Source organism: Streptomyces sp. NPDC059201 (genome assembly GCF_042754585.1).
Classification (GTDB): domain Bacteria; phylum Actinomycetota; class Actinomycetes; order Streptomycetales; family Streptomycetaceae; genus Streptomyces.
The window spans coordinates 1-49,589 of sequence record NZ_JBHZBB010000011.1 but is presented as its reverse complement, the minus strand read 5'-3'; the positions used below and the strand labels follow the sequence as shown (position 1 = coordinate 49,589).

General features: G+C 72.9%; 51 protein-coding genes. 11 read left to right on the top strand and 40 right to left on the bottom strand.

Going from position 1 to position 49,589, the window contains the following annotated elements:
* Window positions 1-173 precede the first annotated feature (173 nt).
* The 5 genes from rdmE to ACFXMG_RS29855 are packed head-to-tail and all read right to left on the bottom strand — an operon-like array spanning window position 174 to window position 5,167.
* The gene (rdmE, locus tag ACFXMG_RS29875) at window positions 174-1,769 is read right to left on the bottom strand and encodes an aklavinone 12-hydroxylase RdmE (RefSeq protein WP_383826186.1); all 1,596 of its coding nucleotides are present in this window, start codon (window positions 1,767-1,769) and stop codon (window positions 174-176) included.
* Window positions 1,770-1,824: 55 nt separating this feature from the next.
* A complete protein-coding gene (locus tag ACFXMG_RS29870; RefSeq protein ID WP_383826189.1) occupies window positions 1,825-2,538 on the bottom strand; it encodes a class I SAM-dependent methyltransferase in 714 nt (237 codons plus the stop codon).
* Window positions 2,539-2,582: 44 nt separating this feature from the next.
* A complete protein-coding gene (locus ACFXMG_RS29865; protein WP_383826192.1) occupies window positions 2,583-3,479 on the bottom strand; it encodes an alpha/beta fold hydrolase in 897 nt (298 codons plus the stop codon).
* Window positions 3,472-4,683 carry a methyltransferase gene (locus tag ACFXMG_RS29860; protein ID WP_383826195.1) on the bottom strand — a complete coding sequence of 404 codons (1,212 nt, stop codon included), beginning with the start codon at window positions 4,681-4,683 and terminating at the stop codon, window positions 3,472-3,474. The genes ACFXMG_RS29865 and ACFXMG_RS29860 overlap by 8 nt, the downstream gene beginning before the upstream one ends.
* Before the next feature lie 46 nt (window positions 4,684-4,729).
* Window positions 4,730-5,167, bottom strand: a complete 438-nt coding sequence (locus ACFXMG_RS29855) for a SnoaL/DnrD family polyketide biosynthesis methyl ester cyclase (RefSeq protein ID WP_383826197.1) — start codon at window positions 5,165-5,167, stop codon at window positions 4,730-4,732.
* Between the two features lie 191 nt (window positions 5,168-5,358).
* Between ACFXMG_RS29855 and ACFXMG_RS29850 the strand changes: the two genes are divergently transcribed.
* A complete protein-coding gene (locus ACFXMG_RS29850; RefSeq protein ID WP_383826200.1) occupies window positions 5,359-6,216 on the top strand; it encodes a class I SAM-dependent methyltransferase in 858 nt (285 codons plus the stop codon).
* A gap of 69 nt (window positions 6,217-6,285) precedes the next feature.
* Here the strand turns inward: ACFXMG_RS29850 and ACFXMG_RS29845 are convergent, their stop codons facing one another.
* Together ACFXMG_RS29845 and ACFXMG_RS29840 are read right to left on the bottom strand one after the other, a co-directional pair.
* Window positions 6,286-7,056, bottom strand: coding sequence for a BTAD domain-containing putative transcriptional regulator (locus ACFXMG_RS29845; protein ID WP_383826203.1), 771 nt, complete (start codon window positions 7,054-7,056; stop codon window positions 6,286-6,288).
* 224 nt (window positions 7,057-7,280) lie between these two features.
* Window positions 7,281-7,538: an acyl carrier protein gene (locus ACFXMG_RS29840; RefSeq protein WP_383826205.1), complete on the bottom strand. Its 258-nt coding sequence runs from the start codon at window positions 7,536-7,538 to the stop codon at window positions 7,281-7,283.
* 225 nt (window positions 7,539-7,763) lie between these two features.
* On the opposite strand from ACFXMG_RS29840, the gene rfbA reads away from it, so the two are divergent.
* Window positions 7,764-8,639: a glucose-1-phosphate thymidylyltransferase RfbA gene (rfbA, locus tag ACFXMG_RS29835; protein ID WP_383826208.1), complete on the top strand. Its 876-nt coding sequence runs from the start codon at window positions 7,764-7,766 to the stop codon at window positions 8,637-8,639.
* Window positions 8,640-8,730: 91 nt separating this feature from the next.
* On the opposite strand, the gene ACFXMG_RS29830 is transcribed toward rfbA, so the two are convergent.
* The 10 genes from ACFXMG_RS29830 to ACFXMG_RS29785 form a co-directional block, all read right to left on the bottom strand.
* Window positions 8,731-9,585 carry an aldo/keto reductase gene (locus ACFXMG_RS29830; RefSeq protein WP_383826210.1) on the bottom strand — a complete coding sequence of 285 codons (855 nt, stop codon included), beginning with the start codon at window positions 9,583-9,585 and terminating at the stop codon, window positions 8,731-8,733.
* Window positions 9,586-9,610: 25 nt separating this feature from the next.
* On the bottom strand, window positions 9,611-11,086 hold the full coding sequence (locus tag ACFXMG_RS29825; RefSeq protein WP_383826317.1) for an FAD-binding oxidoreductase: 1,476 nt from the start codon (window positions 11,084-11,086) through the stop codon (window positions 9,611-9,613).
* A 307-nt stretch (window positions 11,087-11,393) separates the two neighbouring features.
* Window positions 11,394-11,834, bottom strand: a complete 441-nt coding sequence (locus tag ACFXMG_RS29820; RefSeq protein WP_383826213.1) for a nitroreductase family deazaflavin-dependent oxidoreductase — start codon at window positions 11,832-11,834, stop codon at window positions 11,394-11,396.
* 262 nt (window positions 11,835-12,096) lie between these two features.
* Window positions 12,097-13,110: a TIGR03842 family LLM class F420-dependent oxidoreductase gene (locus ACFXMG_RS29815; protein ID WP_383826216.1), complete on the bottom strand. Its 1,014-nt coding sequence runs from the start codon at window positions 13,108-13,110 to the stop codon at window positions 12,097-12,099.
* 11 nt (window positions 13,111-13,121) lie between these two features.
* Window positions 13,122-14,525, bottom strand: a complete 1,404-nt coding sequence (hydA, locus tag ACFXMG_RS29810; protein ID WP_383826219.1) for a dihydropyrimidinase — start codon at window positions 14,523-14,525, stop codon at window positions 13,122-13,124.
* A 4-nt stretch (window positions 14,526-14,529) separates the two neighbouring features.
* Window positions 14,530-15,828 (bottom strand): aspartate aminotransferase family protein, encoded by a 1,299-nt coding sequence (locus tag ACFXMG_RS29805; RefSeq protein WP_383826222.1) that lies wholly within the window; start codon window positions 15,826-15,828, stop codon window positions 14,530-14,532.
* A complete protein-coding gene (locus ACFXMG_RS29800) occupies window positions 15,825-16,664 on the bottom strand; it encodes a nitrilase-related carbon-nitrogen hydrolase (RefSeq protein ID WP_383826225.1) in 840 nt (279 codons plus the stop codon). The genes ACFXMG_RS29805 and ACFXMG_RS29800 overlap by 4 nt, the downstream gene beginning before the upstream one ends.
* 245 nt (window positions 16,665-16,909) lie before the next feature.
* Window positions 16,910-18,241 carry a UL36 very large tegument protein gene (locus ACFXMG_RS29795; RefSeq protein ID WP_383826227.1) on the bottom strand — a complete coding sequence of 444 codons (1,332 nt, stop codon included), beginning with the start codon at window positions 18,239-18,241 and terminating at the stop codon, window positions 16,910-16,912.
* 151 nt (window positions 18,242-18,392) lie between these two features.
* Window positions 18,393-18,788: a PPOX class F420-dependent oxidoreductase gene (locus tag ACFXMG_RS29790; RefSeq protein ID WP_383826230.1), complete on the bottom strand. Its 396-nt coding sequence runs from the start codon at window positions 18,786-18,788 to the stop codon at window positions 18,393-18,395.
* Between the two features lie 58 nt (window positions 18,789-18,846).
* Window positions 18,847-19,224, bottom strand: a complete 378-nt coding sequence (locus tag ACFXMG_RS29785; protein ID WP_383826233.1) for a winged helix-turn-helix transcriptional regulator — start codon at window positions 19,222-19,224, stop codon at window positions 18,847-18,849.
* A gap of 64 nt (window positions 19,225-19,288) precedes the next feature.
* Between ACFXMG_RS29785 and ACFXMG_RS29780 the strand changes: the two genes are divergently transcribed.
* On the top strand, window positions 19,289-19,948 hold the full coding sequence (locus ACFXMG_RS29780; protein ID WP_383826236.1) for an NAD(P)-dependent oxidoreductase: 660 nt from the start codon (window positions 19,289-19,291) through the stop codon (window positions 19,946-19,948).
* 53 nt (window positions 19,949-20,001) lie between these two features.
* Here the strand turns inward: ACFXMG_RS29780 and ACFXMG_RS29775 are convergent, their stop codons facing one another.
* Window positions 20,002-20,253 (bottom strand): helix-turn-helix domain-containing protein, encoded by a 252-nt coding sequence (locus tag ACFXMG_RS29775; RefSeq protein ID WP_383826239.1) that lies wholly within the window; start codon window positions 20,251-20,253, stop codon window positions 20,002-20,004.
* Between the two features lie 52 nt (window positions 20,254-20,305).
* On the opposite strand from ACFXMG_RS29775, the gene map reads away from it, so the two are divergent.
* Entirely contained in the window at window positions 20,306-21,073 is a 768-nt protein-coding gene (gene map / locus ACFXMG_RS29770; RefSeq protein WP_383826243.1) for a type I methionyl aminopeptidase, read from the top strand.
* 87 nt (window positions 21,074-21,160) lie between these two features.
* Entirely contained in the window at window positions 21,161-21,829 is a 669-nt protein-coding gene (locus ACFXMG_RS29765; RefSeq protein ID WP_383826246.1) for a hypothetical protein, read from the top strand.
* A gap of 7 nt (window positions 21,830-21,836) precedes the next feature.
* On the opposite strand, the gene ggt is transcribed toward ACFXMG_RS29765, so the two are convergent.
* The gene (gene ggt, locus ACFXMG_RS29760) at window positions 21,837-23,684 is read right to left on the bottom strand and encodes a gamma-glutamyltransferase (RefSeq protein ID WP_383826248.1); all 1,848 of its coding nucleotides are present in this window, start codon (window positions 23,682-23,684) and stop codon (window positions 21,837-21,839) included.
* Window positions 23,685-23,799: 115 nt separating this feature from the next.
* Between ggt and ACFXMG_RS29755 the strand changes: the two genes are divergently transcribed.
* A complete protein-coding gene (locus ACFXMG_RS29755; RefSeq protein ID WP_383826251.1) occupies window positions 23,800-24,537 on the top strand; it encodes a hypothetical protein in 738 nt (245 codons plus the stop codon).
* Here ACFXMG_RS29755 and ACFXMG_RS29750 read toward each other — a convergent pair.
* Window positions 24,497-25,741, bottom strand: coding sequence for a cytochrome P450 (locus ACFXMG_RS29750; protein WP_383826254.1), 1,245 nt, complete (start codon window positions 25,739-25,741; stop codon window positions 24,497-24,499). The two genes, ACFXMG_RS29755 and ACFXMG_RS29750, sit on opposite strands and share 41 nt — an antisense overlap.
* 126 nt (window positions 25,742-25,867) lie before the next feature.
* Between ACFXMG_RS29750 and ACFXMG_RS29745 the strand changes: the two genes are divergently transcribed.
* Entirely contained in the window at window positions 25,868-27,181 is a 1,314-nt protein-coding gene (locus ACFXMG_RS29745) for a hypothetical protein (protein WP_383826256.1), read from the top strand.
* A gap of 93 nt (window positions 27,182-27,274) precedes the next feature.
* The gene (locus ACFXMG_RS29740; protein ID WP_383826259.1) at window positions 27,275-28,828 is read left to right on the top strand and encodes a CocE/NonD family hydrolase; all 1,554 of its coding nucleotides are present in this window, start codon (window positions 27,275-27,277) and stop codon (window positions 28,826-28,828) included.
* A 52-nt stretch (window positions 28,829-28,880) separates the two neighbouring features.
* On the opposite strand, the gene ACFXMG_RS29735 is transcribed toward ACFXMG_RS29740, so the two are convergent.
* From ACFXMG_RS29735 to ACFXMG_RS29665, 15 genes are all read right to left on the bottom strand, one after another.
* Window positions 28,881-29,747 (bottom strand): amino acid ABC transporter permease, encoded by an 867-nt coding sequence (locus tag ACFXMG_RS29735; protein WP_383826262.1) that lies wholly within the window; start codon window positions 29,745-29,747, stop codon window positions 28,881-28,883.
* Window positions 29,744-30,388: an amino acid ABC transporter permease gene (locus tag ACFXMG_RS29730; protein WP_383826265.1), complete on the bottom strand. Its 645-nt coding sequence runs from the start codon at window positions 30,386-30,388 to the stop codon at window positions 29,744-29,746. The genes ACFXMG_RS29735 and ACFXMG_RS29730 overlap by 4 nt, the downstream gene beginning before the upstream one ends.
* 17 nt (window positions 30,389-30,405) lie before the next feature.
* Complete coding sequence (locus ACFXMG_RS29725; protein ID WP_383826268.1) at window positions 30,406-31,335, bottom strand: glutamate ABC transporter substrate-binding protein; 930 nt, start codon at window positions 31,333-31,335, stop codon at window positions 30,406-30,408.
* A 14-nt stretch (window positions 31,336-31,349) separates the two neighbouring features.
* Complete coding sequence (locus tag ACFXMG_RS29720) at window positions 31,350-32,093, bottom strand: amino acid ABC transporter ATP-binding protein (RefSeq protein WP_383826270.1); 744 nt, start codon at window positions 32,091-32,093, stop codon at window positions 31,350-31,352.
* A gap of 189 nt (window positions 32,094-32,282) precedes the next feature.
* The gene (locus ACFXMG_RS29715) at window positions 32,283-32,720 is read right to left on the bottom strand and encodes a DUF6278 family protein (RefSeq protein ID WP_383826273.1); all 438 of its coding nucleotides are present in this window, start codon (window positions 32,718-32,720) and stop codon (window positions 32,283-32,285) included.
* 106 nt (window positions 32,721-32,826) lie between these two features.
* Entirely contained in the window at window positions 32,827-33,606 is a 780-nt protein-coding gene (locus tag ACFXMG_RS29710) for an exodeoxyribonuclease III (RefSeq protein ID WP_383826275.1), read from the bottom strand.
* A 45-nt stretch (window positions 33,607-33,651) separates the two neighbouring features.
* Complete coding sequence (locus ACFXMG_RS29705; protein WP_383826278.1) at window positions 33,652-34,284, bottom strand: MBL fold metallo-hydrolase; 633 nt, start codon at window positions 34,282-34,284, stop codon at window positions 33,652-33,654.
* Between the two features lie 65 nt (window positions 34,285-34,349).
* Entirely contained in the window at window positions 34,350-35,621 is a 1,272-nt protein-coding gene (locus ACFXMG_RS29700) for an alpha/beta fold hydrolase (protein WP_383826281.1), read from the bottom strand.
* Window positions 35,622-35,876: 255 nt separating this feature from the next.
* Window positions 35,877-37,313: a DEAD/DEAH box helicase gene (locus ACFXMG_RS29695; RefSeq protein ID WP_383826284.1), complete on the bottom strand. Its 1,437-nt coding sequence runs from the start codon at window positions 37,311-37,313 to the stop codon at window positions 35,877-35,879.
* Window positions 37,314-37,395: 82 nt separating this feature from the next.
* Entirely contained in the window at window positions 37,396-37,983 is a 588-nt protein-coding gene (locus ACFXMG_RS29690) for a hypothetical protein (RefSeq protein ID WP_383826287.1), read from the bottom strand.
* On the bottom strand, window positions 37,980-39,143 hold the full coding sequence (locus ACFXMG_RS29685) for an ROK family glucokinase (RefSeq protein ID WP_383826290.1): 1,164 nt from the start codon (window positions 39,141-39,143) through the stop codon (window positions 37,980-37,982). Before ACFXMG_RS29685 ends, ACFXMG_RS29690 begins: the two co-directional genes overlap by 4 nt.
* Before the next feature lie 66 nt (window positions 39,144-39,209).
* Window positions 39,210-40,004, bottom strand: a complete 795-nt coding sequence (locus ACFXMG_RS29680; protein WP_383826292.1) for an ATP-binding cassette domain-containing protein — start codon at window positions 40,002-40,004, stop codon at window positions 39,210-39,212.
* Complete coding sequence (locus tag ACFXMG_RS29675; protein ID WP_383826294.1) at window positions 40,001-41,065, bottom strand: ABC transporter permease; 1,065 nt, start codon at window positions 41,063-41,065, stop codon at window positions 40,001-40,003. The genes ACFXMG_RS29680 and ACFXMG_RS29675 overlap by 4 nt, the downstream gene beginning before the upstream one ends.
* Window positions 41,062-42,093 carry a sugar ABC transporter substrate-binding protein gene (locus ACFXMG_RS29670; protein WP_383826297.1) on the bottom strand — a complete coding sequence of 344 codons (1,032 nt, stop codon included), beginning with the start codon at window positions 42,091-42,093 and terminating at the stop codon, window positions 41,062-41,064. Before ACFXMG_RS29670 ends, ACFXMG_RS29675 begins: the two co-directional genes overlap by 4 nt.
* Window positions 42,094-42,191: 98 nt before the next feature.
* Window positions 42,192-42,905, bottom strand: coding sequence for a GntR family transcriptional regulator (locus ACFXMG_RS29665; protein WP_383826319.1), 714 nt, complete (start codon window positions 42,903-42,905; stop codon window positions 42,192-42,194).
* Window positions 42,906-43,066: 161 nt separating this feature from the next.
* Between ACFXMG_RS29665 and ACFXMG_RS29660 the strand changes: the two genes are divergently transcribed.
* Window positions 43,067-44,062: a Gfo/Idh/MocA family oxidoreductase gene (locus tag ACFXMG_RS29660; protein ID WP_383826299.1), complete on the top strand. Its 996-nt coding sequence runs from the start codon at window positions 43,067-43,069 to the stop codon at window positions 44,060-44,062.
* An 8-nt stretch (window positions 44,063-44,070) separates the two neighbouring features.
* Here ACFXMG_RS29660 and ACFXMG_RS29655 read toward each other — a convergent pair whose 3' ends face one another.
* From ACFXMG_RS29655 to ACFXMG_RS29645, 3 genes are read right to left on the bottom strand one after another with little or no spacing between them, the layout of a single operon-like run.
* Complete coding sequence (locus ACFXMG_RS29655) at window positions 44,071-44,487, bottom strand: PaaI family thioesterase (protein WP_383826301.1); 417 nt, start codon at window positions 44,485-44,487, stop codon at window positions 44,071-44,073.
* Between the two features lie 10 nt (window positions 44,488-44,497).
* Window positions 44,498-45,184, bottom strand: a complete 687-nt coding sequence (locus tag ACFXMG_RS29650; RefSeq protein ID WP_383826303.1) for a response regulator — start codon at window positions 45,182-45,184, stop codon at window positions 44,498-44,500.
* Window positions 45,181-46,395 (bottom strand): sensor histidine kinase, encoded by a 1,215-nt coding sequence (locus ACFXMG_RS29645; RefSeq protein ID WP_383826306.1) that lies wholly within the window; start codon window positions 46,393-46,395, stop codon window positions 45,181-45,183. The genes ACFXMG_RS29650 and ACFXMG_RS29645 overlap by 4 nt, the downstream gene beginning before the upstream one ends.
* A 144-nt stretch (window positions 46,396-46,539) precedes the next feature.
* On the opposite strand from ACFXMG_RS29645, the gene ACFXMG_RS29640 reads away from it, so the two are divergent.
* Window positions 46,540-46,770, top strand: coding sequence for a hypothetical protein (locus ACFXMG_RS29640; protein ID WP_383826309.1), 231 nt, complete (start codon window positions 46,540-46,542; stop codon window positions 46,768-46,770).
* Between the two features lie 42 nt (window positions 46,771-46,812).
* On the opposite strand, the gene ACFXMG_RS29635 is transcribed toward ACFXMG_RS29640, so the two are convergent.
* Both ACFXMG_RS29635 and ACFXMG_RS29630 read right to left on the bottom strand, forming a co-directional pair.
* On the bottom strand, window positions 46,813-47,751 hold the full coding sequence (locus ACFXMG_RS29635; protein WP_383826322.1) for a DMT family transporter: 939 nt from the start codon (window positions 47,749-47,751) through the stop codon (window positions 46,813-46,815).
* A gap of 140 nt (window positions 47,752-47,891) precedes the next feature.
* Window positions 47,892-48,503 carry a dihydrofolate reductase family protein gene (locus ACFXMG_RS29630; protein ID WP_383826311.1) on the bottom strand — a complete coding sequence of 204 codons (612 nt, stop codon included), beginning with the start codon at window positions 48,501-48,503 and terminating at the stop codon, window positions 47,892-47,894.
* Between the two features lie 200 nt (window positions 48,504-48,703).
* Here ACFXMG_RS29630 and ACFXMG_RS29625 point away from each other — a divergent pair, with 200 nt between their 5' ends.
* Window positions 48,704-49,444 carry an SDR family NAD(P)-dependent oxidoreductase gene (locus ACFXMG_RS29625; protein ID WP_383826314.1) on the top strand — a complete coding sequence of 247 codons (741 nt, stop codon included), beginning with the start codon at window positions 48,704-48,706 and terminating at the stop codon, window positions 49,442-49,444.
* Window positions 49,445-49,589: the final 145 nt, after the last annotated feature.

Here is a 49,589-nt window from a genome sequence, read left to right as displayed (position 1 = left end):
GGCGGGGGCCCCGCGCCGCGATCCCACCGCCGCCCGGGGGTGGGCCCGGCCCCGCGGCCCCCGCCCCCGCCGGGGCCGGCGGCGTTTCCCTCCGCCCCGGGCCCGCCGTGTCGTCGTCAGCGGCCCTCAGTTGGCCTCAGTGGCCCCAGTGGCCCTCAGTGGCCTCAGCGGCCTCAGCGGTCCAGGACCCGCCGCAGGACCGAGCCGAGGACGGCGGTGGGGTCGGCGGGGGCCTCGCCGGTGCGCCAGGCCACGATGCCGTCGGGGCGTACGAGGCTGGCGCCGGTCGTGCCGGTGCCGTAGCGCGCCGCCACCCGGTCGTCGGGGTCGGTGAGGTCGTGGCCGATACGGAACACCCGTACGGGGATGTCGAGTTCGGCCGCGGCCTTCTCGGCGGCGGGGCCCCACGCCTCTCCGGACGCGCCGGCGATCAGGGTCCAGCCGTCGCCGAAGAGGTCGACCGTGGAGACGGGCGCGCCGCCGTGGAGGACCGGGACGTGCGGGCCGCGGAAGCCGGGGCGGCCGGTGGGCTCCAGCGGGTTCTCCACCCGGGCCGGGTCGTCGTCCTCGGCGAGGACGGCGGTGGAGCGGTACCGGAAGCCGAGGAGCGTCTCGGCGTACCCCACGGACTTCTCCCACACGTCGGCCATGTGCGGGGCCATCCGCTCGGCGTAGATGGCGAGCGCCTCGGCGACGACGAGTTCGGCGGCGGTACGCCGTTCCCGCTCGTAGGTGTCGAGGAGGCCGGGGCCGGCCTGGCCATGGAGCACCGCGCCGAGCTTCCAGGCGAGGTCGAAGCCGTCGGCGACGGCCGCGTTGCCGCTCATGCCGCCGGTCGGCGGGGTGACCTTGGCGGCGTCGCCGAGGAGGAACACCCGTCCGTCGCGCCACCGTTCGGCGATCCGGGCGGCCATCTCCCAGCCCTGGATGTCGACGATCTCCGGCTCCAGGCCGGGGGCCTCCAGGGCGAGCCGGATGAGCGCGGTGCACCGCTCCGGGGTGAAGTCCTCGGGGCTCTCGCCCTTCTCGGGGTCGTACTCGACGAAGAGGGTGAAGCGGTCGGGGCGGTCGGTGGGCCCGAACGTGCCGGTGAACTCGGGGTGGTGGAGGTAGTACCAGCCGGTGGCGCCGGCCTCCAAAAGGCCGCTCAGGTCCGCGTCGAAGATGACGCCGGCCATGAGGGCGAGGGTGCCGTGCCCGTAGCGCCCGATGCCGAGGGACTCGCGGACGGCGCTGCGGTTGCCGTCGGCGGCGACGAGGTGGCGGGCCCGTAGCTCGTAGGGGCCGTCGGGGCCCTCCAGGGCGGCCGTCACCCCGTCGTCGTCCTGCCGGAAGGAGACCAGCCGGGTGCCGAAGCGGACGGCGCCGCCGTGCCGTTCGGCCTGCGCGAGGAGGATCGGCTCCAGCTTGTCCTGGGACAGCATGGACCAGCCGGCCGGGGTGCAGGGGGCGGTGGCGGCGACCATGTCGTCGAAGCTCTCCGCCACCGTGCGGAAGGGTTCGCCGCGGACGGTGCGGCCGATCCGGATGACGAAGTCGCCCTGGTCGCCGCGGATGTCGTCGGCCCGGGTGACCTCGTCGGCGACGCCGCCGATCCTCAGCAGCTCCATGGTCCGCGGGTTCTGCCCGGCGGCGCGCGGGTAGGGCGAGAGCCCGGTCCGCCGCTCCACCACCAGCACCCGGACGCCCTGCCGGGCGAGGAACATCGCCGTGGACAGGCCGCCGAGGCCCGCACCCACCACCAGGACGTCGACCTCGTGGTCGTTCATGTCTCTCCTCCCGTGTCGTTCGCTTCTCGTGCGCGGGCGGCGCCCGCTCCCCCGGTCACGCGCGGACGCCGACGAACAGGCCCCGTCCGGAGGGCTGTCCCGGCAGGTACTCGACCTGGAGCCCGGCCGCGCGGAAGGCGGCCTCGTACTCCTCCTGGCTGAACAGGGAGATGACGTGCCGGTCGACGAAGTGCCGTACGCAGACGCCGGGTTCGGCGACGACGACGTGCACGTCCATGTGCGAGGCGCGGCCCCGGCGCGCGGAGTGCGAGACCCGGGAGACCGTCACTCCGTCGACGGTGACCACGTCGGCGGAGACGTAGCCGTCGAGGAAGGTCTCGTCGAACCACCACGGGTCGACGACCGCCACCCCGCCGGGCTCCAGGTGGCGGGCGAACATGCCCAGCGCGAGGCGGAGTTCGGTGACGGACTCCATGTAGCCGATGGAGCCGAACATGCAGCTGATCACCGAGTACGCGGAGTCGAGCCGGAAGTCGCGCATGTCGCCCGGGTGGACGGCCGTGCCGGGCAGCGCCGCGCGGGCGGCGGCCGCCATCGGCTCGGACAGCTCCAGTCCCTCGACGTGGGCGAAGAGTTCGGCGAAGTGGCGCAGGTGGCCGCCGGTGCCGCAGGCGACGTCCAGCAGCCGGGAGGCGTCGGGGCGGTGCCGGCGGGCGGCGGCGGCCACCGCCTCCGCCTCGACGCGGTAGTCCTTCCCGCGCTCCTTGTGCACCAGGTCGTAGACCTCGGCGAGGTCCCGGCCGTACATGGTGTGTCCCGCTCCGGCCGGTTCCGCCGCCGGTTCCCGGCCGGTCACCGGGCGGCGCGGGCGTGCGCGAGGAGGGCCTCGGCCAGCGGCCCGTGGACGGAGGACGGCAAGGCGTGGCCCATGCCGGGGATCTCGACGAGCCGCGCGGAGGGGATGAGCCCGGCGAGGTGCTTGCCGTGCGGCGGCGGGGCGATGGGGTCGCGCTCGGCCTGGATGACCAGGGTGGGGGCGGTGACCCGGCTCAGCTCGGCGGCCCGGGCGAGCGGCGGCAGGGTGAGCTGGTAGTGCGCGTACGGCTCGGTGAGCGCGCCGCCCGCGTGGTCGACGGCCCGCTCCTCCCACAGCGCGTACTCGGCGTCGTCGAAGGGGACGGCGTCGCCGTTGAGGATGCGCCACTTGCGGACCCGCTTGTCGATCTCCTCGGCCCGGCCCTCGGCGGGCTGGGACATCAGCTCCAGGGCCTCCAGGAACGGCGGCTGCGGTCCGGGCAGTCCGTCGGCGGTGGGCTCGCCGCGCATGACGCGCTCGATGTTGTCGTCGAAGTCGATGTCGAGGCCGCCGCCGAGCATCAGGGCGAGGCTGAGGAGCCGCTCGTGGTGGTCGATGGCCAGGACCTGGCAGATGGTGGCGCCCATGGAGAGCCCGAGGACATGGGCGCGGTCCACGCCCCAGCCGTCGAGCACGGCGACCGCGTCGGCGGCCATCTCGTCGAAGCCGTAGGGGTGTTCGGCGAAGTCGCGGGTGGTGGAGCGGCCGGTGTCCCGGTGGTCGTAGCGGATGACGTGCAGACCGCCGTCGGCGAGCCGCCGGGCGAACTCGTCGGGCCAGCCGTACGCGGACAGGTTGCCGCCCATGACCAGCAGCAGCGCCGGGTCGGCGGGGTCCCCGAAGTCGTCGCTCCACAGGTCGACGTCACCGCTCGGGACGAGGCGTTCAGGCATGGTGGTGCTCCTCCTTGGCTGAGGGGGTCGGCGCGGGGGCGGATACGGGGGCGGGTTCGGTCGCGGGGACGAACTCAAGGATCGAGAAGTCGAAGGGCAGGGTGCGGGAGCCGCTGCCGCCCTCGGCGGCGAGGGCGAACCCGGCGTCGGCGGCGAGCCGGACCACCTCGTCGCGGGTGCGGACCCGGCCGCCCATGAAGACGAGCATCCGCAGGTCGAGCAGGGTCGAGAAGAACCGGTCGGCGCCGTCGCCCGCCCGGTCGGCGCGGTCGAGGACGACCAGCCGGCCGCCCGGCTCCAGGGCCTCGGCGCAGCGCCGGAGCACGGCGAGCGCGTCCTCGTCCGACCAGTTGAGGAGGACGAAGGAGAGGACGACGGTGTCGGCGGTGACGGGCAGCGGGTCGAAGAAGCTGCCGTCGACGACGGCGAACCGGTCGTCGAGCCCCGCCTCGGCGAACCGCCGGCGGGCCTGGGCGGCCGGTCCGGGCAGTTCGACGAGGGTGCCGCGGACCTTCGGCGCGGTCCGCGCGACGGCGGCGAGCAGGGCGCCGTTGCCGCCGCCCACGTCCAGGACGTGCCGGGTGGCCGTCCAGTCGAGGGCGGCGGCCGGGGCGTCGTAGGCGAGATCCTCGTCGCAGGACATGAGCGCGTCGAAGGAGTCGGCCAGCTCCGGCTTCGCGGAGAGGTCCTCCCAGAACGGGCGCCCGTACCGGTCCTGGTAGGCGGGCCGGCCGGTGCGGACCGCGTCGAGGAGTCCGGCGAAGGCGAGGTCGGCGTGGGCGATGGCGCCGCGCAGATCCAGCCACGCGCGCTGCTGGGCCGGGTGGTCGTCGGCGAGGAGCAGACCGAGCCGGGTGGGCCGCAGCGCGCCGTCCTCGCCGAAGCCCTCCCCGTCGCCCTCGCCGTCCCTCTCCAGGACGCCGGTGACGACGAGGTGGCGGACGAGCCGGGCGAGGGTCGGGGCGTGGGTGCCGGTCCGGGCGGCCAGCAGGGGGACGGTGGTGGCGCCGTCCCTGAGGTGGTCGACGAGCCGCAGCGTGGCCGCGACCCGGACGGCCATCGGCGTGACCAGGTTCCCGAGCTGCTTGAGCAGGACATCCAGGTCTTGGTCGGTGGGGCCCTGGTCGGTCGCGTCCTGGTCGGTTGCTTCCGGCGGCGGAGAGGTAGTGGACGGGCCGGGGCCGGCGGGGGGCGTGGTGCTCACCGAATTCCTTCCCTGGGTATGGAGGGTGCGCGGGGGCCGGACGGGGTCAGGGCCGCCAGCCCTCCTCGGACGGCCAGGGCTCGCCGAGCTGGCGGTAGGTGCCGAGGTAGTCCGGCCAGTCGCGGTGGTCGCGGATCTTGTCGTCGACGATCCGGATGAGGTGGATCTGCTCGCCGGAGAAGCGGCGGCCGGTGGCCGGCATCCCGACGAGTCCGCCGACCTGGCGGCCGTACAGGGCGAGTTTGGCGCGGACCCAGCTGCCGTTCTCCTCGTAGGAGATCTCCTCCAGGAACGCCTCCTCGGAGAAGGTGAGTTTGAGCCATTTGACGGCGAGGGCGAACGCCTCGGGCCCACGGAGCGTGGGCATGTGCTCCAGAGCGCCGGGATTCAGGTACTCGGCGTGGATGAATTCGGACACGTCGTCGACGTCCCCGGTGTTGTACGCGTTCACCATGCGGCGCACGATGTCGATGCGATCGGCCACGGCGGACCTCCATGTCGGGAAAAGGGGCGGTGGACTCATCCTGACTTCCCGGAACGCCCGCAACAATCCGATCCGGGGCTCGTCGACCGAAAGGAAAGCGGAATTCGAGTGGACGCCGAGCACGGATCGAGCCCCATTCCAGAAGCACTGGACAAGGTGGTCGGGCCGGCTACCTCATCGGGAGAGGAACCATGGACGAGACGAAGTACAAGTCGACGGTGACCGAGGCGTTCAACGAGGCCGCCGCCACCTATGACCAGATGGGCGTCGAATTCTTCACGCCCATGGGGAGGCGGCTCGTGGAGCGGGTCGCGCCGCGCCCCGGCGAGCGCGTCCTCGACGTCGGCTGCGGCCGCGGCGCGGCGCTGTTCGTGGCCGCCGACCGGGTCGGCCCCTCGGGGCACGTGCTCGGCATCGACATCGCGCCCGCGATGGTGGAGGCGGCCCGCGAGCGGGCGGCCGCGGTCGGCGCCCGCCACGTCGAGGTGCGGGTCATGGACGGCGAGCACCCCGATCTCCCGCCGGCCTCGTTCGACGTGGTGACGGGCAGCTACAGCGTGATCTTCCTGCCGGACGCGCCGAAGGCGCTGGGACGGTACGCGGCGCTGCTGCGCCCGGCCGGCCGGATCGCCTTCACCAGCCCGGTCTTCACGGACGACACCTTCCCGTTCCTGCCGCCGGTCTTCACCGACCTGATCCCGGAGCGGCTGCTGCGCAACCTGCCGCCGGAGTGGCAGCCGGAGGCGCTGAAGCGCCGCTTCAACAGCTGGCTCGGGGACAGGGACGAGCTGACCCGCACCATGGTCCGGGCAGGTTTCGAGGACATCGAGATCGTCGACGAGCACGTCGAACTGCTGGCCGCGGACGGCACGACGTGGGTGGACTGGTCGCACACGCAGGGCATGCGGCTGCTGTGGCAGCACCTGCCGGCGTACGAGAGCGCGCAGCTGCGGGCCCGGCTGATCGCGGAGCTGGACCGGCTGCGCGGGGACGGCCCGCTGCACCTGCCGACCCCGGTGCGCTTCGTCCTGGCCTCGGTCGGCGGCTGAGTACGCGGGCGCGCACGCCGACGCCCGTGGGGCCCGGTCCGCATCACGCGGACCGGGCCCCACGGGGTGTCAGTAGACGCGCGAGGCGCCCGCGGAGGACATGCGGACGATGTCACCGGTGGGCCGGCGCAGACCGCCCTGGGCGTCGATCGGTTCCGCGTTGAGGATGGAGCGGTGCAGGTCCTGGGCGGTGAGCCCGGGTTCGAGGCCGAGGTGGTTCACGAGGTTGACCCGGAGCCGCTGGAACACCTCCAGGGCCTGGGCGCGCCGCCCGTTGAGGTACAGGGCGCGCATGTACTGCGCGTGCAGCCCCTCGTGGTACGGGTTGTCCGCGGTGAGCGCGGCCAGCTCCGTGAGGACCTCGCGGTACATGCCGAGCCTCAGCTGCGTGTCGACGAGGTATTCGAGGACGACGAGCCGGGACTCCTCGAACTGCTGGCGGCGCCCCTCGATGATGCGGCCGGCGGTCACGTCGACCAGGGCGGGCCCGCGCCAGATCTGGAGTGCGCTGGTGAGGGTGGCGAGGGCGGTCTCGTCGTCACCGGAGGACAGGGCACGGCGTCCGTCCGCGACGAGCTCGTGGAACCGGTGGACGTCGAGGTCGTCCTGACCGGAGCGGAAGAGATATCCCCCGGAGCGGGTCACGAGCATCTCCGAGGCGACCTGCCGGGTGGTCAGTCCGGCGGCCGTGGCGAGCAGCTTGCGCAGGTTGAGGATGTACGTCTGCAAGGTGGTCAGACAGCTGACGGGCGGGTCCTCGTCCCACAGCTCCCGGATCAGCGACGAGACGGGCACGACCTGGTCGGCGTGCACGAGGAGCGTCGCCAGAACACTTCTCATCTTCGGTGCGCTCGGCGTGTGTGAGTCGCCGCCGACCTGTACGGACAACGGCCCTAAGACACCTAGCTTCACCATGGTCTCCCCCAAAGGTCAGCGACAGACTGTGCTTACCAGGTCCTTCAACGTGACGAACCCTCCGGAGTGTTCCCGGGAGACGCTGCGGAATGTGCACGTCCGGAAGGGGTTCTGGAGGTACCGCCCCACGCACTGCGGCTATGTCCCGCTCACGCCACCGCGAGCAGCCGGTTGACGGCCTTCAGGAAGGCCGCCGGCGTCCGCACGTCCGCCAGCTCCTCCTCCGGGATCTCCACGTGGTACTCCTGGGAGACCCTGGCGGTCGTCTCCAGGAGGGCCAGGGAGTCGTACCCCAGCTCTGTGAACTCCACGTCGAGCGCGTCTTCCCTCCGTGTTACGGATTCCTCTTCTCCCGCGCACTCGCGCAGGATCCCGAAGAGTCGCTCGACGGTCAGTTCCTTCGCCATCGTCCTGCCTTCCCTCGTGGTCGATCTTGCATTGTGGGCCGCGGTCACGCATCGAACCCTATGCAGAAGCAGAAGCGGCAGACTCGAGAACGGATCGAGGCCGCCGGACAGAAGCGTCCGAATCACCCCTGACCTCGTACGACGGTCGACTCCGGCAAAGCCTTCATTGTTTGCGGGAACTCCGCCGCCTAGGGTCTCCTGGAAGACCCCTGAATAGGAGGAGTCGTGAAAGGAATTGTCCTCGCGGGCGGCTACGGAAGCCGTTTGCATCCCATCACCCTCGCCGTTTCGAAGCAATTACTTCCGGTGAATGACAAGCCGCTGATCTACTACCCGCTCTCGGCGCTCATGCTCGCCGACATCCGCGAGATCCTGATCATCGCGCTGCCCGGTGACATTCCGCAGCTCCAGCGGCTGCTCGGCGACGGGAGCCAGCTGGGGCTCTCCCTCACGTACGCGCGGCAGCCGGTCCCGGAGGGGCTGGCGCAGGCGTTCCTCATCGGCGCCGACCACATCGGGGACGACGACGTCGCGCTCGTCCTCGGCGACAACATCTTCCACGGGAACGGCTTCTACGACCTGCTCGCCACCCACCGGCGCGGGCTCGACGGCTGTGTCCTGTTCGGCTACCCGGTGACCGACCCGGAGCGGTACGGCGTCGGCGAGGTCGACGAGCACGGGCGGCTGGTGTCGCTGGCGGAGAAGCCGGAGAAGCCCCGGTCCAATCTCGCCATCACCGGCCTCTACCTCTACAGCAACGACGTCGTGGAGATCGCCCGGCAGATCCGCCCCTCGCCCCGCGGCGAACTGGAGATCACCGACGTCAACCAGGTCTACCTGGACGCCGGGCGCGCCGAACTCGTGCCCTTCGGCCGGGGGTTCGCCTGGCTCGACGCCGGCACGCCGGAGTCGCTGCTCCAGGCGGGCCAGTACGTGCAGACCATGGAGGACCGGCAGGGCGTGCGGATCGCCTGCCTGGAGGAGATCGCGCTGCGGATGGGCTTCATCGACGCGGAGGCGTGCCACCGGCTGGGCGTCCGCCTCTCCCGCTCCGGGTACGGCTCCTACGTGATGTCCGTGGCGGCCGAGCTGCGCCCCTGAGGGGTACGCGCTCCGCTCCCGAGGCGCACGTGCCGGGAGGGCCCGGCGGACGGCTTCGCCCGGCCGGACCCTCCCGGTCCCGTTCCTTGGCTCACCCCTCGTCGAGCAGCGCCATCTGCTTCTCGTCGAGGACGATGCGCTCGGCGGCCATGTTGGCCCGCAGGTGACCGAGCGAGGAGGTGCCGGGGATCGGCATCATGACCGGCGAGCGGTGCAGCAGCCAGGCGAGCGCCACCTGCGCGGGCGTCGCACCGGTCTCCGCGACGACCCGGGCGAGGGCGCTCCCCGCGGCCGGGCGGGAAGCCCCCGCGAGCGGCTTCCAGGCGATGAAGGCGATCCCCTCCCGTTCGCAGTGGGCGAGCTCGGGGTCGTAACGGCGGTCGGTGAGGCCGTACTTGTTCTGGACGCTGACGATCGGGGCGACCACGCGGGCCCGTTCGATCTGCTCGACGGTCACCTCGGAGAGTCCGATGTGCCGGATCTTCCCCTCGTCCTGGAGCTGCTTGAGCGCCCCGACCTGGTCCTCCAGCGGGACCTGCGGGTCGACCCGGTGCAGCTGGAACAGCTCGACGCGTTCCAGGCGCAGCCGCCGCAGGCTCAACTCGGCCTGCTGGCGCAGGTAGTCGGGCCTGCCGAGGGCGCGCCACTGGTGCGGACCCGGCCGGACCTCGCCCGCCTTGGTGGAGACGACGAGGCCGGGGGCGTACGGGTGGAGGGCGGCGGCCAGCAGTTCCTCGTTGGCGCCGAGCCCGTACACGTCGGCGGTGTCGATGAAGGTCACGCCGAGCGCGACGGCCTCCCGCGCGACCTGCATCGCCTTCTCCGGCTTGGCCGGGGGTCCCCAGTGGTGGGGGCCGGTGAGCCGCAGCGCGCCGAAGCCCAGCCGGCGGACGGTGAGGTCACCTCCCAGGGTGAGGTGCGTGCCGGCGCCTCGGCGTGACTCCACGATCTCGGTTCCTTTCCTCGGGTGTTCAGGGCAGTTGGACGGAGAGCGGGTGGCGGAAGACGTTCCGCGGGTCCCAGGCGGCCTTGACCCGCTGAAGCCTGGGGTAGTTGTCCTTGTAGTAGAGGGCCGACCAGTCCACGCCCGAGGTGTTCCAGGCGGGGTCGGCGGTGTCGGTGTCCGGGTAGTTGATGTAGCAGCCGTCGTGCTCGGCGTTGGGTACGGGGACGCCGCCGGTGTCGGCGAAGACGTCCCGGTACAGCTCGCGTATCCACGCCAGGTGCAGCGCGTCGGTGGCCGGATCCATCCAGGTGACGGAGAACCACGCCTTGAGGATCGAGTCGCGCTGCGGCAGCGCGGTCGCGTCGGACGGCACGCTGTTCACCCGGCCGCCGTACGAGTAGAGGTCGACCGCGCCCCACCCCTGGAAGGCGGGGTCGGTCAGGTGGCGGTGCACGGTGGCGATCCGTTCGGCGGTCCACGTACGCCGCAGATAGGCGCTCTTCGACTTGTGCCGGTCGTATCCGCCGGTGTCGAAGCGGGCGCCCAGGGTCGCCTGGAGCCACAGGTCGTCCTGGTGCTCGACGGCGGGCGTCAGTCCGGTGCCCTCGTTGACCGCCGCGACGAACCGCTCGATCAGCTCGGCCGCGTCGGCCCGGCCCCCGTCGAAGCGGGCCTCCAGCGAGACCGCGCCGATGGCGTGGGTGTTGAGGTGCAGGGTGCTGTAGAGGCTGCCGTAGCGCGGATCGGCGTGGTGCGCCTCGAACCAGCGGCTGTAGTTGCGCACGAGGCGGGTGAAACGCGCCAGGTCGAGGTCGGCCCAGGGCCAGGTGACGTAGGTCGTACGGAGCCGGGTCGGCGGCTTCGGGAGGAGCGCCTCGGGGTCGTCGCCCTGTGCCCCCGGCGTACGGAACAGATAGCGGGTGACGATGCCGAAGTTGCCGCCGCCGCCTCCGGTGTGGGCCCACCACAACTCCCGGTGGGGGTCGTCGGGTTCGCGGGTCGCGGTGACCACGCGGGCCTGGCCCGAGGCGTCCACGACGACGACCTCGACGCCGTACAGGTGGTCGACGACGGTGCCGTCGCGGCGGGTCAGCGGACCGTACCCGCCACCGGCGACGTGCCCACCGGCCCCGACCTGCGGGCACACTCCGGCGGGCAGGGTGACCCCGTAGTCGTAGTGGAGGGTGCGGTACACGTCGGCGAGCGTGGCGGCCGGCTCGACGGCGAAGGCCCGCCGCTCCCGGTCGAAGTAGACCGAGCGCATCGGCGAGGTGTCGATGAGCACCTTGACGTCGCGGTGGTCGGCGAAGTTCTCGAAACAGTGCCCGCCGCTGCGCACGGCGACCTGCTTGCCCGCCCGTACCGCGGCGGTCAGCACCTGGGCGACCTGCGCGGCCGAGTGCACCACGTGCACCCGGTCGGGCGCCCCGGCGAAACGCCCGTTGAACCCCCTGGCGACCAGCTCGTGATACCGGGCGTCGCCCGCCCCCACGGTCGTGATCCGCGCCTCGGGCACGCACAGCGTGGCCCGGGGCGGCCGGCCGGCCTCGGCCCGTGCGCCCCCCGTCGCGGTCACGGTCGCGGCCCCCGCCGCTGCCGCGGTCAGGAACCCCCGGCGGCTGAATCTCCCCACAACACTCCCCTTACGACGTACGGACATCGAGCAGGGGAAACCGGCACGGTGACTCCCCCCGAAGACAGGGCCCTCACCGTGCCGGCCCGCCCCACCCGGCGACGAAGGGCTCCCCAGCCCACCCGCCACCGCACGTCAACACCCACAAGCGCTCAGGAACTCATGGCTCAGGAGCTCAGGACTTGCGCGGCTCCAGCACCACGACGGGAATCCTCCGCTCGGTCTTCTTCCGATAGCTCTTGTACTGCGGGAAGATCACGACCATCGCGTCCCAGAGCCGGTCCCGCTCCTCCCCCTCGGCCTCCCGCGCGACGACCTCGTGCACGTCGGCCGCCACCTGGATCCGGGCCCGCGGGTCGGCGAGCAGGTTCAGGTACCACTGCGGATTCCGGTCGGACCCCCCGTTGGACCCGACCACGACGAAGTTCCCCCCGTCCTCCCCATAGATCAGCCCGGTCCGCCGCAGCGCCCCGGACGTACGCCCCCGAGTGGTCAGCACGAGCGTCGGCTTCCCGTACCAGATGTGTCCACTGGCCCCGTCGCTCGCGAGATACCTCTTCACATGCGTGGCGACCCAGCTCGTCGAGCTGTCCAGCACCTCGTCCTGCCCGTCCATGCACTCACTCCGTCCAGGGTGGCAACAACGCCACCGCATACTACAGTTTGAGTACCCCCAAAAAGGCAAACCGATATCACGAAAAAGACACCCAAGTTGGCCGAAACTAACCCCCCACACCAGCCCCGCGACGCGCTTCGAGCATCCCCGCCCACCCACCCCCGACACAACACCTTCCAGCCACCCACCCCACCCCATCGACCACTTCTCGACGCACTCTCGACCGGCGGGGGCGGCCGATGACCGGGCCGCCCCCGCACTCCTAGCCGAACGCCGGAATGACGGCGGAGCCGTAGGCGTCGATCGTGGCCTCGCGGTTGTCGTGCATGTTGTAGACGGCGAACTGGTCGACGCCCAGGTCGCGCAGGTGGCGGAGTTTGGTGATGTGGGCTTCTGCGGGGCCCAGGAGGCAGAAGCGGTCGACGATGTCGTCGGGGACGAAGGTGGTGTCGGGGTTGTCGGCGCGGCCGTGGTGGGAGTAGTCGTAGCCTTGGCGGTTCTTGATGTACGCCGTCAGTTCCTCGGGGACCATCGAGGAGTGTTCGCCGTATTTGGACACCAGGTCCGCTACGTGGTTGCCGACCATGCCGCCGAACCAGCGGCACTGGTCCCGGGCGTGGGCCAGGGCTTCCGGGGAGTCGTCCGTCGTGACGTAGGCCGGGGCGGCGACGCAGATCGTCAGGGCGTCGGGGTCGCGGCCCGCGTCGACGGCGGCCTGCCGGACCGCCTTGACCATCCACTCTGTCAGGAACGGATCGGCTAGTTGGAGGATGAAGCCGTCTGCCTTCTGGCCGGCCAGGGCGAGGGCCCTGGGGCCGTATGCCGCCATCCAGATCGGGAGTTTGCCGTCTCTTACCCAGGGGATGCGGATCGCGTTGCCGTCGACCTGCGCCTCTCGGCCTTCTGCCAGGTCGCGGATGACCTCGATCGCCTCGCCGAGGCGGGCCAGGGTGTTGGGCTTGCGGCCGGCTACGCGCATCGCGGAGTCGCCGCGGCCGATGCCGCAGACCGTGCGGTTGCCGTACATGTCGTTGAGGGTGGCGAAGGTGGAGGCCGTCACCTCCCAGGTGCGTGTGCCGGGGTTGGTGACCATGGGGCCGACGTGGAGCTTGGTGGTGTGTTCGAGGATCTGGCTGTAGATGACGAAGGGTTCCTGCCACAGCACGGCGGAGTCGAAGGTCCAGCCGTAGCGGAAGCCGTTGCGCTCCGCCCGGCGCATCAGGCCGACGACCTGCGAGGCGGGCGGGTCGGTCTGTAGGACGAGTCCGAAGTCCAAGGGGCGGCCTCCTAGTTCAGGTACTGACAGGTGGAGCGGGGGAGGAAGGCGCCGTGGCCGGCGTGGCCGACGTACTTCCGCTGGTCGATGACGAGTTCGCCGCGCGAGAGCACGGTCTCGACCTGGCCGGTGACCGTCCTTCCCTCGTACGCCGAGTAGTCGACGTTCATGTGGTGGGTCTCGGCGGACAGCGTCTGCGTGGCGTGCGGGTCGTAGAGGACGATGTCCGCGTCCGCGCCGGGCGCGATCGTGCCCTTCTGCGGGTAGAGGCCGAACATCCTCGCCGGGGTCGCGCAGGCGATCTCGATCCAGCGGCGGCGCGAGATGTGCCCGTCCACCACCGCCTGGTGGAGGAGGTCCATGCGGTTCTCCACGCCCGGAAGGCCGTTGGGGATCTTCGAGAAGTCCCCCCGGCCCAGCTCCTTCTGGCCCACGAAGCAGAACGGGCAGTGGTCCGTCGACACCACCTGGAGGTCGTTCGTCCGCAACCCCCGCCACAGCGCCGCCTGATGCTCCCTCGGCCTCAGCGGCGTACTGCACACGTACTTGGCGCCCTCGAAGTCCGGCTCCGCCAGGTTGTCCGTCGACAGGAACAGGTACTGCGGGCAGGTCTCACCGAAGACCGGCAGGCCCTTGTCCCTCGCCGCCGCCAGCTCCGCCACCGCCTCCTCCGCCGACACGTGGACGACGTACAGCGGGGAGCCCGCGACCCGGGCGAGCTGGATCGCCCGGTGCGTGGCCTCCGCCTCAAGCAGCGCCTTGCGGACCTCCCCGTGGTACCGGGGGTCCGTCTCGCCCCTCGCCAGGGCCTGCTCCACCAGGACGTCGATCGCGATGCCGTTCTCCGCGTGCATCATGATCAGCCCGCCGGTGCCGGCCGCGACCTGCATGGCCCGCAGGATCTGGCCGTCGTCGGAGTAGAAGACGCCCGGATACGCCATGAAGAGCTTGAAGGAGGTCACGCCCTCCTGGATGAGGAGGGGCATCTCCTTCAGGGTGGTCGGGGTGACGTCGGACATGATCATGTGGAAGGCGTAGTCGATGGCGCAGTTGCCGTCGGCCTTGGCGTACCAGGTGTCCAGGCCCTCTCGGAGGGTGTGGCCGACGGACTGGACGGCGAAGTCGACGATGGTCGTGGTGCCGCCCCAGGCGGCGGCGCGGGTGCCGGTCTCGAAGGTGTCGGAGGCGAAGGTGCCGCCGAAGGGCAGCTCCATGTGGGTGTGGGCGTCGACGCCGCCCGGGATGACGTACCGGTCGGTGGCGTCGAGGACGCGGGCGGCGGTCCAGCCGGCCGCCGCGTCGGAGCCGTGGGCGGCGAGCGCGGCGATGCGGCCGTCCTCGACGAGGACGTCGGCGTGGATCTCGTCGGAGGCGGTGACGACGAGGCCGCCCCGGATGAGGGTTCGGGTGCTCACGGGGCTACTCCCCTGCCGGTGAGAGGGATCTGAGGGCCTGTTCGAGGACGGCCGCGCCCTCCTCGGCCTCGGCGACGGTGAGGGAGAGCGGGGGCGCGACGCGCAGCGCGCTGGTGTCGTGGCCGCCGCCCTTGCCGATGAGCAGGCCGTTCTCGCGGGCCGACTCCAGGACGGCGGAGGCGGCTTCGGGGGCGGCGCGGCCGGTGACGGGGTCGGCGAGCTCGATGCCGATCATGAGGCCGCGACCCCGGACCTCGCGGACGGTCTCGACTCCGGCCGCCGCGGCGCGGAGCCGTTCGATGAGGAGGCCGCCGACGCGGCGGGCGTTGCCCTGGAGGTCGTGGTCGAGGAGGTACCCGAGGTTGGCGAGGCCCGCGGCCATGGTGACGGGTGAACCGCCGAAGGTGGAGATGGAGTTGGCGTCGAGACAGTTCATGATCTCGGCGCGGGCGACCACGCCGCCGATCGCCATGCCGTTGCCGATGCCCTTCGCGAAGGTGAGCATGTCGGGCGGTCCGGCCTGGCCGTGCGCCTGCCAGCCCCAGAAGTGTTCGCCGGTACGGCCCCAGCCGGTCTGCACCTCGTCGGAGATCCACAGGACCCCGTGCCGGTCGAGGACGCGGCGGAAGGCGGCGTACAGCCCATCGGGCGGGGAGGTGAAGCCGCCGACGCCCTGGATGGGTTCGGCGATGAGGGCGGCTGCGCGGTGGGTGTGGCCGAGGAGGTCTTCGAGGTCGGCGACGGCCGCCTCGGTGAACCGCTCGTCGGTGAGGCCCGCGAAGGGACCCCGGGGATTGCGGACCGCGCCGTGCACGTACAGCGTCTGGAGCGGGGAGAGGCCGGTCGGCGACCAGGCGCGGTTGCCGGTGATGCCGACGGTGGAGAAGGAGCGCCCGTGGTAGCTGTTGCGCATCGCCAGGATCTGGTTCGAGCGGCGGTACGCGGTGGCGAGGAGCAGGGCCGTGTCGTTGGCCTCGGTGCCGGAGGTGGTGAAGAAGACGCGGGCGTCGGGGATGCCGGAGAGGGTGGCGATCCGCTCGGCGAGCTCCACCATCGGGCGGTTGAGGTAGAGGGTGGAGGAGTGGACGATCCGGCCGGCCTGTTCGGCGACCGCCTTGGTGACCTCGGGGAGGGCGTGGGCGGTCATGGTGGTGAGGATGCCGCCGAAGAAGTCGAGGTAGCGGCGGCCCTCGGCGTCCCACACGTGCCGGCCCTCGCCGTGCGTGATCTCGATCGGCTCGTCGTAGTACAGCGCCAGCCAGTCGGGGAGGACGGCGCGGTGGCGGGCGTACAGGCTGTTCACGGCTGGACCAGCCCGTCGTACGCGTCGGGGCGGCGGTCCCGGTAGAAGGCCCACTGCTGCCGGACCTCCTCGATGAGGCCGAAGTCCAGGTCGCGGACGACGAGTTCCTCCGTCTTGTCGGAGGCGACCTCGCCGACGAAACGGCCGCGCGGGTCGACGAAGTAGCTGGTGCCGTAGAAGTCGTTGTCGCCGTACTCCTCGACGCCGACGCGGTTGATGGCGGCGACGAAGTACTCGTTGGCGACGGCGGCGGCGGGCTGCTCCAACTGCCACAGGTAGGACGAGAGGCCCCGGTGGGTGGCGGACGGGTTGTACACCAACTGCGCACCGTTGAGGCCGAGTTGGCGCCAGCCCTCGGGGAAGTGGCGGTCGTAGCAGATGTACACGCCGACCTTGCCGACGGCGGTGTCGAAGACCGGCCAGCCGGCGTTCCCCGGGCGGAAGTAGTACTTCTCCCAGAATCCCTTGACCTGGGGGATGTGGTGCTTGCGGTACTTGCCGAGGTAACTGCCGTCGGCGTCGATGACGGCCGCGGTGTTGTAGTAGAAGCCCTCGGACTCGACCTCGAAGACGGGGACGACGATCACCATGCCGGTCTCGCGGGCGAGGGCCCGCATCCGCGTGACGGTGGGCCCGTCCGGCACCGGCTCGGCCCAGCGGTAGTGCTCGGGCTCCTGGACCTGGCAGAAGTAGGGGGCGTTGAACACCTCCTGGAACCCGATCACCTGGGCGCCCTGGCGGGCCGCCTCACGGGCGTGCTCCTCGTGCTTGGCGATCATGGATTCGGTGTCGCCGGTCCAGGTCGCCTGGACGAGGGCGGCGCGTACGACAGTCATGAGCAGCTCCTTCGGCGCGGCGTCAGAGAGCCTCTACGCCCGTAGACACGGTGCGTAGGAGGAGAACGTAAGCCCCGTCACACCCCGGAGCAAGACTGCCGCCCGGAAGCAGAGCAGTCGATCATGTTTCATACCGGAGTGGTCCACACCGGACACGTACCGACACGTGCCGACTGCTCCCCGCTCGTACGGTTCCGGTTCCGGGGCTCATGATTCCGGGGTTTCAGGCTGGCCTCAGGCTGGCTTCAGGCTCCCAGGACGCCCGCGACCCGTAGCGCGTGCCGCAGGGCGCGGTCGTCGGCGGCCGAGAGGCCGCGGGCCGCGGCGCCGAGGCGGGGCACGAGCAGGGCGGTGTCGACGGCGGCGAGCCGGGCCGCCTCCTCGGGGGTACGGACCCGGATGAAGGCGGTGAGCAGGGCCTGCGTCTCCGGCTCGTGGCCCTCGGCGACCAGGGCCGCGACGGCTCCGGCCAGCTCCTCCACGGGCCGGGCGAGGCCCTGGCGCAGCAGTTGTTCGCAGTCGTCGGCGCGGCCGGCGTCGGCGAGCGCCCCGGCGACGGCGGCCAGCCGGGCGGGCGGCAGCGAGGCCGCCTCCCAGAGCAGGGTCCCCCAGTCGGCGCCGAACCCGGCGCGGTGCAGCTCCCCGGCGAGCGCGGGCAGCCGCCCGGGCGGCCCGCCGAGCGCCTCGCAGAGCAGCACGTGCGCCTCGCCGGTCCGCCCCTGGGCGCGCAGCCGCTGGAGGGCGTAGACGGCGTTGACGGCGGCGCGTTCCGCCTCCTCGGCCTCGGTCCGGTCCGTGGACGCGGAGTCGGGCGGGGAGCCGGGTGAGGTGGCAGGCGCGGTGCCGGACGCTGAGCCGGGTGAGGCCGGTGCCGCGGCGGTACGGGGTGCGGTACGAGGCCCGGTACGGAGCCGGAAGCGGGCGCCGCGCGGCTCCGCCGCCCCGCCGGCGGGCAGTTCGGGTACGGAGACGGGTACAGGTACGGGCGCAGGGCCGGCCGCAGCGTCGTCGGCATCCTCGGTCCAGGCGTACCGGGCACCCCGGGGCCGCCGCCGCTCCTGCGCGGGAGCGGCGCCCGTGCCCGGTGCCGGGGCGGTGTGCAGCCGGTCGAGGCGGTCGGTGAGGTCGACGATCCGGGCGGTGGCCCGCGCGTGGTCGTCGCGGGTCCAGGCGAGGTCGTGCGCCAGCCGGGCCGCCTCCCCGGAGTCCGGCGCGGGGTGGGTGAGGAGCAGCAGGTCGAGCTCCTGGATCCGGGTCTCGGCGTGGCGCCGCTCGTCCTCCATCAGCGCGCGCCGCGCGGCCAGCGCCTCCGCCCCGCCGGGCCGCAGGTCGTGGGCGCCGGCGGCCGCCGCGTACAGCGCCCGTCCGCGCTCCGGGGCCTCCCCCACGTCCTGGAGCAGGGAGGCGACGACGTCCCAGGGGAGGAGTTCGGCGCCGTCGAGGCAGGCGCGGAGCCCGTCGGGGTCCCGTTCCGCGAAGACGGCCCACCAGCCGCCGGCCCGCTCGGCACGGGCGGCGAGTCCGCCCAGCCAGTGGGTGAACTCCGCCATCTCCGACGGATTGTGAGTGACCGTCATGCGTCGCACCTGCCCTGCGGTAGAAGGGGACCTTCCGGTCCGCCGCAGGGCATTGCACCGCAGTCGTGTTACGGGACGGCTACGGTCCGTTTTCCTTTCCGTGCCCCAGGGACCACATCGGTGTCGTACGCCCGGTCCGGCCGGGTGGGGATCACAGGGTGACGACGATCCCCGTGTGGGGGCGCTTGCCGAGGCGGGCGATCGTGGCGGGCCAGTCCACCAGCCAGTACTGGTACGTGTACTTGCGGGAGAGCAGCTTGCGGACGTGCCGCAGCTCCTCCCCCGTGACCAGCCGGGCGGTGCCGGGGACGCGGACGGCGCCCTCGGGGACGTTGCCGCGCATGTCGCAGACGGTCATCTCGACCTTGGGGTCGTTACGGAGCCGCTTGACCTTCCAGGAGTCGCTGCGGGTCCACACGTACACCTTCCCGCCCTCGACGGCGTACCAGACGGGGGTGGCGACCCCCGTGCCGTTCTTCCGGAAGGTGGTCAGGCTGAGGTAGCGGGCGCGCCGCAGCTCTTCGGGGAGGCGTCCTTCGGTCGTCATGACCGCCGAGCCTATGCCGGGGTGGGGTCGCGGGCGCGCGTCAGGGTCTCCCCCGCGCCTACGCCTCCGTGTACGCCGCCCGCGCGTCGTCGATCTCGGACCCGTGGGCGCGGGCCCAGGCGCAGGCGGTGTCGAGGGGGCCGAGGAGCGAGCGGCCGAGCGCGGTGAGGGCGTACTCGACGCGCGGCGGGTTCTCCTCGTACACCGTCCGGGTGAGGAAGCCGCTGCGCTCCATGGAGCGGAGGGTCTCGGTGAGGACCTTGGGGGTGATCCAGGGGAGCGCGGCGCGCAGTTCGCCGAAGCGGCGGGCGGCGCCGTCCTCCAGGCACCGCAGCACCACGCCGGTCCACTTGTCGCCGACGCGGAAGGGCTGGACCGCGCCGCCGGTGCAGTCGGGGTCCTCGAACAGGACGGGGATCGGAGGCGGTTGGCTCATGGGCCGACGGTAGCCCGCCGGTACCGTTGAAGTAACCGGGGGCCCTCGTCCTACCGTCCTGCCCATGGACGACGACACCAGCAAGAAGATCATCGTGTTCGGCGCCGGCGGGCGGGTCGGCCGCGCGGCCGTGGCGGAGGCGGTGGCCCGTGGCCATGACGTGACGGCGGTGGTACGCGACCCGGCGCGCCACCCGGATCTGGGACGGCCGGGCGTGACGGTGGTACGCGGCGACGTGACGGATCCCGAGGCGGTGGCGGTCGCCGCCGCCGGGCACGACGCGGCCGTGCACGCCTCCGCCCGCCTCGACGTACCGTCGGAGGAGTACTTCGCGGCGACGGCGAAAGCGCTGGTCACCGGGCTCACGGCGGCCGGGGTCGGCCGGCTCCTTACCCTGGGGATCGCCACCACCCTCCAGGACGCGGCGGGTGTGCGACTGATGGACGCGCCGGACTTCCCCACGCCCTGGCGGGCCTTCGCACAGGGCCACGTCGTGGAGTTCGAGCTGCTGACGGCCTCGGCGGGACCGGACCTCGACTGGCTGATGGTGGTGCCGCCGCTGGACCTGAACGCGGAGGCGGAGACCACCGGCGGCTACCGGACGGCGGTCGGCACGGTCGTCGACGGCCCCGGCCGGATCGCCCACGCCGATCTGGCGCTCGCCCTGCTCGACGAGATCGAGACACCCCGCCACAGCCGGATCCAGCTCGCGGTCTCGGCCTGACACGGCCTGACACCGGCTCCAGCCCGACTCCCTGACCTCAACCCGACGTCAGCTCAGGCGGGCAGCAGCGCGCAGCGGACGAGCAGCTCGTCCATCGACAGGTCGAGGACGCCGGCGAGGGCGGCGACGGTGAAGAAGGCCGGGGTGGGAGCCCTGCCGGTCTCGATCTTGCGGAGGGTCTCGGCCGACAGGCCGGCCGCCGCGGCGATCTCGACCATCGACCGCTCGCCGCGGGCCTCCCGCAGCAGCCGCCCGAGCCGCTCGCCGCGCTCGCGCTCTTCCGGGGTCAGGGGGGTGCGCACCATGCGCACCACTCTACTCGCTCGCCCCCATTTTCATACCGGTATAGTAATGGGAATGGTGGAGATCAAGACCGACGAGAACCTGAACGAGATGCGCGAGGCGGGCCGCGTGGTGGCCCGCGCCCTGGCGGCGGCGCGGAAGGAGGCGGCGCCGGGCGTCCCGGTCACCGCGCTGGACCGGGCGGCCCGGGAGGTGCTGGCGGAGGCCGGCGCGGGCTCGCCCTTCCTGGGCTACCGCCCGGACTGGGCGCCGACCCCCTTCCCCGCCGTCGTCTGCGTGTCCGTCAACGACGCGATCGTGCACGGCATCCCGGACGGGACCCGGCTCGCCGACGGCGACCTCGTCTCGCTGGACTGCGGGGCCCTGCTGCGCGGCTGGGCCGGGGACTCGGCGGTGAGCTTCACCGTCGGCCGCGCCCGCTCCGAGGACACCCGGCTGATCGCGGCGGCCGAGGAGGCCCTGGCGGCCGGCATCGCGGCGGCCGTCGTCGGCAACCGGATCGGGGACATCGCGCACGCGATCGGCACGGTGTGCCGGAAGGCCGGGTACGGCGTCCCGGACGGCTTCGGCGGGCACGGCATCGGCCGCACCATGCACGAGGACCCGGGCGTGCCGAACGAGGGGCGGCCCGGGCGCGGCATGAAGCTGCGGCACGGCATGGTCCTGGCGATCGAGCCGATGCTCATCGGAGGCGGCGACGACGACCACTACACCGCGCGGGACGGCTGGACGATCCGCACCCTCGACGGCTCCCGCGCCGCCCACGCCGAGCACACGGTCGCCATCACCGACGCGGGCCCGCGCATCCTCACGGCGCTCTAGCGCTCTAGCGCTCTAGCCCTCTAGCGCTCCGCACGCTCCACCGCTCCAGCCGCGGGGCGTGTCGGAGGCCGCTCCTAGACTCGCCCCATGACGGAGGAAGCGAGCGCGGGGGCGGAGGCCGTCGGCGCCTTGGCGGCGGCCCTCAGCGGACGGTTCGGCGCGGCGGTGACGGCCGGACGCGACGGTGACGTACCGGCGCTGGTGTGGACGGACGGGCCCCCGGTCGACGAGGTCGCGGAGGCGGCCCGGGCACTGGCGCCGGAGACCGCGGACGGGACGGCGTTCCGGCGCGAGCTGTCGGAGCGGTGGATCGCGCTCGGCGCGATCCGGCTGGCCCCGAGCCCGATGTCCTGCGGCATGCCCGTGCCGGTCTCACCGGCGGCCGCGGAGTCCCTGTGGTGGCGGACCCCGCTGCCCGTACCGCTCACCCCGCGCGAGGAGTCCCTCGTGTACGCGCTCCTGTACGAGGTCCACGACGACCACCGCCGCAACCACGTCACCGCCGAGGAGATCTTCACCGGGCTGGCCCGGCGCGGGCTCGCCGCGCTGCTGCTGCGGTCAGGCGCGGAGCTGACCCCCGCCGAACTCCTCACCGCCCGCTACGCCGCCTCCCACGGGCATCTCGCCTGGCGCACCTCGCTCCGGACGATGCCCGTGCCGGTACTGCTCGATGCCGTACACGACGACCCGCACGCCCCGCCCGAGTGCCTCGCGGCGGCCCGCACCCTGAAGTCGGCCACGGAGAACGCCTCCTGACGCACTCTCACTTCTCCCGCCAGACCACCATGGCCGAACCACCGCCCCGGCGTACGGTCTCCGCCGCCGCCAGCCAGCGCCCGCCGGGGAGCCGCTGGAGGCCGGTGGCGGCGCCGATCTCCGGGTTCGGCCGGAAGGCGTGCCCGAGGGCTTCGAGCGCGGGCCTCAACGGACCCTCCCAGAGGGCCGGTTCGAGTTCGGTCGTCGCCTGGTTGCGCTGGCTGGCGCGGGGCGCCGCGATGGCGTCGACGAGCGGCAGGTCCCGGTCGAGGAAGCCGGTGAGGGTCTGGAGGACGGTGGTGACGATGGTGGCGCCGCCGGGTGACCCGAGGGCGAGGACCGGCCGGCCGTGGCGGTCGAGGACGATCGTCGGGGAGATCGAGGAGCGGGGGCGCTTGCCGGGGCCGGGCAGGTTGGGGTCGTGGACGGCGGGGTTCGCCGGGACGAAGGAGAAGTCGGTCAGCTCGTTGTTGAGCAGGAAGCCGCGCCCCGGGACGGTGATGCCGCTGCCACCCGTCGACTCGATGGTCAGCGTGTACGCGACGACGTCGCCCCACCGGTCGGCGACCGTCAGATGGGTGGTGTCCTCGCCCTCGTACGTCGTCGGGGTCACCGCCCCGCCCGTGGCGCACGGCACCGGGTTCCAGGGGTCGCCGGGCGCGAGCGGGCCGGGGAGTGCGGCGTCGTCGCGGATCAGGCAGGCGCGGGAGTCGGCGTACCGCTGCGAGAGCAGCCCCCGGACCGGCACGGTCTCGAAGGCGGGGTCGCCGACCCAGCGGCCCCGGTCGGCGAAGGCGATCCGGCTGGCCTCGATGAGGCGGTGCAGGTACTGCCGCTCGGAGGCGGCGGAGAGGTCCGTGGACTCCAAGATGTTGAGCGCCTCGCCGACGGTCGTACCACCGGAGGACGACGGCGGCATGCCGTGGACGTCGAGCCCCCGGTACGCGCTCCGCGTCGAGGCGCGCCGGACCGTGCGGTACGCGGCCAGGTCCCGCTCCGTCAGGTCGCCGGGGCGGACGACGCGGGCGGCGCCCGCGCGGACCGGCGGGGTGCGGACGGTGCGCACGATGTCGCGGGCGAGCGGGCCCCCGTAGAGCGCGCCGACGCCCTCCTTCCTCAGGGTGGCGTACGTCGCCGCCAGGTCGGGGTTGCGGACGACCGAGCCGACCACCGGCAGCCGGCCGCCGGGCAGGAAGAGGGCGGCGGAGGCCGGGAAGTCGCGGAAGCGGGCCTCGTTGGCGGCGGTCTGCGCGCGGTAGGTCGCGTCGACGGTGAAGCCCTCGCGGGCCAGCCGCTCCGCGGGCGCGAGGAGGTCGCGGAGCGGCATGCTGCCCCAGGCGTCGAGGGCGGTCGCCCAGGTGGCGGGGGTGCCGGGGACGCCGACGGAGCGCCCGCTGGTCATCGCCTCCTCGAAGGGGAGGGGCGCGCCGTTCTCGGTGAGAAGGGTGGTGTCGGCCGAGGCGGGGGCGGTCTCGCGCCCGTCGACGGTGTGGACGGTACGGCTCTCGGCGTCGTAGTGGAGGAAGTAGCCGCCTCCGCCGATGCCGGCCGAGTACGGCTCGGTGACGCCGAGGGCGGCGGCGACGGCGACGGCCGCGTCGACCGCGTTCCCGCCCCGCCGCAGGACCTCGATCCCGGCCGCGCTCGCGTCGGCGTCGACACTGGCGACCGCGCCGCCGTACCCGACGGCCACCGGCACCTTCTCGGGCGGCCCCGAGGGGGCGGGTGAGACCGGAAGGACCGGCAGCACCCGCGGGTCCGACAGGGCCCCTCGCGGCGGAGCCGCCGCACCCACCGAGAGCGCCACCGCGGCGGCCGCCGCGAGCACCCCGTACCGGACCGTGGAACGACGCATCCCTGACCTCCCGTCAATGCCCCCTCACCCACCGTAACTTCCCTCACCACCCCAGCCGGAGACCTGCCGCCTCCCCCCTCCAACGGTCACCCGACCGCCGCTAGCATGCGCCCCTATGGACGAGGACCTGCGCAACATCGTGCTCGGCGTGCTGGCGACCGGCCTCAGCGCGTCCCTGGGCTGGCTCACCCGGACGTACGTATGGCGCCGGCGGCTCCGCCGCAAGCAGGCGTTCTTCGGCCTGCCCGGCCACGCGGAGTGTCTGCTCGTGGTCAACCGCGAGGCGGGCGGGGACGGGGCGGTGCACCGGCACGACGTCTTCGCGCTGCTGGAACTGTCCGCGCTGGTCAAGGACTGCGGGGCGCAGGCGCGGATCGTGCAGCACGACCAGGCGCAGCTCGGCTTCGGCGACCGGACGGAGTTCTGCCTCGGCGGCCCGTACTCGAACCGCAGGACGGCCGCCCATCTCGCGAGCCTGCTTCCGGGCCTGAGCATGAACACGGAGCTGGATCCCGTCGAGGAGCGCGGCGCGATCGAGGTCGGCGGGGAGCGCTACCGGATGGATCCGGGTGCGGTCGAGTACGTCGTCCTGGCGCGGGTGGTCGCGGGCGAGGGCGGGCGTCCGGTCTTCCTCTTCTGCGGGCAGCGGGCGATCACCAACCAGGCGGCCACGCGCTACCTGGCCCGGCACCACGAGCGGCTCGCGCGCACCCATCGGGGCGGCACGTTCGTCCTCCTCCTGAAGGTGGTCAACTCGCAGGCGTACGGCCCCGACGTCGTCGAGCTGGTGGCCGACGTGACCCGGGCGGCGCTCAGGGCTCACGCGGCCGCAGCCGCACCGGCAGCGACTTGATCCCGTTGATGAAGTTGGAGACGAGCCGCCGCGGCTCCCCCGCGATCTCCACCCCCGCACAGGATCCTCTCAACTCCTCGTAGAAGACACGGAGTTGCAGCCGGGCGAAGTGGGCGCCGAGGCAGACGTGGGGGCCGTCGCCGAAGGAGACGTGCGGGTTGGGGCGGCGGCCGAGGTCGAGCCGGTGCGGGTCGGGGAAGACGCGTTCGTCGTGGTTGGCGGAGACGTGGAAGACGACGACCTTGTCGCCCTCGGCGATCCGTACGCCGGCGAGTTCGGTGTCACGGGCGGCGGTGCGGCGGAAGGAGAGCACCGGCGGGTGGACCCGCAGCAGCTCGTCCACGGTGGTGTCCACGCCGACCTCGCCCCGCCAGAGCCTCCCCTGCTCGTCGGGGTGCCCGCTCAGGGCGAGCACGCCTCCCGGGGCCGCCGACCGCACGGTGTCGTTGCCGGCGACGGTGAGCAGGAAGAAGAACATCTCCAGTTCGGCGTCGGCGAGTTCGGTGGTGGCGAGGGCGGTCATCAGGTCGTCGGCGGGATGCTTCCGCTTGAACGCGGCCAGCTCCTGCGCGTACGCGAACATCTCGGCCAGCATGGCCGGTGAGCGCGGGTTGACGGGCCGCCCGTCGGCGCCGAGGACGGGCGGCTCGTCGGGGTCCTGGTAGGCGATGACCCGTTCGGTCCAGGCGTGCAGCAGCCCCCGGTCGCCCGCCGGCACGCCGAGCAGGTCGGTGAGGTTGAGGAGCGCGTAGTCGTCGGTGACGGCCCGGACGAGGTCGACCTCGCCGCCCGCCTCCCGCGCCGCCGCGAGCAGCCGCCGGGCCCGTGCGCGGGCGGTCTCCTCGAACCGCGCGATCCGCCCCGGGGTGAAGGCGCGACTGGCGAGCCGCCGCAACCGGCCGTGCTCCGGCGGGTCCTGATTGAGCATCACGCGGCGGATGAACGGCAGGTCGGCGGGGTCGGGGTCGCGGATCTGGGTGGCGCCGAGCCAGGAGGAGTACGTCTCCGCGTCCTTGAGCACCCGTACGACGTCGGCGTGGCGCGTCACCGCCCAGAACCCCGGCCCGGCCGGCCAGCCGAGCACTGCCCGCTCCTCCTGCCGGGCGACCGGCGCACGGTCCCGCAGCGCGCGGAAGGCGTCGTGCGGCGGCCCGGCGGCGTGGATCCGGGGGTCGAAGACGTCGGGGAGGTTCGTCGGCTTCACGGGGACCAGCCTGGAGCAGGGGTGAAGACGTGTCCATCATGACAGGTCAGAGCTGGTTTTCGTAGGACGGAACGCACAGTTCGCGCGCCTTGTCCGGGCTGTCGCCGGACGCCCAGAATCTCCGCCATGACGCATCAGGGTGAAGCGGGGAACGCGGGGTTCGTGGACGAGGAAGCGGTGATGCGGGCGCGGGTGCTGCTGCTGGGGTCGGGAAGACTGAGCGACCGTCAGGAGCTGGAGGCGTACCGGGTGCTGGCCCCGGTGAGCCCGGCCGCGTACGCGCCGAAGCTGGTGAGGCGGCTCCGGTGGGAGCGGGCGACGACGCCGGAGCGGCGCGAGGAGCTGGCCGTGGAGGCGGTCGCGGCGGCCCGGCTGCTCGGGCCCGGACATCCGCTGCGGACGGAGATCCTGTGCGAGGCGCTCGGCTCGTACGGGTCGGAGCTGTCCCGGCAGGGGCGCAGGGCCGAAGCCCTCGCCGTCTTCGAGGAGTCGGCGGCGGTGGGCCGCGCGGGGTACGAGCGGGGGCAGGTGGGGCACCCCGGGTACGGGGCGGGCCACCTGGCCACCGCCCTGTCCGAGGAGGGGCGGCACGCGGAGGCGGTGGCGTCCGCGGGGCCGGTGGTGGACGGCGAGCACCCGGACTTCTGGTCGGCGGTCGCCCGGTCGGCCCGACTGGAGGCCGCGGGGCGGGTCGGGGAGGCGGTGGAGACCTTCGGGGCGTTCCTGGAGGCCGAGCGGGTGGAGGCGGCGGAGGGCAGGGGGTCTTACGCGATCCTGGTCTGGGCGCTGCGCCGGCAGGCGGACGTGCTCGACGGGGCCGGGAGGCACGGCGAGGCCGACGCGGTCCGGCGGGAGGCGCTGGACGTCCTCGCGCGGCTCGCGGAGGACGGGGAGCCGAAGTCGTGGAGCGACATCCACTCCTGGTGGGCGACGCTGTTCGCCCTCTCCGTCCGCCCGGACGAACCGCCCGCGTCGGCGGCCGCGCCGGCCCCCGCCTTCGGCGAGAACACGCTCCACTGGTCCCCCGACGTCCTGGACACGTACATCGCCGCCGTACCCGCCCTGGAGGAGGAGAAGGCGGCGCTCAGAGGGAAGGCGGAGGCTGAGGCGAGGGCGGAGGCGGAGGCGGATCCGGCGCGGTGGCTGCCCGCGCTGAGCGCCGCGCACCGGCGCCTCACCGCCCGCGCGGTCCTGCGCCACCGGTCCCACCGGATCCTGGACGAGCTGCGCCCGCTCTTCGACGAGGGCGTGGCGCTCGCCCGCCGGCCCGGCTCGGCGCCGGGGGCGGAGGCGCGGGCGCTGACCGACCGGGCGCTGTTCCTGCTCGCCGCCAGGGAGTACGGAGAGGCGCACGCGGACCTGGCGGCGGCCGAGGCCGCGCGGCAGCACCTGGCGGCGGAGGCCGAGCGGCAGCACCCGGCAATCGTTACCCGCACGTAACTTACCGACCAGTTACCACGGGTAGCGCGCCGCGGTTACCGTCGGGCCACTTCACTGCCCCCCATCAGTGACCCCCCCATCGAGGAGTGGCCCGTGCGCACATCCCTGGCCCTCGCCGTCTCGGCCGCCCTGGTGGCCGGGACGGCCCTGTCCGTGGCCCCCGCCGCCCAGGCCGCCGCGAGCGGCACGTCGATCCGGTTCGTGGACATCGCCGGCGACGGCGGCACCGTCCTCAAGGCCAACGTCGTCACGCCCGCCGGCGCCGACGGCTCCGCCCGCTACCCGGTGGTCGTGCTCCCGACCAGCTGGGCCACGCCGCAGATCGAGTACCTGGCTCAGGCGCAGAAGCTCGCCGACTCCGGCTACGTCGTGGTGAGTTACAACTCGCGCGGCTTCTGGCAGTCCGGCGGGGAGATCGAGACCGCAGGCCCCAAGGACATCGCCGACGCGTCGAAGGTGATCGACTGGGCGCTCGCGAACACCCCGGCGGACCCGGCCAAGGTCGGTATGGCCGGGGTGAGTTACGGCGCCGGGATCTCCCTGCTCGCCGCCGCCCACGACCCCCGGGTCAAGGCCGTCGCCGCGCTCAGCGGCTGGGCCGACCTCATCGAGTCCATCTACAGCGGCCGCACCCAGCACCTCCAGGCCGCCGCCCTGCTCGGCGGCGCCGGGTTCCTCACCGGCCGCCCCGGTCCCGAACTCAAGCAGATCCTGGGTGACTTCCTCTCCTCGAACCTCGACCGCGAGGACGAGATGATCGCCTGGGGGAAGCAGCGCTCGGCCGCCACCTACCTGGACCGGATCAACGCCAACGGCACCGCCGTCATGCTCGGCAACGCCTGGGGCGACACCATCTTCCCGCCCAACCAGTTCGCGAGCTTCTACGAGAAGCTGAAGGGCCCCAAGCGGCTGGAGTTCCGTCCCGGCGACCACGCCACCGCCGAGGCCACCGGCCTCTTCGGGCTGCCCAACGACACCTGGACCAGCGCCCACCGCTGGTTCGACCGCCATCTCAAGGGCGCCGACAACGGCGTCGACCGCGAGCTTCCCGTCCGGCTCAAGCCTCGCTCCGACGGCGGCTACGAGGGCTACGCCGACTGGAAGTCGGTCAACGCGCACCGCGAGCGGATCGCCCTGAACGACTCCGAGCACGTCTGGGCCAACGTGGACTCCGGCGCCAACGGCGGCATCGTCCTGCTCAGCAACCTCCTCGATCAGCTGGCGCAGACCCCGCCCGCCGTCTCCGTCCCCCTCCTCCCCCGCTCCTTCGCCGCCGTCTGGCAGTCCGGGCGGTACGACGAGGGGACGGCGGTGCGCGGCACGCCGGTGCTGCACACCACGGTCACGCCGACGAGGTCCAGCGGCACCTTCGTCGCGTACCTCTACGACGTGGGCCCGCTCGGCGTCGGGAAGCTGGTGAGCAACGCCCCGTACACCTTCCACGACCGGACGCCGGGCAAGCCGTTCGCCGTGGACCTGGAGCTCTTCTCCACGGCGTACGACGTCCCGGCCGGTCACCGGCTCGCGCTGGTCGTCGACACCGTCGACCCGTTGTACATCGAGCACAACCCGGCCGGCGCGCAGCTGACCTTCTCCTCCCCCGCGTCCGATCCCTCGTACGTCTCGGTGCCGATGCGGGAGGAGTGATCACGGCTGCTGCCGGGCCGGTTTCAGGCCCGTGCGGGGGCCCGTACGGGGGTCACTCGCGGCCCGGCAGCGTGATCACCGGTGCGGCGGGAGCGACATCCACCCCCTTGGTGCGGGGGTCGCGGCGCTCCCGTCGCGCGACCCAGGTCGCGCACCAGGAGAGCAGCATGCACATGCCGATGTAGATCGGCGAGATCACCAGGACGACCGGGATGAAGGGCAGGTCGTAGTCGAGGTTCGAGGCGATCAGCTTGCCCGCGTGGAGGAACTCCTCGTAGGTGATCAGGTAGCCGAGCGAGGTGTCCTTCAGCGCCACGACGAGCTGGCTGATGATGGCCGGCAGCATCGCGCGGACCGCCTGCGGGACCAGGACCCAGGTCATGACCTGGGTCTTGCGCATGCCGAGCGCGTACGCGGCCTCGCCCTGCCCGCGCGGCACGGCGTGCACGCCGGTGCGGAAGACCTCGGCGAGCACCGAGCCGTTGTAGAGGGTGAGTCCGGCGACGAGCGCGGGCAGCGGCTGCACCTTGAGCGCCACGAAGATGAAGAAGATCATCACCAGGACGGGCATCGCGCGGAAGAACTCCACGAGCAGGGTGGCGACCCAGCGCACCGGCCGGTGGTCGGAGAGGCGTCCGGTGGCGAGGACCGCGCCGAGCGCCAGGGAGAACACGGCGGCGAGCGCGAACGCCTTGAGGGTGTTGCCGAGCCCTTCGAGCAGCAGCTCCTGGATGCCCTCGTAGAGGAAGGGCCGCCACTTCACCGCCGTGAACTGGCCGGTGTCGAAGAGGAGATAGAGGATCCAGGCGGCGAGGCCGAGGATCACGGCGGTGGAGGCGAGGCCGTAGAGCAGGTGCCGGCGGCGGGCCTGCGGGCCGGGGATGTCGTAGAGGGCGCTGGCGTGCGGCGTGCGGCTCATCGGGCCACCCCCCAGCGCTTCTCCATCACGTTGAAGACGGCGCTGATGGCGAGGGTGATGATCAGGTAGCCGACGGCGATCCAGACGAAGGTCCAGATGATGTTGTAGCCGAGTTCGCTCAAGGTCTTGTAGGTGCCCAGGAGTTCGGTGACGCTGAAGGCGCCGGCGATGGCGGAGTTCTTGGCGAGGGCGATCAGGGTGGAGCCGATCGGCGGGATCACCGAGCGGAACGCCTGCGGCAGGACGACCGTGCCGAGGGTCTGGGTGAAGCTCATGCCGAGGCTGCGGGCGGCCTCGCCCTGCCCGACCGGGACGGTGTTGATGCCGGAGCGCAGCGCCTCGCAGATGAAGGCGGAGGTGTAGCAGCCCAGCGCGAGGACCGCGAACAGCTCGAAGGGCAGCACGAGTCCGAAGCGCGGCAGGCCCAGCATCACCGCGAAGAAGAGCAGGGTGAGCGGGGTGTTGCGCAGGATCGTGACCCAGACCGTGCCGAAGACCCGGAAGGAGCCGACGGGCGCGACCCGGAAGGCCGCCATGACGAAGCCCAGGACGAGGGCGAGCGCCGAGGCGTAGACGGTGAGTTCGAGGGTGCCGAGGAACCCCTCGCCGTAGAGCGAGAAGTTGTCTGTCAGTACGTCCATGTCAGCGGTGCGGGTCCTCAGTTGGCCGGGTAGCGGTCGATGGGCGGCGGCTTCGGCGCGGGGACTCCGGAGAGGCCGAGGGTCGCGTCGTACGCCTTCTTCCAGTCGCCGTTCTTCTCGTGCGCGGCGATGGCGTCGTCGAGGGCGAGGCGGAGCGCCGTGTCGCGGCGCGGCACGCCGATCCCGTACGGCTCCTTGGAGAACGGCTTCCCGGCGAGCTTGAGTTCGTCGGGGACCTTGGCGGCGTAGCCCATGAGGATGGTGTCGTCGGTGGTGACGGCGTCGACCTGGTAGGTGAGGAGGTTGTCGACGCAGATCGAGTAGGTGTCGTAGGCGACGAGTTCGGCCTTCGGGTAGTCCTGCTGGATCCGCTGGTACGGGGTGGAGCCGGCCGCCGAGCAGACGCGCTTGCCGTCGAGGTCCTGAGGGCCGTCGATGTCGTTCTCGTCGGTGCGGACGAGGAGGGACTGGCCGGCCTCGTAGTAGGGGCCGGCGAAGCCGACGAGCTGCTTGCGCTTGTCGTTGATGGTGTAGGTGCCGACGTAGTAGTCGATCTGCCCGTTCTGGAGGGCGGTCTCGCGGTTGGCGGAGGCGATGGTGCGGAACTCCACGCCGGTCGCCGGGTCGAAGCCGAGGGAGGCGGCCATCATCTTGGCGATCTCGATGTCGAAGCCGGAGTAGCGGCCGGTGGCGGGGTCCTTCTCGCCGAGGTACGGCTGGTCCTCCTTCGCCCCGACGACCAGCCGGCCGCGTTTCCGCGCCCGGTTCCAGGTGGACGAGTCCGGCAGGCGGAAGTCCGACTCGACGCGGTAGACGGGGAGTTGGTCGGGCTGCGGGCCCTTGACGGGCGGGCTGCCGGGCCGGCCGCAGCCGGCCAGCGGGGCGCCCGCGGCGGCGAGCAGCAGGGCGAGGGCGAGGGCGCCCGTGCGTCGGTGCGTGCGCTGCATGGTTCCCACCCCGGTCAGTGCGAGAGGATCTTGGAGAGGAAGTCCTTGGCGCGCTCGCTGCGCGGGGCGGTGAAGAACTCCTCGGGGGCGCGGTCCTCCAGGATCCGCCCGTCGGCCATGAAGACGACGCGGTTGGCGGCGGAGCGGGCGAAGCCCATCTCGTGGGTGACGACGACCATGGTCATGCCCTCGTGGGCGAGTTGCTGCATGACTTCCAGGACCTCGTTGATCATCTCGGGGTCGAGGGCGGAGGTGGGCTCGTCGAAGAGGAGCGCCTTGGGGTCCATGGCGAGGGCGCGGGCGATGGCGACGCGCTGCTGCTGGCCGCCGGAGAGCTGGGCCGGGTACTTCTCGGCGTGGGCGGCGAGGCCGACCCGGTCGAGGAGCTCGCGCGAACGCCGGTCGGCCTCCTCCTTCTTGCGCCGGCGGACCTTCATCTGCGCCAGGGAGACGTTGGCGAGGACGGTCTTGTGGGCGAAGAGGTTGAACGACTGGAAGACCATGCCGACCTCGGCGCGCAGCCGGGCGAGGTCCTTGCCCTCCTCGGGGAGGGGGCGGCCGTCGATGCGGATCTCGCCGGACTCGATGGTCTCCAGCCGGTTCATCGCCCGGCAGAGGGTGGACTTGCCGGAGCCCGAGGGACCGATGACGACGACGACCTCACCGCGGCCGACGGTGAGGTCGATGCCCTGGAGGACGTGCAGCGTGCCGTAGTGCTTGTTCACGCCACGCAGTTCGATCAGCGGATCGACGGTCATGCGCTGCCCTGCCCCATTCCTCAGCGGTGTGCCGATGCGGTGTGTCGATGCGATGTGTCGAGACAGCGCAAACTATCCGCCAGGAAAAGGGACTTCACGCCTGACACGCCCGAAAGGGTGCAAGACGGGATTAGCCGTATTTACGGCAATCGAGTGGTGCGCGGCGGCCGGCGGCGGGCCGCGGCCGGATCACTCCTCGGCGGCCTCGGCGTACACCTGGGAGAGCTCGGGCGCCCCGGTCATCGCCCACTCGACGCCGTACTCGACGACCGCGACCTCGCGGCCGGACTCCAGGACGACGACCGGACCGCCGTTCGGCCACACCTGCCAGCGGGCCCCCGGCACGTTCCGCACGATGACGCTGCCGAGGTAGAGCCCCGCGTCGTTGCCGAACCAGGGCAGTTCCTCCGGGTCGTCGCGCCAGCGCGGCGGGAGCTGGTCCAACTCCTGGAGCGAGCGCGGGGTGTCGTCGAGCCTCACCCCGGCCGACTCGACCCGGGCACGCAGCAGCTCGCACTCGCCGAGCAGCTCCGCCACGCCGTCGGGGTCGCGGTCGAAGGCCGCGGCCAGCGGGGACGGGTCCGGCTCGCGCCGCTTGCGCCAATGGTCGAGAAACGGGATGTTCATCGGAACAGCGTCGCACCGTCACCCGCCGGACCACCACCCGGCACGCTGAGATCGTTATGGAACGCTCTCGCAGGTCACCGCGGTCAGAGGTCGAAGTCCAGGACGGTCAGAGGTCGAGGTCGACGACGACCGGGGCGTGGTCGGACGCGCCCTTGCCCTTGCGCTCCTCGCGGTCCACGTAACTGTCCTTCACGGCCTCGGCGAAGGGCTTGTTGCCGTACACGAGGTCGATGCGCATGCCCTTGTTCTTGGGGAAGGCGAGCTGGCGGTAGTCCCAGTACGTGTACGGGTGGTCGTACTTGAGCGGGCGCGGCACGACGTCGGTGAGTCCGGTCTCGCGCAGGCCGGCGAGGGCCGCGCGCTCGGGCTCGGTGACGTGGGTGGACTCCTGGAAGAGCGAGATGTCCCAGACGTCGGCGTCGGCCGGGGCGATGTTGTAGTCGCCGAGGACGGCGAACGGGCGCTCGCCCGCCGCGTCGTCGGCGACGGCCGCCTTCAGCGCCTCCAGCCAGCGCAGCTTGTACGCGTAGTGCTCGTGGGCGATCTCCCGGCCGTTCGGCACGTAGACCGACCAGACGCGGACCGGGCCGCAGGTCGCGGAGATCGCGCGGGGCTCCTGGACGGCGTCGTACTCGGGGCCGCCGGGCAGACCGGTGACGACGTCCTCGAAGCCGACGCGGGAGAGGAGGGCCACGCCGTTCCACCTGCCGGTGGCGTTGACCACCGACTCGTAGCCCAGCGCGCGCAGCTCCTCGGCGGGGAACTGCTCGGCGGTGCACTTGGTCTCCTGGATGCACAGCACGTCGGTGCCGCTGCTCTCCAGCCAGGCCAGCAGCCGGGGCAGGCGGGCGGTGATCGAATTGACGTTCCAGGTGGCGATGCGCATGACGCCCAGCCTACTGGCGGGCACCGACAGCGGCCCGGAGCCCTCTCACAGCCGGGCGGACGCGCCGGGCGCGAGCCGCTGGTGGTCGGTGCCGCCGAGGGCGCCGATCTGCCGGTCGTAGATCGGCCGGGCCAGGTCGGTGAGGAGGGCGTCGTGGATGTCGTACGCCCGGCGCGGCTTCACCTCGCGGACGTAGTCGATCACCTCGGAGATCTTGTTCCAGGGCGCCATGACCGGCAGCAGGAGGGTGTCGACCGGACGGCCGGGGACGGTGAGGGCGTCGCCGGGGTGGAAGACGGCGCCGTCGACGAGGAAGCCGACGTTGGTGACGCGCGGCAGGTCCGGGTGGATCACGGCGTGCAGCTCGCCGTGGACCTCGATGTCGAAGCCGGCGGCGGTGAAGGTGTCGCCGTGCCCGACGGTGTGCACCCGGCCCGGGAAGGCGGAGGCCAGCTGGTCGGCGACGCTGCGGAGGGTCCAGATCTCGGCGGCCGGGTTCGCGTCCAGCGCGGCGCGCAGGCGGCCCTCGTCGAAGTGGTCCGGGTGCTCGTGGGTGACGAGGAGGGCGTCGGCGCCGAGCACGGCGTCCTCCTCCGTGAACATCCCGGGGTCCAGGACGAGCGTCCGCCCGTCCTTCTCCAGCCGGACGCAGGCGTGGGACTTCTTCGTCAGCTTCACGGCCTCACCCTACGCCGGGCGTGCGGGCCCGGCTCGGGTGAACGGGGTGGACGTGGGGCCGGTGGCTACGCCGGGGGCGTGGTCTCGTCCGTGATGGCGCGGGTGACCGTGGCGAGGGCGGTCTCGGCGGCGGGGAGGCCGCAGTAGACGGCGGTGTGGAGCACGATCTCGCGGATCTCGGCGGGCGAGAGCCCGTTGCGGAGGGCGGCGCGGGTGTGGTCGGCGAGCGCCTCGCGGTGCCCGCCGGCGACGAGGGCCGTGAGGGTGACGACGCTGCGGGTGCGCCGGTCGAGGCCCTCCCGGGCCCACACCTCGCCCCACTCGTAGCGGTTGACGAGCTCCTGGAAGTCGGCGGTGTCCTCGTCGGCGAGCGCGCGGTCGACGTGCGCGTCGCCGAGGATCTCGCGGCGGAGCCCGAGCCCCTTCTCGTACGGGTCGGGCCTGCCGGCCGGGGCCTCCTCGCCGTCCTCCGCGGCGTCCGCGTCCGGGGCGGCCTCGGCGGGGGCCGGGGCGACCGCGGGGACCGGCGGCGGTACGGCGAGGGTGCCGCTGGTCTCGTGGGAGGTCGCCGAGAAGTGCTCCAGGAGCAGGTCCGTGACGGCGGCGGGCTGCTCGACCGGGGCGAGGTGGGAGGCGCCCGGGACGACGGCCAGCTTGGCGTCGGCGATGCCGGCGACGAGGGTACGGGCCTCGGCGGGGCCGGTGACCCGGTCCTCGGAACCGACCAGGACGAGCGCGGGCACGCCGATGCTGCCGAGCGCGGCCCGTACGTCGAAGAGGGCGAGGGCCTCGCAGGCGGCGACGTAACAGGGGGCGTCGGTGGTCCGCACCATCTGGACGGCCCAGTCGACGATGGCGGGCTGGTTGGCGGCGAAGTGCGGGGTGAACCACTGCTCGGGCGCGGCGCGGGCCATCGGCTCCAGGCCGTTGGCCCGGACCACGACCCCGCGCTGGCGGAACTCGTCGGCGGTGCCGAAGCGCGGCGCGGTGGCGACCAGGGCCAGCGAGGCGACCCGGTGCGGGGCCCGCAGGGCCAGGTCGAGGCCGACGGCGCCGCCGAGGGAGCAGCCGGCGTAGCCGAACCGCTGGACGCCGAGGGTGTCGAGGGTGGCGAGGACGCGGTCGCCGAGCTCCGCGACGGAGCTGAAGGGCTGCGCGGGCGCCCCACCGTGTCCGGGCAGGTCGAACCGGACCACCCGCCGGTCCCGGATCAGCTCCGGGATCTGGCGGTCCCACATATGAAAGGTGGTGCCCAACGAGGGGCCCAGGACCAGGACGGGTGCGTCCTCGGGCCCGTCGACTCGGTATTGCAGGGTGTTCGTCGGTGTCTCACTCACTCGCCAGACCCTCTCATCCCCGGCCGTCCCGCGAGGCGCCGGGGCGGAACTCGGGGGTGTGACGAAGCTCGCGGGGGCGCGGGACGGGGTGCTCGGGGCGCGGGCTCACGACACCGCGTCCGGTGCCGGCGGGTCCGGGTCCCGTCGGGGGTGGCCCGGCCCCGGCGGGCCACGCTTCCGCGGCCCCGCGGCGTCGTCAGCGGCCCCCCGGCGGGCCCGGTTCCGCGGCCCCGCCGGGTCAGTGGCCCCGTCGGGTCAGTGGCCCCGGCGCACGCGGGCGGCCTTCCTGGCCTCGGCCATCTTCCGGTCCTCGGCCGAGCGGCGGGACTCGTTCTTGGCGCGGCCGGGCTTGCCGGGGACGGTGCCCATGCCGCGGAACTGCGCGCCGCCGCGCTTCGCCCGCTCGGCGCTGGGGGCGCTGCCGTCGACGGGGACGCCGGAGGGGGCCTTGGCGCCGGTGATGCGGCTGAGCTGCGCCTCGCCGGAGCGGACCTGGGTGACCTGGGGGCGCAGCCCGGCGTCCGCCATGAGGCGGAGGACGTCCTTGCGCTGGTCGGGCAGGACGAGGGTGACGACGGTGCCGGAGCCGCCGGCGCGGGCGGTGCGGCCGCCCCGGTGGAGGTAGTCCTTGTGGTCGGCGGGTGGGTCGACGTTCACGACGAGGTCGATGTCGTCGACGTGGATGCCGCGCGCGGCGACGTTGGTGGCGACGAGGACGGGCACCTCGCCACTGCGGAACCGCTCCAGGGTGCGGGTGCGCAGCGGCTGGGACTTGTCGCCGTGCAGGGCGGCGGCCCGTACGCCGCTGCCGCGCAGGTGGGCGGTGAAGCGGTCGACGGACGCCTTGGTCGCCAGGAACATGATCACGCGTCCGTCGCGGGCGGCGATCTCGGTGGCGGTGGCGAACTTGTCGGCGCCGTGCACCTGGAGGACGTGGTGCTCCATGGTGGTGACGGCGGCGGCCGAGGGGTCGACGGAGTGGACGACCGGGTCGTGGAGGTAGCGCTCGACCAGGAGGTCGACGTTCCGGTCGAGGGTGGCCGAGAACAGCATCCGCTGGCCCCCGTCGCGTACCAGGTCGAGCAGTCCGGTGACCTGGTCCATGAAGCCCATGTCGGCCATCTGGTCGGCCTCGTCGAGGACGGTGATCTCCACCCGGTCCAGGCGGGCGTCCTTGCGCTCGACGAGGTCCATGAGCCGTCCGGGGGTGGCGATCACGACCTCGGCCCCGTCGCGCAGCGCGGTGGCCTGCCGCCCGATCGACATCCCGCCGACCACGACGGCGAGCCGCAGCGTGAGCGCCTTGGCGTACGGCGCGAGCGCGTCGCTGACCTGCTGCGCCAGCTCACGGGTCGGCACCAGGACCAGCGCCCGGGGCTTGCGCGCCTCCGCCCGGCTGCCCGCGAGCCGCACGAGCAGCGGCAGCCCGAACGCCAGCGTCTTCCCGGACCCGGTCCGCCCCCGCCCCAGCACGTCCCGCCCGGCGAGCGCGTTCGGCAAGGTCGCGGCCTGGATCGGGAACGGCGTCTCGACCCCGTCGGCGGCCAGCACCTCCCGCACCTCGGCAGGCAGCCCGAGCTCGTCGAAGGAGTCCACGGCGGGCAGCGCCGGAGTGTGACTGACCGGCTGCGCGAAGTCGTCCTTGGAAACGGCGGTGCGAGGGCTCTGGTCCGGGCGGGGGGAACGGTTCATGGGTCCCATTGTGAGTCACCGCCGGGGAGACCCTCGCCCTCCGGCGCTCTCCTCCCCGCCGGGGGCGTCCCTCCCGCCCCGGTCAAGGACTCGTCGTCGAGACCGTGAAGACGCGGGGGAAGGCGGGGTCGGTGAGGTCTACGGTGATGTCGGTGGTGGGGCGGGGGGCTTCGCGGTCGACTATGGTGCCCGACCAGGTCAGGCCGTCGGGGAAGGTCCAGCCGACGATGTCGGCGTCGCGGTCGGAGACGGTGATGCGGCCGGAGGTGAGGGCGGTGCGGCCGGTGCCCGATTCGGCGAGGTAGGTGTCGAGGCCGGTGGCCGTGGTGGTGAACTGCACGTACAGGCGGCTGGTCTTCCAGTTGCTGGTCTCGTAGTAGGCGACGCCTGAGGAGCCGGCCGGGACGGGGACCTCGAAGACGCGGCGCTTCATCAGCGAGGGCCAGTTGTCCTGGAGGCCGGCGACGGAGGACTCGCGTTCCTTGTCGATGCCGCTGTCCCGGCTCTGCCCCGCCGAGATCACCAGGTAGCCGGCGGGGATGCCGACGAGCAGGACGATGATGACCGCCGTCAGCCAGCGGCGGCGGATCATGCGCCCCCGGTCCTCGGGCATCCGCCCTTCGGGCAGCCGCTCCTCGGGCGGGCTCGGGGGTTGGGGGTGGACGGTCATGAACCGGGGTCCTCGTCGTTCCGGGCGGTGCGGCCGTGCGTACCGGGGCGGAACGCCTGCGCGTAGCGCTCGTACCGCTCGTAGCGCTCCACCCGGCGCCGGTTGGCGCGGCGGAAGCGGCGGGCGACGAGCCGCGAGAGGTCGGCGGCGCCGACCATGCCGGCCTCGGGGCCGAGCTGGGCGCGGGTGATCCGGGCCTCGGGCCGGTAGCCGCGGCCGGTGAGGTGGCGGCGGAAGGACTCCCGGGCGGGGCCGATGAGCAGGTCGTCGGCGGCGGAGACGCCGCCGCCGATGACGAAGCAGGAGGGGTCGAGGGCGGCGGCGAGGTTGGCGATGCCGACGCCGAGCCACTGCCCGATGTCCTGGAGCAGCTCGACGCACATCGCGTCGCCCTCGCGGGCGAGCTCGGTGATGAGGGGGCCGGTGATCTCGGGGACGTTCCCCTTCACCCGCTCGATGATGTCGTACGCCACCGGGGAGTCGGCGGCGGCCAGCTCGCGGGCCTCGCGGACCAGGGCGTTGCCGGAGCTGTACTGCTCCCAGCAGCCGCGGTTGCCGCAGGGGCAGCGGTGGCCGCCGGGCACGACCTGCATGTGCCCGAACTCGCCGGCGACGCCGTACTTGCCCCGCTTGACCCTGCCGTCCTCCAGGATCGCGCCGCCGATCCCCGTACCGAGGGTGATCATGACGAGGTGGTCCTCGCCGCGTCCGGCGCCGAAGCGCCACTCGGCCCAGGCGGCGGTGTTGGCGTCGTTGTCCACCATGACGGGGACGGCGAGCCGGTCCTGGAGGGCGTCCCGGAGGGGTTCGTTGCGCCAGGCGAGGTGGGGGGCGAAGAGGACGCGGGCCCGGTCGGCGTCGACCCAGCCGGCCGCGCCGATGCCGACGGCGTGCACGTCGTGCCGGTCGGAGAGGTCCAGGACCAGCTCGACGATGGTGTCCTCGACGACCTTGGGGCTCTTGGACTTGTCGGGGGTCTCGGTGCGGATCTTCTCCAGGATGGTGCCGTCGGCGTCGACGACGCCCGCCATCACCTTGGTCCCGCCGATGTCGATGCCCACCGTCGGCACCCGGGGCGCCGACAGGTGGGAGCGCCGCTCGCGGGTGCCGACGGTCCGCAGGACACCGCCCCGGGCGGCGGGGTCACGGTAGGTGTTCACCGGGTCGATTCTGCCAGGAGAGGCGTCGGGTCCGCGTGATGAGGCGGGACGGCGGGGCCCGCCGCGTCACGGGCCGGAGGGCCGCTCCAGCTCGTGGCGGAGGTCGTCGAGCTCGCTGCCGCCCGCCATCTGGCGGGTCAACTCGTCGAGCGTCACCGAGTCCTTGGTGTGGCTCGCGGCCATGACACCGCGCTTGAGCAGCACGAACCGGTCGCCGACGAGGAAGGCGTGGTGCGGGTTGTGGGTGATGAGGACCACGCCGAGGTCCTGGTCGCGGGCGGCGGCCACGTACTTCAGGACGACGCCGGACTGCTTGACGCCGAGGGCGGCGGTCGGCTCGTCTAGGACGAGGACCTTGGCGCCGAAGTGGACCGCGCGGGCGATGGCCACGCACTGGCGTTCGCCACCCGAGAGGGTGCCGATGGGCTGGTCGACGTCCCGGAGGTCGATGCCCATGCGGAGCAGCGCCTCGCGGGTGGTGGTCCGCATCAGTTCGGTGTCGAGCCGCTTGAGGGGGCCCTTGCCCTTCGTGGGCTCGGAGCCGAGGAAGAAGTTCCGCCAGACCGGCATCAGGGGGACGACGGCGAGGTCCTGGTAGACGGTGGCGATGCCCCGGTCGAGGGCGTCGCGCGGGTTGGCGAGGGTCACCTCCTCGCCCTCGATGCGGAAGGTGCCGGCATCGTGCCGGTGCAGTCCGGCGACGATCTTGATGAGGGTGGACTTGCCGGCGCCGTTGTCGCCGAGGACGCAGGTGATCTCGCCGGCCCGGACCTCCAGGGAGACCCCTTCGAGGGCGCGGATGTTGCCGTAGTACTTGGAGACGTCGTCCAGCTGCACCAGGGGAGCGGTGTCGGTCGTCACTTGGTGGCCTCCACGCGCTTGCGGATCCAGGCGTTCAGGAGCGTCGCGAGCAGCAGCATCGCGCCCAGGAAGAACTTGAACCAGTCGGGGTTCCACTCGGCGTAGACGATGCCCTTGCTGGTCATGCCGAAAATGAGGGCGCCGACGGCGGAGCCGATGGCCGAGCCGTATCCGCCGGTGATCAGGCAGCCGCCGATGACGGCCGCGATGATGTAGATCAGCTCGTTGCCGACGCCCTCGCCCGACTGGACGACGTCGAAGGAGAAGAGCAGGTGCTGGCCGGCGATCCAGGCGCAGAAGGCCACGCCCATGTAGAGGCCGATCTTGGTCCGGTAGACCGGGACGCCGACCGCGCGGGCCGCGTCGGCGCCGCCGCCGACCGCGAAGATCCAGTTGCCGAAGCGGGTCCGGAGCAGGATCCAGGTGGCCACCGCGACGAGGCCGAGCCACCACAGGATGGTGACCTTCAGCTCCACGCTCCCGACGGTGAGGGTCGAGGCGAAGACGTCGTGGGCGGAGGGGAAGCCCTCCATGTCGGCGATCGACTTGGTGGAGACGGTGCCGGTGATCAGTTTGGTGAGGCCCAGGTTCAGGCCGGTCAGCATCAGGAAGGTGCCGAGCGTGATGATGAAGCTGGGCAGTTTCGTACGGGTCAGCATGAAGCCGTTGAAGGCGCCGATGGCCAGGGTGACGAGCAGCGAGACGCCGACGCCGACCCAGACGTTCGCGGTCATCTGGTAGCTGAACATCGACGACACCAGCGCCGAGCTGGTCACCAGGACGCCCGCGGAGAGGTCGAACTCGCCGCCGATCATCAGCAGGGCGACCGGGACGGCCATGATGCCGAGCGTGGACGCCGCGTAGAGGACGGTGCCGAGGCTGGCGGGGCGCAGGAAGCTGTCGGCGGCGATCGCGAAGAAGGCGAAGACGGCGATCGCGCCGACGACCGAGCCCAGCTCGGGGCGGGCGAGGAGCTTCTTCAGCGGGGTGGTGCGCAGCAGCCGTTCGTCGACGTGGTCGACGCCGTCGCCCGGCGCGGACGGGGGTGCGCCGGCGCTCATCGGGTACCCCGCTCCGCGTACCGCTTCAGGGCCCCGGCCTGGTCCTTGGTGATGATCTGGGGTCCGGTGAGGACGGGCTTGCCGCCGCCGAGGACGTCGGCGTTGTAGCGGTAGAGCCAGAGCAGGTCGACGGCCTCGTACCCCTGGAGGTAGGGCTGCTGGTCGACGGCGAAGCCGAGGGTGCCGGCCTCCAGGGCGGCGGCGACCTTGGCGTTGAGGTCGAAGGTGTCGATCTCCGCCTCGCTGCCGGCGCTCTTCGCGGCCTGGACGGCGGCGTCGGCGAAGGGGGCGCCGAGGGTGACGACGGCGTCGACGTCCTTGTCGGACTGGAGCTTGGCCTCGATGGACGCCTTCACGTCGGGCATGTTGGTGCCGTCGACGTAGAGGTTGACCAGTTCGCCGCCGAAGGTCTCCTTCGTGCCGGCGCAGCGCTGCTCGTGCCCGACGTTGCCCTGCTCGTGCAGGACGCAGAGGGCCTTCTTGCGCCCGCGCTTCGTCAGCTCCTCGCCGACGGCCTCGCCGGCGACGGTCTCGTCCTGCCCGATGTGGGTGAGGGCGCCGAAAGCCTTGGACTGCTCGGCGCCGGAGTTCACGGTGATCACCGGGATGCCGGCCTTGACGGCCTTCTCGACGGCGGCCTTCATGGCGTCGGGCTTGGCGAGGGTGACGATGAGCCCGTCGACGCCCTTGGCGACGTACGAGTCGATCAGCTGCGCCTGCTGCTGGGCCTCGTCGCTGTGGGCGTAGAGGAAGTTGATGTTGTCCTTGACGGCGGCCTGCTCGGCGCCGTTCTGGACGATGTCCCAGAAGGTGTCCCCGTCGCCCGAGTGGGTCACCATCGCGAAGGTCCAGCGGGGGGTGTCCACGGCCGCCCGGCCCTGGGCCGCGGCGGCCTTGCGGGCGTCCTCCGCCCGCTTGCCGCCGGTGCTGCTGCACCCGGCGAGCGCCGCTGTGAGGGAGACGGCGAGCACGGCGCCGACAGCGGCGCGTACCCCTCCTGTCCGAAGCCCTGTCCGAAGCCTGGTCACGAGGCCGTGCCCTCCTTTGTGTCCTTCTGCGTGCATTGCAGTATCGGTCATGCGGGTCGTGGCACTCGTCAGGGGGCCCTCCCCCGGCTTCGGCGGCCCTACGTACGGACCATCAACTGGAGCTCGAAGGAGTAGCGGGCGGCCCGGTAGAGGTGCGATCCGGACTCGACGGGCCGGCCGGTCGAGTCGAAGGTGACGCGCTCCATGGTGAGCAGCGGGGCGCCCGGCTCCTCCGCCAGGAGCGCGGCCTCCTCGGGCGCGGCGGCGCGGGCGCCGATCGACTGGCGGGCGCTGTGCAGGGTGAGCGCGGCGGCGCGGAGCTGCCGGTAGAGACCCGTGGTCTCCAGGGCGGCGCTGTCGACGAGCCCAGCGGGGAGGTGGTTGCGGAGGTACGCCAGGGGCTCGCCGTGCGCGGTGCGCAGCCGCTCCAGGTAGTGGACGTCGGTGCCCTCGGGGACGCCGAGGGCGGCGGCGACGGCGGGCCCGGCCGGTTCGAGGCGGTCGACGAGGACGCGGGTGGCAGGGCGGTGCCCGGCGGCCTCCAGGTCGTCGTAGAGGCTGCTGAGCTCCAGCGGGCGGCGGACCCGGGAGTGGACGACCTGGGTGCCGACCCCTCTGCGGCGGACCAGGAGGCCCTGGTCGACGAGGGTCCCGATGGCCTGCCGGACGGTGGGCCGGGAGAGCCCGAGCCGCCCCGCGAGCTCGATCTCGTTCCCGAGGAGCGTGCCGGGCGGCAGTCTGCCATCGGCGACGGCCTCCTCCAGCTGCCGGGCGAGCTGGAAGTAGAGCGGAACCGGGCTGGTGCGGTCCACGGAGAACGGCGGCAGATGGGATCCCGACTGCTTGACCACGGGTGGGAGCGTAGCCCCGCACCGGAGAGCCGGGAAGGCGTCACGTCGGCTCCACCGGCGCTCCACCGGCGCTTGTCCTGACAAACCTTGACACCGCCCGGTGGGCGGCTCACGGTGGGGCCATGCGTATCGGACTCATCGGGACGGGGCGGATCGGGAGTTTTCACGCGGGGGTGCTGGCCCGGCATCCCGGGGTCGGCGCTCTGGTGGTGGCCGACGCCGACCGGGCGCGCGCGGACGCCGTGGCGCTGGCCGTGGGGGCCGAGGCCGCGCCGGACGTGGCGGCGCTGCTGGAGCGCGGGCGGCTGGACGCGGTGGTGATCGCCTCGGCGACGGCCGCGCACGCGGAGCTGATCGGCCGGGCCGCGCGGGCGGGCCTTCCGGCCTTCTGCGAGAAGCCGATCGCCCTCGACGTGCCGGGCACGCTGGCCGCGCTGGACGCGGTGGCGGAGGCGGGCACAGTACTCCAGCTGGGCTTCATGCGCCGCTTCGACGCCGGATACCGGGCCGCCAGGGAGGCCGTCCGGGCGGGGCGGCTGGGCAGGCTGCACACGGTACGGACGGTGACCTCCGACCCGGAGCCGCCGCCCGCCGCGTACCTTCCGCTCTCCGGCGGTCTCTTCCGGGACTGCATGGTCCACGACATCGACATCGTGCGCTGGGTGACCGGCCGGGAGATCGTCGAGGTGTACGCGCGCGGCTCGGACGCGGGTCCCGCGATGTTCCGCGAGGCCGGTGACGTGGACACGGCCGCCGCGCTGCTCACCCTGGACGACGGCACGCTGGTGACGGCGACGGCGACCCGCTGCAACGGCGCCGGGTACGACGTGCGGATGGAGCTGGCGGGCGAGCGCGACCAACTGGTGGTGGGTCTGGACGAGCGCGCCCCGCTCACCTCCCTGGAGCCGCACTCCCCCGCGCCGCCGCCCAAGCCCTGGCCCGGTTTCCTGGAGCGCTTCGCCCCCGCGTACGAGGCGGAGCTGGACGCCTTCGTCCGACTGGTGCGCGGCGAGGCGACCAACGCGTGCGACGGCCGCGAGGCCCTGGTGGCGCTGCGGGTCGCGGAGGCGTGCGAGCGGTCCCGGCGGGAGGGCCGCCCGGTCCGTCCGGCGGGTTAGCCGGCCGGTCAGCCGATCGCGCGGACGGTGCCCTGGGCGAGCGCGCAGAGGGTCTCCGCGCCCTCCTCGTCGACGGTCAGGAGTTCGCAGCGGACGACGGCCTGGCGGCGGCCCGCGTGCAGGACCTCGGCGCGGGCGCGGAGGGTGACGCCGACGGCGGGGCGGACGTAGTCGATGGAGTAGCCCGCGGTGAGGACGGCGGCGCCGAGGACGGTGCCCGCCGCGAAGGTGATCGCGTTGTCGGCGGCGTACGAGAGGACTCCGCCGTGCACGAAGCCGTTCTGCTGGCGCAGGTCCTCGCGTATCGGCAGTTCGAGGGTGGCGCCGCCGTCGCCGAAGGCGCTGACGTCGGCGCCGACGAGGCGGCTGAACGGCTGGGCCCGCAGGATGTCGCGGGCCAGGGCGAGGGCGGTGGTGTCGGTCACGCGCGTCACCCTACTCGCCGGTACGGCCGTCGGGCTCCTGGTCGAGGAGGCCGGCGTCGTGGACCAGGAGGGCGATCTGGACCCGGTTGTTGAGGCCGAGCTTGGCGAGCAGCCGGGAGACGTACGTCTTCACGGTGGGCACGCTCATGTAGAGCCGGGCGGCGATCTCGGCGTTGGACGCGCCGCGCCCGACGGCGACGGCGACCTCCCGCTCGCGGTCGGCGAGCCCGGCGAGGCGTTCGGCGGCGGTGCTCCGCCGGGGCCGGGCCTCGGGCTGCCCGGCGACGTGGCTCATGAGCTGCCGGGTGACGGCCGGGGAGAGGACGGGGTCGCCGGCGGCGACCCGGAGGACGGCGGCGACGATCTCGGCGGGCGGGGTGTCCTTGAGGACGAAGCCGGCGGCACCGGCGCGCAGGGCGCGCAGCACCTGCTCGTCGGCGTGGAAGGTGGTCAGGACGATCACCTCGGGGGCGCCGGGGCGGGCCCGCAGCCGCTCGGTGGCGGTGAGCCCGTCGACGTGCGGCATGCGGATGTCCATGAGGACGACGTCGGGGGCGAGCCGGGCGACGAGGTCGGGGACCTCGCTGCCGTCCGCGCCCTCTCCGACGATCTCGAGGGACCCGGCGCCGCCGAGCATGAGGGTGAGGCCCGCGCGGACCAGGGGATCGTCGTCGACGACGAGCAGCCGGATGGTCATGGGGGCCACGGTAGCCAGGCGGTGAGGGCGAAGCCGCCGCCGGGGGTCGGGCCGTGGTCGAAGCGCCCGCCCGCGAGGGCGGCCCGCTCGGAGAGCCCGATGAGGCCCTGCCCGGATCCGGGCACGTGCGGCACGGGTCCGCCGGGCGCGGGGTTGCGGACCTCGACGGTGAGCCCGTCGCCTGGCCGGCCGCTCAGGGTGACGGTGACCTCGGCGCCGGGGGCGTGCTTGCGGGCGTTGGTGAGGCCCTCCTGGGCGATGCGGTAGACGGTGCGGCCGGTGGCGGCGGGCACGGAGCCGGGGTCGTCGACCGTGGTGTCGAGGACGACCCGCATCCCGGCCTCGCGGCACTCGTCGACGAGCGCGCCGAGGGTGGCGAGGGTCGGCTGCGGCCGGTGGCCGCCGCCGCTCTCCTCCCCCGGGGCGCGCAGGACGCCGATGATCTCGCGCAGGTCCTGGAGGGCGTCGTGGGCGCTGTCGCGGATGACGCCGGCGGCGCGGGCGATCTGCTCGGGCGGGGCGTCGGGCCGGAACTCCAGGGCGCCGGCGTGGACGCTGAGCAGGGTGAGCCGGTGGGCGAGGACGTCGTGCATCTCGCGGGCGATGGCCTCGCGGGCGAGCCGCTGCGCCTGCGCGGCCCGCAGCTCGGCCTCCGACTCGGCCCGCTCGGCGCGCTCGCGCAGCGCCTCGACGAGCTGGCGGCGGGCCCGCACGAGCATGCCCCAGGCGGTGACGAGCAGGGTGAGGGCGACGCCGAGGACGATCCCGAGGATGGCGCCGGTCTCGGGGTCGGGCCGGAGGAAGACGGTGACGACGGACCCGGCGAGGGCGATCCCGACGATCCAGGCGATGTCCCGGAAGGGACGGCGGACGGCGACGCTGAAGAGCCCCGCGAGCATGGCCCCGGCGGAGACCGGGACGAGCGCGCCGAGGACCGCGAGCACGACGGCGAGCCCGACGGGCCACCGGCGGCGCAGCCAGAGCGCGCAGCAGGCGAGGGCGCCGACGATCTGGTCGGTCACGTTGACCGCGGAGCTGTTGTAGCGGGCGCTGGCCTCGGCGGCGACGAGCCCGAAGAGCGCGGCGAGCAGGAAGACCAGGATGTCGACGACCCAGTCGCGCACGGTGCGGCGGGGCCGGGCGGTCCCGGCCCCGCCCGGTGCGACCAGGTGGGAGGGGAGCAGCCAGCGCTGCCGGTCCGTTCGCGTCATATCCGCAATGTACGCACCCGGGCGCCGCGCGCACGGGCCGCGGCGCCCGGCGGCGACCGAAGTCGCGGAGATCGATACTTCGGTCGGTGGACGGGTGGACCGGTGGCGGACGCGGGGGTCCGCCCGTCCCGCCATGATCGTCACATGAGGAGATTTCTTGAGGTCAGCGGCTTCCTGCTCACCGTGTTCGGCGTCTGCGGCGTGGTCCGCGAGCTGACGGACGGCTGGTTCTCGTTCATGGGCGCGACGCGGTTCCTGACGGAGCACGTGTGGTTCCTCGAAGGCCGGGAGGTCTTCGCGAACATCGTGATCGCCGCCCTCGGCCTGGTCCTGATGATCGTCTCGGACCGGGTGGAGAAGCCCGGGAAGGCGTGACGCGGACGCGGTGAACCCGGCGTGAGAGAAGTCCTCGGCCGGCTACCGGGCGTCCGCGTCGGCGCTGCGGCGGCCCCAGGCCGTGCCGGCGAGCACCAGGACCGCGCCGGCGAGCCCGAGGGCGCCGGGGCGGTCGCCGGCCAGGGCGATGCCGGCGAGGGCGGCCCAGAGCGGCTCCGTGCCGAGCAGCAGGCTGACCCGGGACGGCGAGGTGCGGCGTACGGCCCACATCTGCACGAAGAAGGCGAAGAGCGTGCAGAAGACGGAGAGGAAGACCAGACCGGCCCACTCGCGGGGCCCGAAGTCGAGCGCGGTCGCCCAGGGGGTCGCGCCGCCGCCGACGGCCGCGAGGGCGGCGAAGACGAGCACGGCGGTGCCGAGCTGCACGGTGGTCAGCGAGAGCGAGTCGGCCGACTGGACGGCCTTGATCCGGGCCATCGCGAGGACGTGCACGGTACGGGCCACGGCGGCGAGGAGGATCAGCAGGTCGCCGAGGGAGGGCGCGGTGAAGCCTGCCCCCTGGGTGAGCAGCACGACGCCGCCGACGGAGAGCGCGGCGGCGCCGAGGAAGCCGCGCGAGGGCCGGGTTCGCGTGACGGCGGCCTCGGCGAGTGGGGTGAAGATCATGGTGAGGCTGATGATCAGGCCCGCGTTGGTCGCGGAGGTGTGGACGACGCCGTACGTCTCCAGGAGGAAGATCCCGGCGAGGATCCCGCCGAGCACGGCGGCGCCCCGCCACTGCGCGCCGGTCAGCGCCCGCAGACCCTTCCAGCCGGCGGCGACGAGGACGGGCACCACGAGCGCGAAGCGCAGCACGAGGACGGCGACGACGGTGTGGCTGGTGGTGATGCCCTTGGCGGCGAGGTAGCTGCCGCCCCAGAACACGGCGACGAGCAGCAGCGGCAGGTCGGTGAGCCAGGCGCGGCGGCGGGCGGCGAAGGGGGCGGATCCGGCGTACGGCGAAGCGGACGAAGCGGCCATGTCGGTGCGGGTCTCCCACTCAACTGACGGGGTGGAGACTTCAGCGGCTCTCACACGGATGATCACCGTACCCGGCGATGCCCGTGGTGACTACACCGTTTGTGACGCGCCCGCCGCTCGCCGCACGGCCGTCGCCCCGCTCAGGAATAGCTGCCGTACGTGGGGCGGCCCGCGCGCTCGTACGTGTGGAGGGCGACACCCGTGCTCGTCACGCTCGACTCGGCGAGCCGGAAGGCGGTCGGCCGGGCGCCTTCGGCGAAGAGGCGGTAGCCGCTGCCGAGGACGACGGGGAAGACGTGCAGGTGGAGGGTGTCGATGAGGTCCTGGGCGAGGAGGGTGCGGGCGAGCCCGCCGCTGCCGTGCATCTGGATCTCGCCGTCGAGGCTCTCCTTGAGCGCGGCGACCTCCGCGACAACGTCCCCGCGCAGCAGGGTCGTACCGTCCCACTCGGCGGAGTCGAGGGTGGTGGTGGCGACGTACTTGGGCAGGGCGTTGAGCTTGCTCGCGACGGGGTCGGCGGGGTCGGTCACCTTCGGCCAGTACCCCGCGAAGATGTCGTAGGTCCGGCGCCCGAGGAGGAAGGCGGTGGGCCGGGCGAAGATCTGGTCGATGCGGCGGCCGAAGTCCTCGTCGCCGAACGGAACGGACCAGCCGCCGTGCTCGAAGCCGCCGCTGGGGTCCTCGTCGGGACCGCCCGGCGCCTGGTAGACGCCGTCGAGGGTGAGGAACTGGGTGAGGCTCAAGGTGGCCATGGCGTTGCCTTTCGTCGTCCGGGTCCATGTCCGGGTCAGTCCATGCCCGGGTCCATCGTGCTCCACCTGTTCCGACCGCGCCCGGCACGGGAACTCATCGGCGCGGCGAGCTTCCCGTCCGATAGCCGCCAGCACGGACGCCCCCACCCGAGTTTCCTTGAATCCGCAACCACTTGTGGGATTCGAGGAGGCAGGGAGCGATGTCCACGATGAACGGGACGGCGGTACTGGTGACGGGCGGCAGCCGGGGGATCGGCGCGGCGACGGCGGTCCGGCTGGCCAGGGAGGGCGCCGACGTGGCCTTCACCTATGTACGCGACACGGCGGCGGCGAAGGAGGTCGTGGCCCGCATCGAGGCGACGGGCCGGCGGGCCCTGGCGCTGCGCGCCGACGCGGCCGACGCCGGTGACGCGGCGGGCGCGGTGCACCGGGCGGCGGACGATCTGGGGCGGCTCGACGTGCTGGTCAACAACGTCGGCATCGGCGTCCTCGGCCCGCTGGCCGGGCTGACCCTCGCCGATGTGGACCGGGTGCTCGCGGTGAACGTCCGCGCGACCTTCCTCGCCTCCCAGGCGGCGGCGGAGCGGCTGCCGGACGGCGGCAGGATCGTCACGATCGGCACCTGCATGACGCAGCGGGTGCCGGGCCCCGGCGGCACGCTGTACGCGATGAGCAAGGCCGCGCTGGTGGGCCTGAACCGGGCGCTGGCAAGGGAGTTGGGCGGGCGCGGCATCACCGCGAACCTCGTCCACCCGGGCCCGGTCGACACGGACCTCAACCCGGCGGACGGCCCGTACGCGGAGGGCCAGGCCGCCCTCACGGCCCTGGGCCGCTTCGGCACCCCCGACGAGGTGGCGGCAGCCGTCGCCTACCTGGCAGGCCCGGAAGGCCGCTACGTGACAGGCGCCGAACTCTCCGTGGACGGCGGCCACGCCGCGTAACACCTCCCCCAATCCATGCGGGGTGAGCTGCGGTAGCCCCTCCGCACGGTGCCCTTCCGGGCCGGCGAGTGAGCCGAAGGGGCGCGCCGGGGGAACGGGTCCGGCCGCGCGCAGGCCCGGGAGGAACGAGCGGGCCGAGCACGGC

Excerpts from the sequence above, each read along its gene's own strand:
- ACFXMG_RS29840 (WP_383826205.1), bottom strand. The coding sequence starts at position 7,538 with ATGGCGAAGGAACTGACCGTCGAGCGACTCTTCGGGATCCTGCGCGAG.
- ACFXMG_RS29625 (WP_383826314.1), top strand. The coding sequence starts at position 48,704 with ATGTCCACGATGAACGGGACGGCGGTACTGGTGACGGGCGGCAGCCGG.
- ACFXMG_RS29675 (WP_383826294.1), bottom strand. The coding sequence starts at position 41,065 with ATGAGCGCCGGCGCACCCCCGTCCGCGCCGGGCGACGGCGTCGACCAC.
- ACFXMG_RS29660 (WP_383826299.1), top strand. The coding sequence starts at position 43,067 with ATGCGTATCGGACTCATCGGGACGGGGCGGATCGGGAGTTTTCACGCG.
- ggt (WP_383826248.1), bottom strand. The coding sequence starts at position 23,684 with ATGCGTCGTTCCACGGTCCGGTACGGGGTGCTCGCGGCGGCCGCCGCG.
- ACFXMG_RS29755 (WP_383826251.1), top strand. The coding sequence starts at position 23,800 with ATGGACGAGGACCTGCGCAACATCGTGCTCGGCGTGCTGGCGACCGGC.
- ACFXMG_RS29695 (WP_383826284.1), bottom strand. The coding sequence starts at position 37,313 with ATGAACCGTTCCCCCCGCCCGGACCAGAGCCCTCGCACCGCCGTTTCC.
- ACFXMG_RS29845 (WP_383826203.1), bottom strand. The coding sequence starts at position 7,056 with ATGAGAAGTGTTCTGGCGACGCTCCTCGTGCACGCCGACCAGGTCGTG.
- ACFXMG_RS29870 (WP_383826189.1), bottom strand. The coding sequence starts at position 2,538 with ATGTACGGCCGGGACCTCGCCGAGGTCTACGACCTGGTGCACAAGGAG.
- ACFXMG_RS29650 (WP_383826303.1), bottom strand. The coding sequence starts at position 45,184 with ATGACCATCCGGCTGCTCGTCGTCGACGACGATCCCCTGGTCCGCGCG.
- ACFXMG_RS29820 (WP_383826213.1), bottom strand. The coding sequence starts at position 11,834 with ATGGACGGGCAGGACGAGGTGCTGGACAGCTCGACGAGCTGGGTCGCC.
- ACFXMG_RS29775 (WP_383826239.1), bottom strand. The coding sequence starts at position 20,253 with ATGGTGCGCACCCCCCTGACCCCGGAAGAGCGCGAGCGCGGCGAGCGG.
- ACFXMG_RS29735 (WP_383826262.1), bottom strand. The coding sequence starts at position 29,747 with ATGAGCCGCACGCCGCACGCCAGCGCCCTCTACGACATCCCCGGCCCG.
- ACFXMG_RS29730 (WP_383826265.1), bottom strand. The coding sequence starts at position 30,388 with ATGGACGTACTGACAGACAACTTCTCGCTCTACGGCGAGGGGTTCCTC.
- map (WP_383826243.1), top strand. The coding sequence starts at position 20,306 with ATGGTGGAGATCAAGACCGACGAGAACCTGAACGAGATGCGCGAGGCG.
- ACFXMG_RS29850 (WP_383826200.1), top strand. The coding sequence starts at position 5,359 with ATGGACGAGACGAAGTACAAGTCGACGGTGACCGAGGCGTTCAACGAG.
- ACFXMG_RS29780 (WP_383826236.1), top strand. The coding sequence starts at position 19,289 with ATGGACGACGACACCAGCAAGAAGATCATCGTGTTCGGCGCCGGCGGG.
- ACFXMG_RS29865 (WP_383826192.1), bottom strand. The coding sequence starts at position 3,479 with ATGCCTGAACGCCTCGTCCCGAGCGGTGACGTCGACCTGTGGAGCGAC.
- ACFXMG_RS29645 (WP_383826306.1), bottom strand. The coding sequence starts at position 46,395 with ATGACGCGAACGGACCGGCAGCGCTGGCTGCTCCCCTCCCACCTGGTC.
- ACFXMG_RS29715 (WP_383826273.1), bottom strand. The coding sequence starts at position 32,720 with ATGAACATCCCGTTTCTCGACCATTGGCGCAAGCGGCGCGAGCCGGAC.
- ACFXMG_RS29640 (WP_383826309.1), top strand. The coding sequence starts at position 46,540 with ATGAGGAGATTTCTTGAGGTCAGCGGCTTCCTGCTCACCGTGTTCGGC.
- ACFXMG_RS29790 (WP_383826230.1), bottom strand. The coding sequence starts at position 18,788 with ATGACGACCGAAGGACGCCTCCCCGAAGAGCTGCGGCGCGCCCGCTAC.
- ACFXMG_RS29710 (WP_383826275.1), bottom strand. The coding sequence starts at position 33,606 with ATGCGCATCGCCACCTGGAACGTCAATTCGATCACCGCCCGCCTGCCC.
- ACFXMG_RS29690 (WP_383826287.1), bottom strand. The coding sequence starts at position 37,983 with ATGACCGTCCACCCCCAACCCCCGAGCCCGCCCGAGGAGCGGCTGCCC.
- ACFXMG_RS29720 (WP_383826270.1), bottom strand. The coding sequence starts at position 32,093 with ATGACCGTCGATCCGCTGATCGAACTGCGTGGCGTGAACAAGCACTAC.
- ACFXMG_RS29725 (WP_383826268.1), bottom strand. The coding sequence starts at position 31,335 with ATGCAGCGCACGCACCGACGCACGGGCGCCCTCGCCCTCGCCCTGCTG.
- rdmE (WP_383826186.1), bottom strand. The coding sequence starts at position 1,769 with ATGAACGACCACGAGGTCGACGTCCTGGTGGTGGGTGCGGGCCTCGGC.
- ACFXMG_RS29800 (WP_383826225.1), bottom strand. The coding sequence starts at position 16,664 with ATGACTGTCGTACGCGCCGCCCTCGTCCAGGCGACCTGGACCGGCGAC.
- ACFXMG_RS29795 (WP_383826227.1), bottom strand. The coding sequence starts at position 18,241 with ATGACGGTCACTCACAATCCGTCGGAGATGGCGGAGTTCACCCACTGG.
- ACFXMG_RS29785 (WP_383826233.1), bottom strand. The coding sequence starts at position 19,224 with ATGAGCCAACCGCCTCCGATCCCCGTCCTGTTCGAGGACCCCGACTGC.
- ACFXMG_RS29630 (WP_383826311.1), bottom strand. The coding sequence starts at position 48,503 with ATGGCCACCTTGAGCCTCACCCAGTTCCTCACCCTCGACGGCGTCTAC.
- ACFXMG_RS29635 (WP_383826322.1), bottom strand. The coding sequence starts at position 47,751 with ATGGCCGCTTCGTCCGCTTCGCCGTACGCCGGATCCGCCCCCTTCGCC.
- ACFXMG_RS29765 (WP_383826246.1), top strand. The coding sequence starts at position 21,161 with ATGACGGAGGAAGCGAGCGCGGGGGCGGAGGCCGTCGGCGCCTTGGCG.
- ACFXMG_RS29745 (WP_383826256.1), top strand. The coding sequence starts at position 25,868 with ATGACGCATCAGGGTGAAGCGGGGAACGCGGGGTTCGTGGACGAGGAA.